A 57,671-nucleotide genomic window follows, 5' to 3' on the forward strand; every position below is an offset into this window, starting at 1 on the left:
TACTGGTCGTTATTATGTGAAACGTTTTATCGCAGATTGGTTCAACTTGCCAATCGATGAATTGTCGAAGCATTTAATTATCCGTGAAGATAATAAAGCGGTCGAACATTTAATGCGTGTCACATCGGGAATCGAGTCGATGATTTTAGGGGAGACGCAAATTTTAGGACAAGTGCGCGATAGCTTTTTACAAGCGCAAGACATCGGAACGACAGGCACGATGTTTAACGAAATGTTTAAGCAAGCTGTCACATTTGCGAAACGCGCCCATGCGGAAACAGCAATCGGTGAAAACGCAGTAAGTGTGTCGTATGCAGCAGTAGAATTAGCGAAAAAAATATTCGGTTCATTAAAGCATAAACATATCGCGATTTTAGGTGCTGGACAAATGGGGGAACTGGCAGCGAAAAACTTAGCGGGGAGCGGTGTTGGCAAAATTACCGTCTTAAACCGTACGTTTTCAAAGGCAGAGGAGCTTGCGAGTCAATTTGATGGGGAAGCAAAACCATTAACGGAATTACAATGTACATTGCTCGATGCAGATATTTTAATTAGTTCAACTGGGGCAACAGACTATGTCATCGATTTTGAATTGATGCAGTTTGTTGAGCGTTTGCGTAAAGGAAAACCGATTTTCCTCGTTGACATCGCGGTTCCGCGTGACTTAGACCCGAAAATTGGGGATTTACAAAATGTGTTTTTGTATGATATTGATGATTTACATGGTATTGTAGAAGCGAACTTAGCAGAGCGTCAACGTGCAGCAGATGAAATTGGAAAGATGGTTCTTCACGAAGTAGCAGCGTTCCAAGAGTGGGTTGCGACATTAGGTGTTGTCCCTGTCATCTCTGCATTGCGACGTAAAGCGGCAATTATTCAGCAAGATACGATGCAAAGTATCGAGAACAAAATGCCAGATTTAACAGATCGTGAACGAAAAATCTTAAGTAAGCATACAAAATCAATCGTCAATCAACTGTTGCGAGATCCGATTTCACAAGTGAAGGAATTAGCGACAGATCGCAAAGCGAAAGAGAAGTTAGACTTATTTGAGCAGGTGTTCGGCATTTCAGATGAGGTTGTCCGCGAAAAAGAAGTTCTCGCTCAACAAGCGAAAGAACGATTACAGAAACGTGCAGAACGCAACCGACAACGCCTGGCTATGGAGTTATCATCAGAACAGTCGTAATGAGGGGAGTGCACGTTTAGAAGGGTTTGAACGCGCATGACTGAAATGACGTTAGTTCGGTTAGAAGAGCTGATGGTCGTCTTGTACGCCGTCAGCCTCGTCTTTTATTTTATCGACTATTTAAAGCGTGACCGGCTCGCTCATCGGTACGCTTTCGTTTTATTAGCAATCGTTTATTTTTTACAGACGATTAATTTATTTTGGGCTGTGCTCGCGACGAGTCGAATTCCAATTTATTCTTTATTTGATAGCGTTTATTTAATCGCTTGGATTTTAATTTCGATTTCGCTCATTTTACACGCGTCCCATAAATATAGCTTTTTCATTTTCTTCATTAATATTATCGGATTTATTTTTATGACGATTCATACGTTCGGTCCGACGCGAATCGCCGAGTCGAGTATTCGAGAGACGCTCATTTCGGAATTGTTAATTATCCATATTACCTTTGCGATTTTAGCGTATGTCGCCTTTGCGATCGGTTTAATTTTCGCCGTTCTTTATTTATTGCTTTACAGTTTGTTGAAGCAGAAGAAGTGGTCGAAACAGTTTGATCGTTACCCGTCATTAAATCAGACGATGGTCGGGATGAAAGTGACAACCTATGTCGGGATTCCACTATTGTTCGTCAGTCTGACACTCGGTGTTCAATGGGCGAATATTATGTTGAACGATTGGTCCATTTTAGATTTTAAAATCGTCAGTTCATTCTTTTTATTAATGGTATATGGTGTTATTTTATATTTGCATAAAATCGACAAATTACGTGCGAATGATTACGCATGGGCGAATGTCATCGCCTTTTTACTCGTCATTATTAATTTCTTTTTAGCGAGTCGTTTATCGCATTTTCATTATTGGTTGTAACTATACAGGAGGCTCATTATGAGAAAAATTATCGTAGGCTCACGCCGCAGTAACTTAGCATTAACGCAAACGAATTGGTTCATCGATCAAATGAAGGCAGCAGGGGCTCCCTTTGAATTTGAAGTGAAAGAAATCGTGACGAAAGGTGACCAAATTTTAAACGTTCAACTTTCGAAAGTCGGTGGAAAAGGTTTATTCGTAAAAGAAATTCAACAAGCTCTTTTCGACAAAGAAATTGACTTTGCGGTACATAGTATGAAAGATATGCCGGCAGTGTTACCAGATGGATTGACGATCGGATGTATTCCGAAGCGCGAAGATCCACGTGACGCATATATCGCAAATGATCACGTTAAATTTGCAGACTTACCGAAAGGAGCTATTGTCGGTACGTCGAGCTTACGCCGTAGTTCACAATTATTGCTCATGCGCCCAGACCTGGAAATTAAATGGATTCGCGGAAATATTGATACGCGCTTACGTAAATTGCGTGACGGTGAGTACGATGCGATCATTTTAGCTGCGGCTGGAATGAAGCGTATGGGATGGCCAGAAGATATCGTGACGGAATATTTACCAGTGGAAAACTATATTCCAGCGGTCGGTCAAGGTGCGCTCGCGATTGAATGTCGCGCAGACGATGAAGAATTACTCGCTGAACTTGCGAAAGTGTCAGATGAAAAGACGTGGAAAGAAGTCGACGCAGAACGTACATTTTTAGCAGCGATGGACGGTTCATGTCAAGTGCCGATTGCAGCGTTCGCTGAAGCGACAGAAGACGGCGTAACGATGACAGGATACGTTGCAAGTCCAGATGCTGCACAAGTGTTCAAATTTACGGATTCGAATACAGATACGGTCGCACTCGGTGAAGCGGTCGCGAAACAATTACGTTCAGAAGGAGCGACAGAAGTCATTGAGAAAGTGATGGCGGAATTCAATGAAAACAACGAATAAATTGCGTGGACAAACCGTTATTTTTACGGGAACACCAAAATCGAATGAAGCCCCAGAGCTCGTCCGACAGCATGGGGGAGAAGTGTATTCTTTTCCCCTTATTCGTGTTCAACCAATCCATCAGCCGAATGACATCGAACAGATGAAAAGTTGCGAAACTGCGACATGGCTCATTTTTACGAGTCAATCGTCCGTTCAATCGTTCGCAGAAAAAATGGAGCGTTATCAGTATGAAGCCAAGCAGTTTAAAGGGCGCATTGCAGCGGTAGGGACGAAGACAGCAGCCGCTTTAGAACGTTTAGGTTTTGAAGTATCATTCATTCCGACTGTCTTTAGTGCAGATGTGTTCGTGAAACAGTTCGCGCCAGAAACAGAAGAACAAGTACATGTCGTCTTTTTACGCGGGAATTTAGCGAGCTCGGTATTGCGAGAAGGTTTACCGTTTCGCATTACAGAGTGGACCGTGTACGAAACCGTTTCGAATGAAGCAGTGTTCGATGATTTAGTACAATGTTTGCAAAAAACGAATCGTCCGATCGTTTCGTTCGCGAGTCCGTCAGCCGTACGTATTTTTGCTGAACATATCGCGCCGCAAGTCAGTTGGGACGCAATCGAACCAGCTGCAATCGGACATGTGACAGAACGTGCCTTGGCAAAAGAGAATGTCTTGAATCCGATCGTCCCTCGTGTATATACTTTAGTAGAACTCGTCAAACAAATCGTGAAAACGAAAGGAAGAGAAAGAATGACACCATCATTCAAACGCAACCGTCGTCTTCGTACGACAGCAAATTTACGTGCGATGGTACGTGAAACAACATTGAGTAAAAATGATTTTATTTATCCGATTTTCGTCATTGAAGGAGAAAATATTAAAAATGAAATTCCGTCAATGCCAGGCATTTATCAATTTTCATTAGATCAATATGAAGCGGAATTAAAGCGTGTCGTAGAAGCAGGTGTTCCATCGATCATTTTATTCGGTGTTCCGAGTGAAAAAGACGCATGTGGTACAGAAGCTTACAATGACGAAGGAATCGTCCAACGTGCGACGAAATTAACGAAACAATTGTATCCCGACCTCGTCGTCTTAGCGGATACGTGCTTATGTCAATATACAGACCACGGACATTGTGGAGTCGTAGAAGGAGACTATGTCGACAATGACCAGTCGCTCGAATTGCTTGCGAAAACAGCGGTGAGCCAAGCGCGTGCAGGTGCAGACATTATTGCACCGAGCAATATGATGGACGGATTCGTCGCAGTCATTCGTGAAGCACTCGACGAAGCGGGATTCGTCAATGTGCCGATCATGAGCTATGCGGTGAAGTATGCGAGTGCATATTATGGACCGTTCCGAGACGCAGCGGATTCTGCACCGCAGTTCGGAGACCGCAAAACGTACCAAATGGATCCGGCGAATCGCCGTGAAGCATTGCGTGAAGCAGAAAGCGATATCGACGAAGGAGCGGACTTCTTAATCGTGAAACCAGCGCTCAGCTATTTAGACGTAATGCGTGAAGTGAAAGATATGACAAATTTACCAGTTGTCGCTTACAATGTGAGTGGAGAGTATTCTATGGTAAAAGCAGCGGCAGCACAAGGTTGGATTGACGAAAAAGCAATCGTACTAGAAACATTATTAAGCATGAAGCGTGCGGGAGCAGACTTAATTATGACGTACCACGCGATCGACGCAGCATGCTGGTTGGAGGAAAATTAATTGACGAAAAATTATACGAAATCAAAAGCAGCGTTTGCTGAAGCAGTAGATTTAATGCCAGGTGGCGTAAACTCACCCGTTCGTGCATTCGGATCTGTAAACATGGACCCGATTTTCATCGATCGTGGACATGGTGCTAAAATGACAGACATCGACGGAAATGAGTATATCGATTACGTATTATCATGGGGACCTTTAATCGTTGGTCATACGAATGAACAAGTTGTTAAAGGTATTCAAGAGCAAGCGATGAAAGGTTCAAGCTTCGGTGCATCAACAGAAGCGGAAAACGAATTAGCGAAGCTCGTCATCGAGCGCGTACCTTCAATCGAAATGATCCGTATGACGTCAAGCGGTACAGAAGCGACGATGAGTGCTCTTCGTTTAGCGCGTGGGTACACAGGTCGTAACATCATTTTGAAGTTTGAAGGATGTTACCACGGACACGGAGATTCATTGCTCATTAAAGCAGGCTCTGGTGTCGCTACACTCGGTTTACCGGATAGCCCAGGTGTTCCAGAGTCGATCGCAAAAAACACAGTAACATGTGCGTACAACGACTTAGATACAGTGCGTGAAGTGTTTGAAAAACACGGAGATGACATCGCAGCAGTTATCGTTGAACCTGTTGCCGGAAATATGGGAGTCGTTCCTCCCCAAGAAGGATTTTTACAAGGATTACGCGATGTGACAAAACAATACGGCGCACTTTTAATCTTTGACGAAGTGATGACAGGATTCCGTGTGGCGTACAATTGTGCGCAAGGTTATTTCGGTGTGACACCAGACTTAACATGTCTCGGAAAAGTAATCGGAGGCGGATTGCCGGTCGGCGCATTCGGTGGACGTCGTGACATTATGGAACGCATCGCACCAGCAGGAGATGTGTATCAAGCGGGAACATTATCAGGAAACCCACTCGCGATGCGTGCTGGAATTGAAACGTTAAAACAATTAACACCTGAAACGTATGACTACTTCACAAAACTTGGAGACCAATTAGAAGCAGGATTCCGTGAAGCAGCGACGAAATATAACATTCCACATACTGTAAACCGTGCAGGCTCGATGATTGGTTACTTCTTCACAAACGAAGACGTAACAAATTACGACAAAGCGAAAACATCGGATTTACAATTGTTCGCAGACTACTACCGTCTCATGGCGGAAGAAGGCGTATATTTACCACCTTCACAATTCGAAGGAATGTTCTTATCAACAGCTCACACACCTGAGCTCGTAGACGAAACAATTCAAGCCTTCCATACGGTATTTGCGAAATTAGCAAAATAAATTAGCAACAGCGTTCATCCAGACGGGTGAACGCTTTTTAGGTGATGTCTCCCAATTATCTGTACAAACGTTCGGTCCAACCGTATAATGAAACATGAAACTATTGAGGAAAGCAGTGATGACAATGGCAACAGGAACACATTCAGTAGAAGTACCCGTTTCACAACAAAAAGTATGGGACTTCGTCAGCGATATGGAAAAATGGGCGAAACTCGTTCCGGGTTATAGCGGGCATGAAATGATTAGCGATACGCGTTCAACATGGACGTTCAAAGGAAATGTGAGCGTCATTAAAAAAACAGTCGAAGTGCAAATCGATATTTTAGAATGGAATGAACCGGAAAAAGTGACGTTCCAACTAACAGGTTTATCTGATAAATTTTCAGGAACAGGTTATTTTATCGCTGAACCGATCGACGCTACACATACGAAAATGACAGGCCATTTAGATGTGAAGGCAGAAGGACTAGCATCCGCTGTTTTAAACCCGGTATTAAAACCAGTTTTACCGAAAGCGACACAAGTGTTAACGGACCGAGTCGCCAATGCTTTGAAACGTTTGCACGCTTGATAAAATGAACGATATCCGTTACAATATGAGAAGAATATGAGCAATGATGCGTAGATGAGGAAGAGTAGTGAGTTAGTCGTTTTTAGAGAGGGAATGCTCGGTGAAAATTCCTAACGATGAACCGCGAATGTCGCCTCGGAGCAGCGTTTATGAAAAGAAGTAGTAAACGCCGGTTACACATGCCGTTACATGTTGAGAGCTGAATGTAGCAATGCATTCAGAATTAAAGGTGGAACCGCGAACTCCTTCGTCCTTTTGTGACGAAGGGGTTTTTTTGTTCCAAAGGAGGAAAAGAAATGGTAAAAGAAATCGAAATGCCGACAAAATATGACCCGCAGTCGGTTGAACAAGGCCGCTATGACTGGTGGCTAGAAGGAAAGTTTTTTGAAGCAGATCCAACGAGTGAGAAAGAACCGTACTCGATCGTTATCCCACCGCCGAACGTAACAGGGAAATTACATTTAGGACACGCTTGGGATACGACATTGCAAGACATTTTAATTCGTATGAAACGCATGCAAGGATACGATGCGCTTTGGCTTCCAGGAATGGACCACGCAGGAATCGCTACTCAAGCACGTGTGGAAGGGCAATTGCGTGAACAAGGAATTTCACGTTACGATCTTGGACGCGAGAAGTTTTTAGAAAAAACGTGGGAGTGGAAAGAAGAATATGCAGGCCACATTCGCGACCAATGGGCAAAATTAGGCCTCGCGCTCGACTACTCGAAAGAACGTTTTACATTGGATGAAGGATTGTCAGAAGCGGTGCGTCACGTCTTCGTGAACATGTACGAAAAAGGGTTAATTTACCGCGGTGAATATATCATTAACTGGGACCCACAAACGAAAACAGCATTATCTGACATTGAAGTTATTCATAAAGACGTTAACGGAGCATTTTACCATATGCGTTATCCACTTGCAGATGGTTCTGGATCAATCGAAATTGCAACGACACGTCCAGAAACGATGCTAGGCGATACAGCAGTTGCGGTACATCCAGAAGATGAACGTTACAAACATTTAATCGGCAAAATGGTAAAACTTCCAATCGTCGGCCGTGAAATTCCAATCGTAGCGGACGATTACGTCGATATGGAATTCGGAAGCGGTGCAGTAAAAATTACACCAGCGCATGACCCGAATGACTTTGAAATCGGAAACCGTCACGACTTACCACGTGTTCTCGTCATGAATGAAGACGGTACGATGAACGCAAATGCAGGAAAATATGAAGGAATGGACCGTTTCGAATGTCGTAAACAAATTGTAAAAGACCTTCAAGAGATGGACGTTTTATTCGAAATCGAAGATCACTTGCATTCAGTCGGTCACTCTGAGCGTAGCGGAGCAGTTGTAGAGCCTTATCTTTCGACACAATGGTTCGTTAAAATGCAGCCACTCGCAGAAGAGTCGATTCGCGTGCAACAATCGGAAGATAAAGTGAATTTCGTTCCAGAACGCTTTGAAAAAACATATTTAAACTGGATGGAAAACATTCATGATTGGTGTATTTCACGTCAATTATGGTGGGGACACCGCATTCCAGCTTGGTATCATAAAGAAACAGGAGAAGTGTACGTCGGGATGGAAGCGCCGGAAGATGTTGAAAACTGGACGCAAGATGAAGACGTACTCGACACATGGTTCTCAAGCGCACTTTGGCCGTTTTCAACGATGGATTGGCCGAATACGGAGAGCGATATGTTCAAACGTTACTACCCGAACGATACGCTCGTAACAGGATACGACATTATTTTCTTCTGGGTATCACGCATGATTTTCCAAGGGCTTGAATTTACAGGAGAGCGTCCGTTTAAAGATGTGCTCATTCACGGACTCGTTCGTGCAGAAGACGGCCAAAAGATGAGTAAATCACTCGGTAATGGTGTTGACCCGATGGATGTCATCGAACAGTACGGAGCGGACGCATTGCGTTACTTCTTAGCGACAGGTTCTTCGCCAGGACAAGACTTGCGTTACTCAACAGAAAAAGTCGAATCGATTTGGAACTTCGCAAACAAAATTTGGAACGCTTCTCGTTTTGCGCTCATGAATATGGACGGTTTAACGTACGAAGAGATCAACTTAGACGGTAAACGTTCTGTCGCGGACGATTGGATTTTAACACGTCTCAATGAAACGATTGAAACGGTGACGAATTTATCGGACAAATACGAGTTCGGTGAAGTCGGTCGTGCGTTGTATAACTTCATTTGGGATGACTTATGTGACTGGTATATCGAAATGGCGAAATTGCCATTGTACGGAGAAGATGAAGAAGCGAAACGTATGACACGTTCGGTACTCGCATACGTCTTTGACCAAACACTTCGTCTATTACACCCACTAATGCCATTCATTACAGAAGAGATTTGGCAAAACTTACCGCATGAAGGCGAGTCGATTACTGTAGCAGCATGGCCGACAGTGAATGAAGATTTAATGAACCGAGAGCGTGCGAAAGAAATGCAATTGCTTACGGATATCATTCACGCAGTTCGTAATATTCGTGCGGAAGTGAACACGCCGATGAGTAAAGAAATTCCGATGTATATCGCAGCGAAAACAGGAGCGGTTGCGCAAACGTTAGAAGAAAATAAAGCGTATATCGAAAAATTCTGTAATCCTTCTGAGTTAACAGTCGGTGTCAGTGTACAAGCACCAGGCAAAGCGATGAGCGCTGTCGTAACAGGAGCGGAAATTTTCCTTCCACTTGAAGGTTTAATTAATATTGAAGAAGAATTAGAACGACTTGCGAAAGAAGAGAAAAAATGGATCGGAGAAGTGAAACGTGTCGAAGGCAAATTATCTAACGAACGTTTCGTTTCTAAAGCACCAGAAGCAGTCGTAGAAGAAGAACGTCAAAAACAAGTCGACTACCAAGCGAAATTAGAAGCGGTACGTCGTCAAATCGCAGAATTAAAAGAAATGTAAACGAAAGCTCGCTATCCAATTGGACAGCGAGCTTTTTTAATGATGAATACGTTTTGCGATATGCTGCATAATGCAAGAGGCCACATCGATTTCAGTCGTTTCGTATAAAGAGCGTGCTCCGACAGGGTCTTCGATTTCATTTAAATAAAAGTGGCCGTCTCGACCGATTAAAAAATCGATTCCGATATAATCCGAATGTAATGCTCGTTGAATGCGTGTCGCATACTCAACGAGAACAGACGGCAGTTCAAACGGAGTTACCGTTCCACCTAAAGTGTAATTCGATTTAAAGTTTTCTTTCCCTTGTCGTTTTACGGCGCCGAGTATATGTTTCCCGACCATCCAAATGCGCACATCAGTCGCATCGCTTTCCACATACGGTTGAACGAGTAAAGTATGGGGATCATGTCGCTCAGTGACGATTGCCACATCTCGCTCGTCATAACATAAGTACACTTCTTCGCCACCATGTCCGTCTCGTGTTTTTAATACGATCGGAAAAGGAGGGAGAGGCTGTGTAAAACGTGTCGTCGGAATCGTTGGAATGCCGAGCATTTGCGCAAATTGAATCGTCTTTTCTTTATCGTTGGCGAGTACATTTACGCGGAGCGGGTTAAAAAATGTCGCGTCTAATGTTTTCAATGCCTCGTGATGAATACGTGTGCGGTTAAAAATGTAGTCGTACGGATGTAATTTTTGTTCATCAGTAACTAGCGTACCGTCTAATTGTACGCGTTTTCCCGCTTCAAGCAATGCTTCGATAAAGCTTGCGTTTCGCTTAGCGTCTTGTTCCGTATAAAAAAGAGCGAAAGGAATCATTTTAAGTCCTCCAAAATGTAGTCAATCATCGCATCCGCGACGTTAATTCCTGTGACATTGTAAATGTTGCGAATGTGAGCCGCTGCATTCACTTCACAAACGAGAGGCTGTTCATTTTCATCGAACAGTAAATCGACTCCTGCAAATGTCGCGCCGACTGCTTGAGCGGCACGAAGCGCGATATTTTTCTGTGCGTCAGTGAGGACGACAGTAGAAGCGGTGCCACCGTTCGTAATGTTCGCTCGAAAATCACAATCTGACGTTCTTTGCATCGCAGCGACAATGTCGTCACCGATAATATTTACACGGATGTCACGCCCGTGGCTAGACGCCACATATTTTTGGAAAATAAAGTCGACTCCGCCAAGCGTTGCGACTTTATTAAGCAATTCATCGCGCGTTTGGATGAGATAGACGTGCATGCCGAACGAACCTCTCCCTTCTTTCACAATCATCGGGAAACCAATCGTTTCGATAATGTGGTCGAGGTATCGTTCATTTTGAAGCGGTGCGTTCGGATACGTTTTCGGTGCAACGATTGTCTGTGGCATCGGAATGTTCGCCTGTGCGAGCGCAATATATTGATGCGCTTTATTATCGCATCGCTCAATCACTTCCGGGTCGTTATAAACGGGAATGTGAAGCGTGCGCAAAAAGCGACCGAGTAAAACATCTTTATCGAGTAAAACAGCAAAGTCTGGTTGAGATGGACAGGAATTTGTCGCGTCAATGAACAACTCATCATTGGCGACGATGCGAGCTTCTACTCCTTTATGCATCGCAGCTTCTTGTAATAACTCCGCTTGATCGCGAAATTTATCTCCTGCTAAACTTCCGTTATAAATAATCCAAGCAGTCGTCATCGATCTGCCTCCTTTGGTATAATGAGCTCATTACATTTTAGCATACGGAGGAGAAAAGATGATTCCACGATTTGATGAATATAAAAAGAAACATGGTGTTCTAAGTCAAGATGTAATCGACCTTGGGCTAGAGCGCATCACTGATATTTTAGAGAAACTCGGACACCCAGAGCGCACATTGCGCATCATTCATGTAGCGGGAACGAATGGAAAAGGCTCGACGATCGCTTTTTTACAATCACTTTTAACGAACCACGGCTATACGACAGGGGTGTTTACTTCTCCATCTGTCATCGACGTACACGACCAAATTCGTCATGACGGTGTACTCATCACAGAGCGAGAAATGGATGCGCTATTTGAACGTGTGAAAACGATAGAAGGAATCGAAAAATTAACGGATTTCGAATTACTCACCGTGCTCGCTTTTTTACAATTTGAGCGTTGGAACGTCGATTACGTGTTATTAGAGACAGGGCTCGGCGGAAGGAAAGATAGTACAAATATCGTGATGCCAATTTTATCCGTCATCACATCGATCGCACTCGATCATACTGCTCTGTTAGGCGATACAATTGAAGAAATCGCAGCGGAAAAAGGTGGTATTATTAAAAAAGGCGTACGGGTCGTCGTTGGAAAAATGCCAGAAGAAGCGGTGGACGTTTTATACCGCATAGCTGAACAACAAAAAGCACCGATTCGTATATACAACCGTGAATTTAAAGCGTACGGCGAATCGTATCGCGGTAAAGGGCATTACAAATGGGGGGCGCGTCTATTACAAGGAACGCATCAAGTGTACAATGCGGCACTCGCCATCGCGGGACTTGAACTGTTACAAATTCCGCTAGAGCAAGAAAAAGTATCCCGAGCGATCGAAACCGCAACGTACGCCTATCGCTTTGAACAAGTGCGCGAATATGTATGGTTGGACGGTGCACACAATCCAGCTGCTGCAAAAGCGCTCGTTCGAACGATTCAGGAGCAATTTGGAGAAGAGGTAAAAGTAGATATCGCATTCGGTATACTCGCGCGCAAAGACGTACAATCCGTTGTCACAATTTTAGAAGAAGTCGCAGCGAGTTTAACCTTCATTGAATTTGAACACGAAGAAGCGCTAAAAAGAGAAAAATTATCAACAATGAAAACGAAGATACCGATTTCGATTTGCACGGTCTCTGAAATAAAAGAAAAAATGAATGAGCCATTAAAAAATCCACTAATCATAACAGGCTCTCTCTATTTACTTCAATCGATGTGAAAACATCGATTTTTTATTTGAAAATGGGTGATAATGAGCTGAAGTTCTTTGAATGATTAAAAGCGAGCGATATATATAAGATTGCGCAAGTACAGATGTCCGTATAACTTTATGTAAAAATTAAATAAAAAGAAAGGTGAGGGTGTAACTGAAGAAGTTGAAAAACAAACGACAATTGACATATCGCTTTTGCCCGAACAATTAAAAATGGTATCATTTACAGTAGATGCACGATTTGAAAATACAGATGAACTTGTGAAATTTATGCGACTGATTGAGAGTGGAGAGCGTGCCATCAAAATTGAATCAGTACAATTTTCTGAACAAGATGAATTAGAGAAAGTGCAAAATCTTCCGTATCCGGTTCAAGTGAATTTTGAAATGGTCACATTTTATTATGAGGAGGGAGTCGAGTAATATGGAAACTTATTATATGCTCGTCTTTTTTCTTTTTGGTTCAGTTTTCGGTTCTTTTTATAATGTTGTGGGGCTACGGGTGCCTAAAGGAGAATCCATTGTGTCCCCTCCATCACATTGCACTGTGTGCGAACGTAGATTGACACCTGTTGATCTCATTCCAGTTTTATCTTACCTCGTATTGAAAGGGCGCTGTCGGAAATGTCAGATACGTATTTCTCCCATGTATCCTTTTATGGAATGTATTACGGGTTTATTGTTTGTACATAGTTACGTAATGTTTGGATTCTCGAAAGAACTCATCGTCGCATTATTTTTTGCTTCACTACTCGTGATCATTACAGTATCTGATGTTGCTTACATGCTTATTCCAAATAAAATCGTGTATCCGGCATTCTTTATTTTCATTGGATTGCGATGGATGAGTCCGCTTGAACCATGGTGGTATGCCTTCGTAGGAAGTGTTGTTGGATTCGGTTTACTCCTCCTTATTGCCATCGTTTCGAAAGGTGGAATGGGCGGTGGAGATATTAAGTTGTACGCCGTTCTCGGACTTGTCCTCGGGATATGGAATACATTACTCAGTCTTTTTTTAGCATCGCTCATCGCCTTAATTTATGGTGCCGTAATCTTAGCGAAACGCAAACAGAAAAGAAGCGTTCCGATTCCATTTGGTCCAGCGATTGCGTTAGGTTCATGGCTAGCTTATCTTTATGGAGATGCAATAATCCAATGGTATTTAAAATTACTTTAAATAGACATGACTTCGGTATGTCATATGTCTGAGCTGCCCCATAAATGTTAGACACCAAATTAATATTTATGGGGTGTTTTGATGTCTAAATTTACATCACACGATAAATTAACAGCGGTGTCGCGTTATTTAAATGGAAATGAGAGCTATAAAACCATTGTGGAAAGCATAGGTGCAGCGAAATTGCTAGTCATTACATGGGTGAAATTATTTGAAGCGCAGGAGATAGACGTTTTTAAGAAGGGCTATACAAATTATTCTAATCAGTTAAAACTACATGTAGTAAAAAATCATCATTACGCGTTAATTAATGTTTTCTGAAAATAACTTTTTGGTGATATTAATGATAAAAGATTGATTAAAATAAAAGGAATTATCAAGAAAAATACAGTTGATTAAAATACTTTAAATATAAACTCTCAGTGTTTTAAAAGTTATTTTCTATCGCAAAAATAATCATTTTCGAAACTTTAGTATATCATGAAATGTGCTATTATTATAATAGTAATATGTATATTTTAAATATAAAAAGAAAATCTGAACATATCCTCTGTTAAAAATGTAAATTCAACAATAAACGACAAAAAAATGTGAAAGAATTATAATAAAGTGGAGAGGAGAATGTTCATGTTACAAACAGATAAAAAATGGATTATTGCGTCGCAGTCACCGCGACGAAAAGAGATTTTTGGAATGTTGGAACTTCCTTTTGAAATCATCGTCTCTAATACAGAGGAAGGTGGACGTCAAGCGGATGAATCCGTCGAAAATTATGCGATGCGTTTGGCGCGCGACAAAGCGGAAGCCGTTGCGGAGAGTCATCATGATGCTGTCGTCATCGGTGCTGATACTGTCGTTTCTTTGCAAGGAAAGTTATTGCCTAAGCCGAGAACGAAGGAGGAAGCGGCTTTTTATTTGCGCTTACTCAGCGGTAGAACGCATGATGTCATAACAGGTGTGGCCATAGCACATCGTGGAAAGACGCACTGCTTTTATGAGCGAACGATCGTTCATTTCCATGCACTTGATGAGGCGATGATTCGCGCCTATGTCGAAACAGGAGACAGCTTAGACAAAGCAGGTGCTTACGGCATTCAAACGCTCGGCGCATTATGCGTGGCGAAAATCGAAGGAGATTATCATAACGTCGTCGGTCTACCCCTCACGAGACTCGTGCGTGAACTGCGAGCTCTACAACTCATTACGATAGGTGATGTCCGTGACTACGCATGAAAAAGAGCTGTTTATGATTCGTGATTTGCGCAGAGCGGACCGACCGCGTGAACGCCTCATCCGTCAAGGTGCGACAAGTTTGTCGAATCAAGAGTTAATCGCGATATTATTGCGTACGGGGACGAAAGAACAGTCCGTTTTTCATTTATCGAATGAACTGTTGAAACAGTTCGGAACGATTCAACAGTTGCGTCACGTGACGATTGAAGAGTTGATGAGTGTAAAGGGAATCGGAGAAGCGAAAGCCGTACAAATTTTAGCAGCGATCGAACTCGGAAGGCGTGTTTTAAGTAAGCAGGGAGAAGAACGCTATACGATTCGCTCGCCAAAAGATGCAGCTTCGTATATGATGACAGAGTTATCAGGTTTAGAGCAGGAGCATTTTGTCGCATTGTTTCTCAATGTGAAAAACGAAGTATTGCATAAACAGACGATTTTTATCGGTGGATTAAATTCTTCCATCGTGCACCCGCGTGAGTTGTTTAAAGAAGCGGTTAAACGAGCGGCAGCGTCCATCATCGTCATGCATAATCACCCTTCTGGCATACCTGATCCGAGTCCGGAAGATATCGAAGTGACGAAGAGGCTCGTCGAAGCTGGTCGCATCATCGGAATCGATGTCATTGACCATATCATTATTGGAAATTTTAATTTTGTAAGTTTAAAAGAGAAAGGGTATATGTGACACTGTAAATTTATTCATCTTTCCTATATAATGTTTCATGTAGCAATTGATGAAGAGTGAACGTACTCGTAGGAGAAAGGAAGAACTCATTTGTTTGGATTCGGAGGAAAAGACGTCGGGATTGACCTCGGCACAGCAAATACACTAGTTTTTATTAAAGGAAAAGGGATTGTTTTACGCGAACCTTCAGTAGTAGCGAAAAACTTAAATACGAATGAAATTGTAGCGGTAGGTAGCGCAGCGCGTAATATGATCGGTCGTACACCAGGTTCAATCGTCGCAACACGCCCGATGAAAGATGGCGTTATTGCAGATTTTGAAATTACAAAAGCGATGTTAGAACATTATATGACAGAAGCGGCAAAAGTAGCAGGAGGCGCATGGAAAAAGCCGAATGTTATGATCTGTGTACCGTTCGGGATTACATCGGTAGAACAACGTGCAGTAATCGATGCAGCACGTCAAGCTGGAGCGAAAGATGCGTTTACGATTGAAGAACCGTTCGCAGCAGCGATCGGTGCGAGCTTACCAGTATGGGAGCCGACGGGTAGTATGGTCGTCGATATCGGTGGAGGAACGACAGAGGTTGCAGTTATCTCATTAGGCGGTATCGTAACGAGTGACTCAATTCGTGTCGGTGGTGATGTGATGGATCACGCGATTATCGCGTATATCCGCAAACATTACAATTTAACAATCGGCGAGCGTACAGCGGAAGCAATTAAAGTAGAAATAGGCTCTGCGAAAGAGTTAGACGTTCAAGAAACGATGGATATTCGAGGACGTGACTTATTGACAGGTTTACCGAAAACGTTAGAAGTGAATTCGACTGAAATTACGAGCGCATTGAAAGAAGCGATCGCTCAAATTATCGAAGGTGTGAAAAAGACGCTTGAAGCGACACCACCTGAATTAGCAGCAGACGTTATGGAGCGCGGAATCGTCCTCACAGGCGGTGGCGCATTGCTTAAAAACTTAGATCGTGTCATTTCAGATGAAACGAATATGCCGGTCTTTATCGCAGAAGAGCCACTTGATTGTGTCGCGATTGGAACAGGTAAAGCGCTCGATAACTTTGAGCTCATTAAAAAAATGCAAACTCGTTAACGGTTGAAAGGAGACGAAAGGGATGCGACGATTTTTAGCAGATAAACGTCTCATCGTTTTGTTTATAGTCGTCATCACCCTCGTTGCACTTTTAGCAGTAACGTTAAAAGGGCGCCAGCAAGCAAACTTGGCAGAACAAGTAGTGAAAGATGTCGTCGGCTTCGGACAATCTGTCTTTTCGAAGCCGGCTCATTTTTTTACTAGCAAACTGGCCGACATTGAGGGACTTATTGCGACATTCGATGAAAATAAGCAATTGAAAACACGTTTGGAACATTATGCGATGAATGAAGCGAAGTTAATCGAGCTTGAGAGTGAAAATGAACGGCTTCGTAAGCTCGTTAACGAAGCTTCTAATTTAAGCGCATACGAACCGATTTATGCGACAGTCATTTCGCGAAATCCCGATCAATGGGAAGAGCGAATCGTCATCGACAAAGGAGAGTCGGATGGCGTCATGAAAAATATGGCGGTCATCACGTCTCAAGGATTGATCGGTAAAGTCATTTTAACGACTCCTTTAACAGCGACAATTGAACTCATTTCTACTGAAAACCAATTGTTCCGCGTATCGGCAATGGTAGCAGGTGAAGAAACTTTCGGCTTGATTGAAGGGTACGATAAAGCGCGTGAACAACTCGTCATGAAACGTATCGACTCAAGCTTGGAAGTGAAAGAAGGGCAAAAAATCATCTCCTCTGGTTTAGGAGGCATTTTCCCGAAAGGTTTGCTCATCGGAGAAGTGAAAGAAGTGTCTACAGATGATTATGGTTTGACGAAGCTCGCTTATATCGAACCGGCCGCAAACTTTAAAATGCTCGATCATGTCGTCATTACGAAGCGTGCTGTTGATACAGTGATGAGTGGTGTCGACGAAGAGGAGGCAGCTAAAGAATGATATTTCGTATACTCGTTCCAGTAATTGCTGCTTCCCTCTTTTTTATCGAGCCGACTTTTAGCTTGTTTTCGCCGTTGCAAATTAACGGGGAGCGCTACATACTCGTTCCACATTTTTTTGCAGTGTTTCTCATTTTATTAGCTGTCTACGATTCTAAAAAAACAGCGATTATTTACGGTGTCATTTTCGGATTGTTGTATGATATGTATCATATTGATATGATTGGAATATATACGTTCATTTATCCGTTCATTGCATACTTAGCCGCTGTTGTCATTAAACATGTCCATAAATATATCGTTTTTGTATTATTTTTAGCGATTGTATTATTAGTCATGTTGGAACTATTATCCTTTTTGTTTGCAGCAGCGATCGGTTTTACAGGAATGAGTTTTGAACAGTTTTTACATAGCCGTCTCATTCCGACGACGATTGGGAATTTTTTATTTATCGTATTGTTTGGTTATATTATCCGTTGGTTTATTGTGAAAAGAAAGCAAGCGCTTGAACCAGCGATGTAAGACGGAGGTTATCGTATGCCCACAAAACATGTCACGATGAAAGGTACGAGAGATGGGTTTGTCATTCATTTGGATGATACTTGTACATTTGAACAATTATTGAGCAGTTTAGAACGCTTTTTGGCGGATGAACGTGTCACAGAAAAAATTGAAGTGGACGTTCATTTAGGCTATCGTTACTGTTCTGAAGAAATGATCAAACAAATTGAGACGTTATTTCAACAAAGTGTTTACTTCACTGTGCGTGAATATGACAGCTTTGTCGTGACGAAAGAGCTTTGTCGTCGAGAAGTTGAAAAGTTGAAGACGGAACAATATATCGGTATCGTTCGTTCAGGGCAGGTTTTGCAGGCAGAAGGTGATATCGTCATCATTGGAGATATTAATCCGAACGGTAAAGTCGTTGCAAAAGGTAACATATTTATACTCGGTCAATTAAAAGGAGCGGCACATGCGGGAGCGGCAGGGGATTATAAATCTGTCATTGTTGCATCTCATATGGAACCGACTCATTTAATGATTGCGGATGTGACAGAGCTTGTCAATGAAGATTCACCACTATTGCTTCATACGAATCGAATGGAGTGCGTCCACTTATTAGATAATGGACAAATGACGATGAGTGAGTTGAAAGATTTGCGACTAGCTCGTCCAGATTTGATGACACGAATAGGAGGTTTTCAATGATGGGAGAAGCGATTGTCATTACATCAGGAAAAGGAGGCGTCGGTAAAACGACAGCTTCCGCAAATATTGGCACAGCGCTCGCTTTAAATGATCAACGGGTTTGTCTCGTCGATACAGATATCGGCTTGCGCAATTTAGACGTTGTACTCGGGCTCGAAAATCGAATTATTTATGACTTAGTTGACGTAATTGAAGGACGTTGTAAATTACATCAAGCGCTCGTAAAGGATAAGCGTTTCGAAGATGGACTTTATTTATTGCCGGCTGCGCAGACACGTGATAAATTAGCCGTTTCTCCAGAACAAGTTGGAGCGCTTATTCAACAGTTAAAAGAAGAGTTTGATTACGTTTTAATTGATAGTCCTGCTGGAATTGAACAAGGGTATCAAAACGCAGTAGCGGGTGCGGACCGTGCGATTGTCGTTACGGTACCAGAAATTTCGGCCGTGCGTGATGCCGACCGAATTATCGGTATGTTGGAACAGGAAGATATTCCACATCCTATGCTCGTTATAAACCGCATTAAGCGTAATTTAATGGCGCGCGGTGAGGCGTTAGACGTCAATGAAATTACGACGCATTTATCGATTGATCTTTTAGGGATTGTCGTCGATGATGAATCTGTTATCGCTTCTTCGAACAAAGGAGAGCCGATCGTATTAGATCCGTCAAGTCGTGCGTCGATCGGTTACCGTAACATCGCCCGTCGTATTTTAGGGGAATCCGTTCCTTTAATGAATATTGAAGAAGAGTCACCAGGATTTTTTAGTAAGTTAAAATCATTATTTACAAAATAAATCGTGTGAAATGACAAGTTAAAAAGCTTGTCATTTTTTATTGGAAAAAATGGTGACTTTTCAATAAAATTTTGCTATAGTGAGGGCGATAGGTAATATCTTTTGGAGAATTACACTATCACGGTTAGCAACAAAATAAAAATAAAAAATCTGCCTTGATCATGCAAGTGACAGGGACGGAAGAATGAACGTATATACGTAATCCTTCTGTCTTTTTTTAGAAAAAGTAGAAGGTTTTTATATCGTTCGACTCTTCCACAATGTGAAGGAGAGGGTAAAAATGAAAGGGCTTACAAAATTTCGAAAAATGAAAGAAAGTGGAGAAAAAATTGTCATGTTGACGGCATATGATTATCCGACAGCGCAATTTGCAGAACGTGCAGACGTCGACTTATTACTCGTCGGTGATTCGGTCGGGATGGTCGCACTCGGATATGAATCGACTGCATCTGTCACAGTGGATGAAATGATTCATCATGCGAAAGCGGTGCGCCGTGGAGCGCGCGACACATTTGTCGTCGTCGATATGCCATTCGGTTCGTACCATATTTCTCAAGAAGAAACGATGAAAACAGCGATTCGCATGTATCAAGAAACGAATGCTGATGCGTTGAAAGTTGAAGGAGCGGGCGAAGTAATCGATTCGATTGAACGGCTTACAACGGCAGGTATTCCGATTGTCGCACATCTCGGCTTATTACCTCAATCGGCAGCGGTACAAGGCGGATATCGTGTCCAAGGGAAGACAGCGAGTCAAGCGCGTCAACTCATTGAAGACGCTCAAGCAGTTGAACGCGCAGGGGCATGCATGCTCGTTTTGGAGCTCATTCCGCATCAGTTAGCGAAGGAAGTGAGTGAAGCTGTATCGATTCCGGTCATCGGTATCGGAGCGGGGAAAGATACGGACGGCCAAGTGCTCGTCATTCACGACATCGTTCAATTCGGACTCCATCGTTTACCGAAATTTGTGAAAGTGTACGGAGATGTCGGCACGCAAGTTGAGCAGGCGATGAAACAATATGTCGCAGACGTGCGTCAACAAGCATTTCCAACAGAAGCGCATCATTTTACAATGGAAGAGGACGAACTACAACAACTATACGGAGGTGTTTTGTCATGACGGTCGTCATTCATACGATTCAAGGAGTGCGTCGCGTAATGAATCAAATGCGAGACGCAGGGAAGACGATTGGCTACGTCCCAACGATGGGGTATTTGCATGAAGGACATTTAGCGCTCGTCGATCAAGCGAAACGAGAAGCAGATGTCGTCATCATGAGCATTTTCGTCAATCCAGCACAGTTTGGGCCGAATGAGGATTTTGATGAGTACCCGAGAGATTTAGACCGAGATGTCGCATTGGCGAAAGAGCGTAAAGTCGATTATATTTTTGCGCCGACTGTGGAAGAAATGTATCCGACAGAACAGACGATTCAAATTATTCCAGGAGCGATTGCGCAACAAATGTGCGGAGCATCTCGTCCGACTCATTTCGACGGTGTACTGAAAGTCATTTTAAAATTGTTTAATATTGTCCAGCCGGACTATGCATATTTCGGATTGAAAGATGCTCAGCAAGTCGCGATTATCGAAACGTTCGTGCATGATTTCAATATCGATGTAGCGATTCGTCGAGTACCGATCGTACGCGAGGAAGATGGTCTTGCGAAAAGTTCACGCAATGTCAATTTGACAGAAGAAGAACGAAAAAAAGCGCCAAAAATTTATGAAGTGTTGCGGGAAGGGCGCGCACGTTTAGCTCGCGGTACACGTTTGGAAGAAGTGCAAAATTATATGGAAGAAGCACTTGCGAAAGAGACGGGTGGTACCGTCGATTACGTCAACATTTTACACTATCCGAGCTTAACAGAACCTAAACTAGACGAAGAGATGATTATCGCATGTGCGGTACAGTTTTCAAAAACCCGTTTAATTGACAATGTCATCGTAGGAGGGAATCAATAATGTACCGCAATATGCTTAATAGTAAAATTCACCGTGCGACGGTGACAGAAGCGAATTTAAATTACGTCGGAAGTATTACAATTGACCGTGACTTATTAGATGCTGCGAACATGTTGCCGAATGAGCGTGTTCAAATCGTGAACAATAACAATGGAGAGCGTTTTGAAACGTACATTATCGAAGGGGAACGTGGCAGCGGGGTCATCTGTGTGAACGGTGCAGCGGCGCGTCTCGTACAGCCAGGGGATATCGTCATCATTATGAGCTATATGATGATGAAAGATGAAGTAGCTCGTAATTATGAACCCGTCGTCTGCCTCGTCGATGAGTGCAATCGCATCATTCAAAATATTGAAGAACGCGCTCATGCGACAGTAGAAGACTATTAATATCAAAGTAGACAGTGTACGTGCTGTCTACTTTTTTGTTGAAATTGAGGAGTGAAGTAATAATTTTCCCGTACCTATGAAAATATGATACAATTTGCATGGAGTTCGACTGTTTAAAAAGTCGAAAAGAAGAAGTGAACTCATATCCGTTCACAGATCCGGAGTTAGTGACTGAAAAGGACGTTGATCATTATGACGAAGCCAATTTACGCCGTAGTCGACTTAGAAACAACAGGTCATTCGGCGAAGCGTGGCGATCGAATTATACAAATCGCGATTGTGCGTGTACAAGATGGCAAAATACTCGATACGTACAATCAATTTGTCAATCCCGAGCAACCAATTCCCGCATTTATCGCTCAATTGACAAATATTCAAAATGAACTTGTAGCAGCATATGAACCGTTTGAACATTATGCGAAAGACGTCTATGAGCGATTACGAGGAACGGTATTCGTTGCGCACAATGCGTCCTTTGATCTTTCATTTTTACAACAAGAGTTTGAACGATGCGGTTTACAGCGTTGGCGTGGGGAAGTGCTCGATACAGTAGAATTGGCGAAAATTATGTATCCAAGTGCATCGAGTTACCGTTTATTAGAATTGACAGAGGAACTTGGCATTTATTTAGGTAATGCACACCGAGCGGATGATGATGCGACGGCAACTGCCCAATTGTTAGTGAAAATATTGAAGAAAATGAGTGCGTTACCGAAACAAACGTTACAATATTTACATAAACATTCATTCATTTTAAAATCGAATGTTTCTACTTTACTCTATGAATGTTTAAAAGAAGACCGTCCAAAATCGTCAGTTTTTCTATATAAAGGATTAGCATTAAAAGAGCCGAAACAAGATTTACAGGTGACGGAGACAAAATCGTTTCCACTAGATGATGCTGCCCAATATGATTTACTGCAAAAAATTAACGCTTCTTATGAGCGGCGTCCTGTTCAATTAAACTATATGACGTCTGTTTATCACGCTCTACAACAAAGGCAAGAAGTTGCGATGGAAATTCCGAACGGTGTCGGCAAAACGCTAGGTTATTTAATCCCGAGCGTGTTTTATGCTGAAGAGATGAAACGTCCCGTCGTCATTAGTACGTATACGAATGAACTCGTCGATGCGCTTGTTGAAAAAGAAATAAAAAAACTTGATCGATTGTTTAAAGTACCAGTTCGTGTCGCTGTCTTAAAAGGGCGAGAACAGTACATTTCATTGTCGAAGTTTTTACAAGTGTTGACGGTGACGAATCATTCCTATGACGAGACATTAACGATTTTACAACTCGTTGTTTGGCTGACAGAGACAGAGACGGGAGATTTATCGGAAGTTAACGTTTCAGGTGGCGGTCAATTGTTGTTAGATCGCATACGTAAACGGACGTATGAATTGTCGGCAGAAGAGAGACAGTACGATTTTCATCATCGTGCGGTTGAAAAAGCACAAGATGCTCAATTAGTCGTGACGAATCATTCATTACTTCTCGCGAATCACTCCTATTCTTTCATTCATGAAGCGTGTGGACTCATCATCGATGAAGCGCATCAGATGTCGAATATTGCGATGAGAAACGTAGAAACGGTATTTCGCTATACACGGTGGAAATATGTCATCGGTCAGTTAATGAGCGAAGGGGAATACGATTTGCTCACGCGATTAACGACATTATTTAAACGCAAACAGCAACCGTATAAGTCTAAAAAACGTCAATTAATAAGAGCGTATGAACAATTAGTCGATCAATTCGACTTATTTATACGGACACTCATTCAACAAGTGAAATCGAACAACGGTGCTACGACGACGAAACATACGATTCATTTAAATATGGATACGATGGACCGTTCAGCATTACAATCTTTACATCAAGCGATGTTCGTTTTTTTACGCGCCGCTCAGCAGTTAATTGAACCGTTAGAACATTTATACTTAGTCGAAAAAGAGCGAGCGTTCGTGCAAGAGTGGCAAGATTGGGTGACGCAATACGAACAAAAGATGGATGATTGGATTGAATTGTTTACAGTCGTCCCTCAATCGACGGAAGAAACCTTTATCGAATATGACGAGAGAAGCATTCCTGGTAGTGTCGTATTCGTGAAAAAGCCGATTACGAGTGCTCCACTTTTACGCTCGTTCGTTCATTCGTTGAAAAGTGAATCGTTCGGTATCATTTGGACGTCTGGTACATTGCGTGTACCTTCTTACGAATCATTTATTCCGAAACAACTCGGTTTGCCTGAAGATGTTCCGATTGAAACATTTCCTGCACCTACTTCTTTCTATGACCATGCGTCGATTTGGCTCGTTGAAGATATGCCACAAATTGATGAAGTCGTAGAAGAAGACTATATCGAACTCGTCGCAGATTCGATCGTACAGACGACGTATGCGACAGGTGGGAACGTTTTCGTATTGTTTACGAGTCAACAAATGTTACAGAAGACAGCTCGTCTCATTCAAGAGAGTGAATTGTTGGAAGAACATCCGATTTTTGCGCAAGGTGTGACTTCTGGAAGCGATGCGAAATTGTTAAAGTTGTTTCACCAAACAGAAGGTTCATTGCTCTTCGGTACGAATCAATTTTGGGAAGGGTTGGATGTACGAGATGAATCAGTACGCGCGGTCATCGTCGTTCGTTTGCCGTTTTCATCACCGAAAGACCCGCTCTACCGATTGCGTAGTGAACAGTTAGCGACTGAGAATGGCGGACATCCGTTTTATGATTACGGCTTGCCAGAAGCGCTCGTACGATTTAGACAAGGCTTTACTCGTCTCATGCGTCGTACAGAAGGACGAACGAGCTTTATTTTATTAGATAAAAGATTGGAAACGAAACAATATGGTCATTACTTTATCGATAGTTTACCGCAACTACCGATTCGCAAAATGACAGTAGATTCGATTGTAGGACAATTAGCAGATTGGCATGGAGGTGCAAAAGACTGATGGAAAAAGTGAAAAATCCAATGTGGCAGTGGGTGCGATTTATCATCGTATTTTTTACAATTGTCGTCATCTCACTAACTGCCCTCATTTTATTTCAAGCGTCTCGCCCTTTTGCTAATGCTGAGCAAAAGGCGACATCTGTCGCTTTAAAAGAAGAGTATTTATCATCTGTTGAACGAATGGAAACGTACAACGGAAATGATGTCCAGTACGTCCTGTACGGTAAAGAAAAAGGTGAAAAAAAAGCTGTCATTTTAGACGAATCCCTTGTAAAATTAAAAACAATTCAAATGTCAAAAGGGATTTCGCGCCAACAAGCGATCGATACAGTCCAAAAAGAATTTCCAGTGAAAAAAGTCATCCATGCGAAACTCGGCTATGAAGAAGAACACGTCTTTTGGGAGGTTGTCTTTAAAGGTGAAAATGATACGCTAAACTATGTATATTTATTGTTTGAAGACGGTAAATGGTGGAAAAGAATCTTAAACTTATAATTTTGAAGGAGTGTACGATAGGTCATGAGTAGAACATTGTCAAAACGAATTGAGACGTTATCCCCCTCGACAACTTTGGCCATTACAGCGAAAGCAAAAGCGATGAAAGCAGAAGGCATCGATGTAATCGGGCTCGGAGCTGGAGAACCAGATTACAATACGCCGGAAGCAATCATTGAAGCGGCTTACCGCTCGATGCAAGAAGGTAAAACGAAGTATACGCCAGCAGGTGGTTTACCAGAGTTGAAAGATGCCATCATCGCCAAGCTGGAACGCGATCAAAAGTTGACGTACACACGTTCAGAAATTATGGTAGGTGTCGGAGCGAAACATGCGCTCTACACATTATTCCAAGTATTATTAGATGAAGGCGATGAAGTCATTATTCCAGCGCCATTTTGGGTGAGCTATACAGAACAAATTAAACTCGCAGAAGGGACACCTGTCATCGTACAAACGACAGCGGATGCAGAGTTTAAAGTGACGGTAGAACAGTTAGAAGAAGCGGTGACAGAACGCACGAAAGCGCTCATTATCAACTCTCCAAGCAACCCGACCGGTATGATCTATTCGAAAGAAGAACTTGTTGAAATTGCGGAATTTGCGAAACGTCATGACCTTTGGATCGTGTCGGATGAAATTTATGAAAAATTAATTTATGCAGGGAACGAACATGTTTCCATTGCACAGTTGAGCGATGATGCGAAAGAACGCACGTTAATTATTAACGGTGTCTCAAAGTCTCACTCGATGACAGGATGGCGTATCGGATTCGTCGCAGGAGATGCTTCTGTAATCGGTCCGATGACGGATTTAGCGAGTCACTCGACATCAAATCCGACGACGACATCACAATATGCGGCGATCGCAGCGTACAATGGTTCACAAGACATCGTAGAAGCAATGCGTCAAGACTTTGAATCACGCCTAGATCGTGTGTACCCACAGGCGAACGCTATCCGTGGCTTCCACATCGTTAAACCGAAAGGCGCATTTTATTTATTAGCGGACGTTTCAGAAGCGATGCGTCATACAGGATTCACTTCAGTAGATGAATTTAGTGCCGCACTATTAGAAGAAGCGAAAGTTGCAGTCATTCCAGGTTCTGCATTCGGTTCTGACACGACGATTCGTTTATCTTACGCGACGAATGTAGAAGCGATTGAAGAAGCGCTCCGTCGTATTTCAAACTACGTAGATCAAAAATGGACAGACGCAGTGTAATATTTAGAATTTAACGATTCGTACAATGCGTATATGGCATAATTGAACAAACCGAACGTCTTCTTGCTTTTGGCATAGACAGACGTTCGTTTTTTAGCTTGAATGGAAGGAGAATCCACGATGAAACAAGAAGCATTACGTTTATGGATTGAAGAAGGAAATGTCGTCATTTCTCAACTGTTTTTCAAACATTATGCGAAGTTACACATAACAGATCAAGAGGCGATGTTGCTCCTTCATATTCAATCGTTTCAAGAAGAGGGGATTACATTTCCAACTCATTTTGAATTAGCAGAGCGACTCGGGATTACGATGCAAGATGTTAGCGCGCTCGTTCAATCTTTAATGAAGCGAAATTTAGTGTCGATTGAATCAAAAACAGATGCGAACGGTGTTTTTCATGAAATGTATTCACTGCTTCCGTTATGGGAGAAAATTATGTACGTAACGGAGCATGAAGTGAGTGAAGAGGGTGAGCAAACGATTGCCGAACGAGAAGGGATGCTTTATCAAATGTTTGAACAAGAATTCGGACGCCTTTTATCTCCTTTAGAGAGTGAAATGATCGGAGCTTGGTTAGATGAGGATGAACATTCTGTCGAAGTTATAGAAGCGGCTTTACGTGAAGCTGTTCTGGCTCAAAAGCTTAGTCTTAAATATATTAATGCGATTTTAAATGAGTGGAAACGAAAAAATGTGAAAACATTAAAAGATGTAGAAAAAGCGGCCTATTCTTACACGGCTCCAACTGCTCAAACAAAACTAACCCCATCTACGAATGTTCCGTTGTATAATTGGTTAGAAGATTAAGAGGAGGAGAAGTTCGTGTTACGTAAAACAGAATGGCAACATTGTTTGCAAGTGTTTGAAGAGATGTTTCCAGATGCTCATTGCGAGCTCGTCCATCAAAATCCGTTTGAATTATTAATCGCGACTTTATTGTCTGCACAAGCGACAGATGTACATGTCAATAAAGTGACCGCAGAACTATTTCAAAAGTATCGCACTCCAGAAGATTACATTCGCGTATCGCTTGAAGAGTTAGAAAATGATATTCGTTCAATCGGTCTTTATCGCAATAAAGCGAAAAATATTCGAGCATTATGCGAAATGCTCATTACGGAATATAACGGTATTTTGCCAGAAGATCGCGATGAATTAACGAAGTTTCCTGGAGTAGGGCGCAAAACGGCGAACGTCGTCGTATCGAACGCTTTCGGTATTCCAGCACTCGCTGTTGATACGCACGTCGAACGCGTTTCGAAACGTCTCGGCATGTGTCGTTGGAAAGATAATGTCACGCAAGTGGAGGAGAAACTGATGCGCTGGACACCACGAGAAGAATGGACAAATACGCATCATCGCATGATTTTCTTCGGACGTTATCATTGCAAAGCACAAAATCCAAACTGTCCAGAATGTCCGCTTCTCGATTTATGTCGGGAAGGGAAGAAAAGGATGAGAGCGAAATGAAAGAATTAGAAGCGACCGTCCTAAAACGCCTACAGCAGTGGGACGATGTGAAAGAAGAAATCAAGCAGAAGTATGCGGAACGAGATGCTTCTGTACATGCTTTACTCCATGAGCAAATTGAAAATTACGAAACGCTCGTTGCGCTAGGTGGAACGTTTTGGAATGAAGCGCGTGAAGAAGAATGGTATGTGTTCGGTCCGTTAAATGAAGCGGAGCGTATTCAATTTGTGAAAGATAAGTATAAAAGTCACTACGCTTATGTACAACTTAATGCGTTATTTGATGAACTTCGAAAGAAAGCAGCGATGTATTTCGCGAAACAAGCGCGTTTGCAACGACAAATTCATCGAACGTAAAAAGGTTAGCATCGAATAAAACGATGCTAACCTTTTTATTATTCTTCTCCTGATGGTGTTTCAGGGGTTTGTTCTACAGGAGGCTGTGGTTTTTCAGGTTGACTTGGTTCTGGTTTTGGTTTTGATTGCTCAGGAGGTGTCGTCTGTTGACCTCCTGGATTGTTAGGATTTGATGGTTTGTCATTCGGTGTTGAGTTATTGTTTTGTCCTTGATTGTTGGTTGGTGTTTCAGGCTTATTCGGTTCTGTCGGACGTTCTTCCTCTTCTGGCTCTTCAGGTGTTTCAGGTTCTTCGACAGAAGGCTCTTCAATCATTTCGCCTTCTAGTATGAGCGAGGTCGTCGCTGGGCTACTCGTCTCATCTCCGCGTTTTGCCACGACGGAGAAATGATACTCATGACCGAGTGAAACATCTCGTAAAACAGCTTGTCGATCCGTCGTTGTAGCGAGAACAATCGGGTTTCCTGAATCGATCGTATAGGAAACTTCAAAGGTCACTTCTTCATCGTTTTCATCTTCTTCGTGAAGAGCGAAGTCCCAATTTAATGCGATGTCATAAGAGTCATCATCTAATGAAGCCGTTAAGTTGCTAGGGCTCGCAAGGCCGACTTCTTCGCTTTCATCTTCTACAACAGGTACCGAGCCGTTCACGAATAATTCACGTGAACGAAGGTTTTCAGGTGTAGCTGCTGAAGCGAGAACGATTGGGTTTGAGCCGTAGACGATTTCTGCTTCAATGACAGTGGATGGTTTTTTCATCTTCGGTGTATTGTGAGAGATAGAGCTCATCACATTACGGAATAAGTTTTGTGGTACTTGTCGTCCGCGATCATAAGTTTTGATTGGATCAGTATAATTTTTATAGCCACCCCAAATCGCAATCGTATAATCTGATGAATAGCCTGCAAACCATGTGTCTGGAACGTAGTGGCTTTCCATATTATGTTTTTTCAAAATGTCAGCTGGGTAGTTCGTCGTTCCCGTTTTACCGGCAACGTCCACTCCTGAAATATTTGCTAAAGTTCCTGTACCACGTGTTAAGACATCACGTAAGACATCCGTGATCATGTAAGCCGTTGAACTTTGCATCACTTGTTCATGGTTCGGTGTTAATACACGTTCTGTTCCATCACGGAAGACGATACGTTTCACTGCGTGAGGTTCCGTGTAGATTCCGCCATTTCCAAATGCAGCATACGCTCCGGCAATTTGTTTCGTCGAGAAGTTATATTCTCCACCACCGAGCGCATTCGCCGCATGGACGTCTTCGAATGGTAAGCCGAGTTTACGCCCGAAGTTTGCAGCGTCTTTTGCACCGACTTCTTCAAATACTTTGACAGCAGGTACGTTACGTGATTTTGCTAAAGCATCACGCAATGTTAATGTGCCGAGATGTTTGCCATCTACGTTGCGCACTTCTTTATCGGTCCCTTTATAGAAGTAGCGTTCATCTTTCAATGCTTGTCCTGTTGACCAACCGAATTTTTCGATGGCAGGACCGTAAGATAAAATCGGTTTAATGACAGATCCAGGCTGTCCGTTTTCTTTCGTTGCGAAGTTGAAGTTACGGCCGGAATAGTTGCGTCCGCCACCAACTGCGACGATCGCACCCGTTTTCGTATCGAGAACCGTCATTCCTGCTTCCATTTCATCTGATTCGTATAAGCTATCTTGGTTAATTGCATTTTCGACTGTTTTTTGGACTTCTGGTTGAAGGGCAGTATGAATCGTCACACCTTCTGCTAAAACATCCATTAATCCTTGTTCTTCTAATTCATGCAATACTGTATCGATGTATGCAGCGTATTGACCACCGACTGTCGTCGTATCACGTTTTGCCAGTGTGGACTCGACAGGGATTGCTTGTGCTGCTTCCATCTGCTCTTTCGTAATCTTTCCGTGCTTTTCCATGAGGAGTAAAACGATATTGCGTCGTTTTTCTGCTCGTTCTGGATGTTGGAACGGATTGTACGCGTTCGGTGATTGTGGTAATCCCGCAAGTAACGCGGCTTCATGTAATTCGAGTTCATTTAACGGTTTGTCGAAGTAATATTCCGCTCCTGTTCCGAATCCGTAAATCGAACCACCCATTAAAATTTTGTTGAAATACATTTCAAAAATTTTCTCTTTTGAATACTCTTTTTCAAGTTTATGTGCAAGCCAAGCTTCTTGGGCTTTACGTTTTAATGTTTTATCTTTCCAAGAAAATGAGTTTTTAATCACTTGTTGAGTGAGTGTTGAAGCCCCTTGAGAACCGAAGCCGTCACGGAAGTTCGCAATGACTGCGCCACCGAGACGATAAAAGTCGATGCCTCCGTGTTCAAAAAATCGTACGTCTTCTGTCGCAAGGATGGCATTTTCCATCACTTCAGGAATGTCTTTATATTCGACATATTCCCGTTTTTCTGCGCCAAATTTCATAATTAAATTACCGTTAGCATCTACAAAATCACTCGTTAACGGGTCTTTTAACAATTTTTCATCTAGCTCTGGAGCGGTGGATGCATAGTAAGCAAATAACGCACCTCCACTTAATAGTCCAACAATTCCTAAGATGAAAATAAGACCGATTATTTTTTTAAGAAGAGATCCTTTTTTCCCTTTTTGTTTGCGCTTTTGTCGTTTTAATTGGCGTTGACGTTCAGCGCGGGAAGTCGGTTGATTGCTCATCGGATCGTCCCTACCTTTCTTTTTCGTTCATATATTGTTCGATAATGGGCAAGTAGTGCAATTCTGGATACGCACTCACTTGCAGTTCATAGCTGTTGTTTTCGACTTCTGAAAGTGTAATCGACTTTCGTCCCCCTTGCAACATTCGCGTCCAAAACGGTTCGAAATCTTCGTAAAAAAATAAAAAATAGCGCGATAATGTCGCAAATTTGAAGATGAAAAAGACGACACCATTTTGACGTGCGACTCTCCCCATATGTTCCACTTGGTGAGGGTGAATATTCGCTAAAGGGAAAGAGGTTTTATTTTTCGTTTCTTTCGCTTCAAAATCGATATGGAGGCCGTTCCAAATCCCGTTAAAGTCCGTTGTGGAGGGGGTCTTGAAATAGGCTTCCGTAATGCGTGCGGCACTCCTTGCAGGATAGTGCACGTTGACAATTTGAATCGGGACCGGTTTTTTATGAATGACGGCGAGTTCTTTCTCTAAATAGTATTCATTTGCTTCTTCGATTTGCTGTTCGAGTGTTTGTCCGCGATTCGCAAATGACGGTTCAGCGATACGTGTTTTTGTTCGTTGTTGTTTTTGATAAATGCGTCCATTCGGGTAACGAATGACCATAAGATCACCTCACTTGTATCATAACGCAAAAAGGCGAACGTTTGAACTGTTAACGTTTGCGATACATAAGACGAAGGGAATGCCAATTGGTTGCCGTGCTCGAAATGGAGAAAGTGTGAAGAGTTTGCTAAAATGAATCGATGAGCATCATTTGATAGAAGGGAAGCGAATACGATGCACACAGAAAATATGTTACAACATATCGAAAATTGTCGAACGCGTTATTTTCAGTTGCGAGAAGAAGAGCGTGATCTCGATTTTTATACAGAAGTTCAACCAGCATGTGAACAAGCATTTATTCGGATTGAAATGTGGTTTAATGAAATGACACAATGGGTGGAACTCAATCGTCCACGTCACATTCATTTACCGCAATTAAAACATACGAAAGAAGCGCTCGAACAAATTACTGTTCAGTCGTATCATCGAAAGACGAGTCGCGCGATGTTTTTAAAATCGATTCAATCGATTGAATATACGTTGAAAACGATTTTAGAGGAAGCGATGAATGTATGAGTAAGATTGAACAATTTATCGAAGCGTTGCGTCGCGATGAAGAATATGGACCGAACATTCAACATTTGGAAGTGACGGAAGCGACAGAGGCAAAATACGTTGCGTTTCCTGACGATTTGCATGAAGATTTACAAAAAGCATTGCGGTCGAAAGGGATCGAACAATTGTATACTCACCAAGCAGAAGCGTTTAACTATGCGCAAGCGAAAGAATCATTCGTTGCGGTCACTCCAACGGCGAGTGGGAAGTCGCTCTGTTATCACTTGCCTGTTTTACAAGAAATATTGGAAGACCCCGCATCGCGTGCTCTTTATTTATTTCCGACGAAAGCACTCGCGCAAGATCAACTCGCCGATTTGCACGATTTAATTGAACGGACGGAACAGTCGATTTTATCTTATACATTTGATGGCGATACACCGCCTGGCCTGCGGACGAAAGTGAGGAAGTCAGGACATATCGTTTTGACGAATCCCGATATGTTACATTCTGGGCTTTTACCTCATCATACGAAGTGGGTTAGTTTATTCGAAAACTTAAAGTATATCGTCATCGATGAATTGCATACGTATAAAGGGGTATTCGGCAGCCATGTCGCTCACGTATTGCGCCGCTTAATACGCATCGCACGTTATTACGGAGCGGACCCTGTCGTCATTTGTACGTCAGCTACGATTGCGAATCCGTTGGAATTAGCGGAAAACTTGACGAATGAGTCGATGCGATTGATCGACCGAAGTGGAGCTCCTACCGGACGGAAGTTTTTCTTGTTTTACAATCCACCGGTCGTCCACCCGACATTCGGAATTCGAAAAAGCGCCATTTTGGAAGTGCGCGAATTAGCGAAGCGTTTGTACGAAGAACATATTCAAACGATTATTTTCGCAAGAAGTCGCGTACGCGTCGAAATGATTACGACGTATTTAAAACAGTTGACGGCACAAAAGTTATTCGATTCGTCCATCATGGGGTATCGGGGAGGATATTTGCCTTCGGAACGAAGAAAGATTGAAAAAGGATTGCGTAACGGAACGATTCAAACAGTCGTCAGTACGAACGCACTCGAACTCGGCATTGATATCGGACAGCTCGACGCTTGTATTATGACGGGATATCCGGGAAATATCGCGAGCGCCTTACAACAAGCAGGCCGAGCAGGGCGCCGAGGGGAAGATGCGCTCATCATTCTCGTCGCTCAATCAACACCACTTGACCAATACGTCATCCAACATCCGAACTATTTATTAGCGCGTCGCCCTGAGGAAGTGAGAATTCATCCAGACAATATTTTAATTTTAATGGATCATTTAAAATGCGCTTCCTTTGAGTTACCGTTCACCTTTGATGAAATGTACGGGGAATTTGACGTACAACATTTATTAGAAATGTTAGCAGAAGAAGGCGTGCTTATCCGAACAGGTCTCAAATGGCATTGGATGACGGATCAATTTCCAGCGCGGGACATTAGCTTGCGTTCCGCTTCACAAGAAAACGTCGTCATCATCGATCAATCAGTTCCGACGAAAACACGTGTCATCGGGGAGATGGACCGTTTTAGCGCAATGACTTTACTTCATGAAGAAGCGATTTATTTACATCAAGGAACACAATTTCAAGTGGAAGAGCTCGACTGGGAAGAGAAAAAAGCATATGTGAAAGAAGTCGATGTCGATTACTTCACCGATGCGAATTTAGCGGTAGAACTTAATCGTTTAGAGGAAGATGAGGAAATGACATATTCTCACGGCACCGCATATTTTGGTGATGTGGCGGTCGTAGCGATGCCTACTATTTTTAAAAAGATAGCCTTTAACGATAAACACGACAATATCGGCTCGGGTCCAATTAACTTACCCGAAGAAAGTTTGCACACCGCAAGCACTTGGTATAGCTTCGATACGCCTGAAAACTGGACGCATGATCAGCTGTCCGATGTGCTCATCAATGTAAGTCATGCGCTTCAAAATTTAATTCCGTTACTCGTCAGCTGCGACCGAAGCGATATTCACGTCGTACCTAAAGTGAAAGCGAGCGAAACCGAAACACCAACGATTTTCGTGTATGACAGCTATCCAGGAGGGATCGGATTGAGTGAAGCCGTTTTTAAAAAATGGCCAGAGCTATTCAATATGACGGCCGATCACATCGAAAACTGCCCTTGTGAAATAGGATGTCCAAGTTGTATCGGAGCACAAGACCAAGCACATTCGACGTATAAAGCACAGTCGGTAGCATTGTTACGAAGTTTAGTATGAGAGAGCCGCTTTCCGAGCGGTTCTTTTTTGTAGTTTTTTGAAAAAGGGGTATACTGAAGAAAAAGGATGGTGCGTGGATGAGTTATGAAAGTCGCTTATTGGAAATGCGTCGAAAATTAGTGAAAAAGAAAAAAGTAGAGTCGGTTGAAAAGTCGAAGCCTGTTGCGATTCCAGCGCCTCCTTATGAACAAAATTGGTTGCGTGCTGGACTTCAAAAGGTTGAAAATGAGCACGGCATCGTCTATTTAAAAGAAAAGCGTTATGCCCTCGATGCGATGCATGGTAATCGAACATTTCGTTCGCTTTTTCAAGCATTAGAGCAGTGGGAACATGTAGAAGAAGATCACCCTTTAAAGTCGGGTGCTCAAGAACGACTCGTCTTTTTTGATACAGAGACGACAGGTCTTGCAGGAGCCGGTGCTTATATTTTCCTTCATGGGTTATTTGAGCGAGAAGAGGAACATCTCGTGTTACGCCAATACGTGTTGCCGAGTCCTGATCATGAAGCGGCCTTTTTATATGCTTCCCGTTTTTATGAACGAGGGGTCACGCTCGTCACGTATAACGGGAAGAGCTTCGACGTTCCGATGGTGGAAAGCAGGTGGACATTACATCGTCAGCAACTTCCTCCACTTCAAAAACAGAAGCAAATTGATTTATTACACGCAGCCCGTCGCATTTGGAAAGATGAACAAACGTCCTTTTCCCTCGTTCAAATGGAAGAGACGATCCTCAACTTCTTTCGAGAAGATGACATTCCTGGCCATTTGGCGCCGATCATTTACGAGGATGCGGTAAGAAGTGGCGAGCCCCAAGCGTTAATGGATATTTTGCGTCATAATGAATGGGATTTATTATCGCTCGTCACCTTTTATGGAGAAGCGGTCGAAACGGTATTGCGTCAAAAAGAAACATCGAGCACGGTAGAAGTGAATGTCGCGAAATGGTTAAATGATTTAAAATTATTTGGCCAAAGTCGTCAACAATTTGAACAGATTGTCGATACGTATGGAGCGGAGACACCGACAGCTCATTACTATTTAGGAAAACTATTAAAGAAAGAAGGACGGCCGTTAGAAGCGTTCGTCTTTTTTGAGCAGTCGACGCACGTACGAAATCGCATCGGTATAGAGGCGACGATTCAATGCGCCATGATCGCTGAGCATCACAAGAAAGAGTATGTGTTAGCGTTGCGTTATACGACGAAAGCATACGAACAATTAATGTCAGATGAGACGGAAATTACCCAACGTTTCCGAGAAAATACCGCTCAACAACTCCACGCTCGAAAAGCACGTTTAATGAAGAAGATAAAGCGTCAACAGAGCGAGAAAAGTGACGGATGAAGAGCGACATCTCATTCATTGTTATGCTATAATAAAAGAAGTTTAGATATAAGAGGGAAGGACGTCTGAAGATGGATATTAAGTTAGATGCGAAACAAATTATCGAGAAAGAATTCGGTACGAGTTTGCGTGGATATAGTAAAGATGAAGTAGATCACTTTTTAGACCAAATTGTGAAAGACTATGAAAATTTTAGACTTGAAATTGAACGTTTAGAAAAAGAAAATACTCGACTTGAAAAAGAGTTAAAAGAGCGCTCTACGAAAGAGGTACATACTGTGCCAAACTCACCGAAACAACCGCCTGTCAGTTCAACAAACTTCGATATTTTAAAACGTCTATCGAATTTGGAACGACATGTTTTCGGTGATAAATTAAACGAAGATGTGTAAGTTGCGTTTTTATTGAATTCGTGTATAATGAAAAGTTGCTATAAGGTCATTTAAGTAATCGCTGCGGTGCTAGACATCGTAGAGGAAAGTCCATGCTCACACGATCCTGAGATGGTCGTAGTGTTCGTGCTAGATGAAACAATAAGTCTAGGCAGTGAGAGCTGACGGCAGGTCCCTATGCTAAGGCGTCATGCTATGCATATACCTTGAAAGTGCCACAGAGACGAGCTCATAAGGAAACTTATGAGGTGGAACGCGGTAAACCCCACGAGTGAGAAACCCAAATTTTGGTAGGGGCACTTGTTGCGCGGAATTGAACGTAGCAACGAGGCGAACTTGTTCGCAGACAGATGATTACTACCGGAGTACGAGGCGTGAGCCGTTTGAGTACGAAGGAACAGAACATGGCTTATGAATGGCTTTATAGCCTAATTTTACAACACGCTCAACGAGAGCATAATGAAAGTGTCGATGAAGAGTACAGCTTTATCGGCACATTTTTTTACGTGAGGATGATTAAATTGACGACGTACCAATTAGTTGCGACTTCAGCGATGGGTCTTGAAGCACTCGTTGCTGATGAGATTCGAGAACTCGGCTATGAAACGAGAACAGAGAACGGAAAAATTTATTTTGAAGGCGATGAATTAGCGATCGCCCGCGCGAACATGTGGTGTCGTGTAGCGGACCGCATTCGCGTCGTCGTCGGACAATTCAAAGCGAAAACTTTCGATGAATTGTTCGAAAAAACGAAAGCATTACCATGGGAGCGTTATTTACCAGTAGATGCAGCTTTTCCGGTTCAAGGCAAATCAGTGAAGTCGACCTTGTATTCGGTGCCTGACTGTCAAGCGATTACGAAAAAAGCGATTGTAGAACGAATGAAACAAGCGTATAAACGAATCGGCTTTTTAGACGAGAGTGGCCCTTTATTTAAGTTGGAAGTATCGATTTTAAAAGATGTGGTTACATTGACGATCGATTCGAGCGGTGTCGGTTTACATAAACGCGGATACCGAATCGATCAAGGAGGAGCGCCTTTAAAAGAAACATTAGCTGCCGCTTTAATTAAATTAACGCGTTGGAGTTCCCATCGTCCCTTTATGGATCCGTTTTGCGGTTCAGGAACGATTCCGATTGAAGCGGCGATGATCGGACAAAATATTGCGCCAGGTTACAACCGCAATTTTTTAGCGGAAGAATGGCCGTGGATGAAACAAGCGATTTGGGACCGTGTTCATGAGGAAGTGGAAGATGTTGCTAAGTACGATGAGCCGCTTGAAATTATCGGTTCTGACCACGACGGTCGCATGATTCAAATTGCGCAAGAAAACGCTATTGAAGCAGGGTTTACGGAAGACTTAATTACGTGGCGCCAATGTGCAGTGAAAGATATTACCATTCAAGGCGAAAACGGCGTCCTCGTCGGAAACCCACCGTACGGAGAACGACTCGGTGAAGTCGAAGAGGCAGAAGCGATTGCGCAAGTGCTCGGTCACATTATGGAAAGTCATCCGTCATGGAGCACGTACATTTTAACGTCACTTCCGAATTTCGAAGACCATTTCGGCAGTAAAGCGACGAAAAAACGTAAATTGTTTAACGGATTTATTCGCACGGACTATTACCAATATTGGGGTAAACGTGTGTAATTGCATGGAAAACGTATAGAGTAAAACAAGATACCCTCAGTTCACACTCGTGAAATGAGGGTATTCTATCCGAGAAAGAGGGACGAATATGCGAAAAAAACTACCTTTCACCTTATCGAAAGACCAATCTTTTTATGAATCATTGAACGATTGGATCGGCGATACATTATATGATGATTTACCAGAGCGTGGATTTGATTTACGCGATGAACAAGTGTTTATGGCATTCCAAATTGAGAAAGCTTTACAAGAGAAAAAAGTACTGTTTGCAGAAGCGGGTGTCGGTACAGGAAAGACGATCGCTTATTTACTACCGGCGATTAGCTATGCTCGTTATACGGGAAAACCTGCGCTCATTTCATGTGCAGATGAAACGCTCATCGATCAGCTCGTGAAAGAAGACGGCGACATTCAAAAAATTAGTGAAGCGCTCAATTTAAATATCGACGTACGTTTAGCGAAATCACGTGATCAATATTTATGTATTAAACGATTAGAAGATGCGTCAGATTTCGGATATGGTGATTATGCGGATGAAGTGGAAGAGTCGCTACCTGGCTTCGTATTCGGTTCTGATTCATTGGAGAAAATGTATCCATATGGGGAGCGCTCTGCTTATCCAGAATTGAGCAATGATGAATGGGAAACGATCAACTACAATCCGATTCAGCAATGTGCTTCTTGTGACGTGCGTAACCGTTGTGGTCAAACATTGCATCGTGTTGCGTATCGCGAGGCGACTGATTTAATCATTTGTTCGCACGACTTTTACATGGAGCACGTATGGACGAAAGAATCGCGTTTACGTCAAGAACTTTTACCGCTTCTCCCAGACTTATCGATGATCGTATTCGACGAAGGGCATTTACTCGAATACGCGGCGCAACGTGCGTTGAACTTTGAAGTGCAAAGCGAAACACTCATTAAATTGTTAGAGCAAGTGATGGTCGATGGTGTTCGCGAAACGACATTAGAAAAAATCGAACAATTAATCGAAGTGCACGCGCTCTTTTTCGATGAGATGGAAGATCACATTACATTAAATGATGGGGAACGCTACACGATCGATAAAGTCGATCGCTTGAAAAAAATTGCACTTTCTGCGATTCGTTTAGCCGATGAAGTGTTAGAAGAATTTGTCTTTGACGGCGAGTTATACGTCATTCCAAATTATGATTTAAAAATGGTCGAGGAATACTTAGAACAATATACGTATTCGATGAATTTATTTGCGACAGACGAAGAAGCGATTGATTGGATTGAAGATCGTGAAGGAGATTGGACACTCGTCATCATGCCGCGACTCGTGACGGATATTTTACGCAATCAATTGTTTAATCAACGTTTACCGATTATTTTTTCATCTGCGACATTGTCGGTCGATGAAGATTTCACTTACATTCAAAATAGTTTAGGCATTACAGAGCCGTTGAAGTTCTCTGTCCAGTCGCCATTCGATTACGATGAGGTAATGGAAATTAAACAACATGTAACAGAAGAGAAGCGAGAAGCAGTGTTAAATATTATGAGAAATCGCCAACAAACATTAGTGCTCTTTAAATCAAAACAAGCGATGTTAGCGTTTAAGGAAAGTTTGACACCTTCTGAACGTGAGTTGTTTGATTTTGAAGGGGATCGAGAGTTAAGTGCGATGATTCGTGATTTCAGTGATGGATTTGTTCAAGGGATTGCCTCTTATAATTTATGGGAAGGGTTAGATCTTCCAGAACACCGTTTAACGCAAGTGATCATTTATGATTTACCATTGCCACCACAAGACCCGTTATTTGATGCGAAGCGGAAACATACAGACCGACCGTTCGAAACGGTCGACCTTCCATTTATGCAATTGCGTTTGCGCCAAGGAATCGGCCGACTTATTCGTACAGAACGCGATGCGGGAGTCGTTCATTTACTTGTCGACGGTGAAGAAGTGAAGTTACAATCATCATATGAAGACTTATTCCCAGTGAAAATTCAATCTTCATAACTGATGAGGGGGAATGGTGATGAAGCGTTACGTACTCGCTCCAATGGCCGGTGTCTCGACAGTGGAATTCGTCGCTGCGGCATGTGAAGCAGGGATGCTCGGCTCTTACGGAGCAGGTTATTTAACAGGGGAACAGACAGAACAAATTTTAAAAGAGTTACGGGAAGCGATCACGACGTCCTATGCCATTAATGTGTTCGTACCAGAAGACGTGTCAGCGGACGAACAGAACATTCAACGAGCGTACGCAACGATTCGGAAGTATGAAGAGCGTCTCGGGTTGACGGCACAACAGCCATTCATTCCAACGAGTGCCTACGAAGCGCAAATCGCTGCGATTTTAAATGATTCCGTTCCGATCGTTTCTTTCACATTCGGCGTTCCGAGTGAGGAAATTGTGAAGGCCTTAAAAGCACAAGGCAAACAACTGATCGGTACTGCGACATCATTAGAAGAAGTATGGGCGAATGAAGTGGCAGGTATGGATGCGATCGTCGTTCAAGGTGTAGAAGCGGGCGGCCATCGTGGAAGTTTTTTACACGATGCGTATCTCCCTTTACTCGAATTTATCGAGCAAGCGAAACGAGTGACGACATTACCGCTCATTGCGGCTGGTGGAATTGCGAGTCGTACAGAAGTAGAAGCTTGTCTAGAAGCAGGTGCTTCTTCTGTTCAAATCGGTACAGGTTTTTTATGTGCGACAGAAAGTGGCGCATCCAAGACGCATCAGCAATCATTGCTTGAATCGAAAGAAGGCGATTTCGTATTGACGAAAGCGTTTAGTGGAAAAGAAGCGCGTGGGATTCGCAATACGTTTATGGAAGAGATGAAAAATGAAGCGCTAGCGCCGTATCCGATTCAACATTGGTTGACGAGTCGTTTACGGAAAGAAAGCACCGCGCAAAACAATCCAAACTATACGTCGATGTGGTCAGGAATGCGTGGACATTTGGCACAACGAGGAACCATTCCAGAACTATTAAAAAACAGTTACAGCGAGTGATTCGCTGTAACTGTTTTTACTTGACGACGAGAACGGCACACGGAGAATGGTTGACGACTTTTTGGCTAACGCTTCCGATGACGAGTTTTTCAATCGGATTTAGTCCTCGGCTACCAATCATAATTAAGTCTGCTTTTTTCTCTTCCGCATATTCTGTAATTGCTTTACCAGGAGCACCTTGTAATTTTGTTAAAACGTAAGGGATTCCTTCTTGTTCGAATAAACTTTCGATCGGGTAGAGACGTTGTTGAATGACCGGATCATTTTTTAAAGATTCCGGTGAACGAAATGCGACAGATCCTAAGTCGCTTTCGTCGATGACATATACGAGTTCAATAATGGAGTTTTTCGATAGATGAGCGAGGCGTAACGCTTCGTTCGCCACACGTTGTGAGTTTTCTGAGCCGTCGACTGCGACGAGAATGTGTTTATACAAAATAAATGTCCTCCTTTAAAATGATGTGCATCTTTAGTATACCATCTTTTTTTACAGTCTGTTATGATAGAATAATTGAAATGATGAGGAGTGGAACGAATGTCTTGTTTTTGTGAAGTAATGAGTAATGAACGGATGGTCGAATTTGATTTTAGTGCTTCTGTTTTTTGGTGTGGAGAATGTTTTGCGAATTTAGAAATAGAAGATGAATTTGATGAGGAGCTTCAAACATTCATTCGAGAAAGCGTGCAATTGTTTGAAATGTATGGAGAGCGCGAGTATGAAGTGAGCTGTTGGTCGGTGGAGCAAAAGCAAGAGTTGAATGAACGGGGAGAGAAGATTGCGCGAGAAGCGATGAAACAAAGTTCGAAGCACTATGAATATAAAGAGATATTAATATAGTAACTGTATGATTCGTTTCTGTTGTAAGGTGTAATACAGAGAGGGGTATATCGTTTATTCGATTAGTATCAAATTCCTATCGTTAATTGTGTCGAATAGGTGTATTCACTCATAATTTTATTAGATTCACCTAAAAAACATGTGATATTATGAGTGTAACAGATAATGAATTATTTGGAGGCGGATGTTAAATGAAAGCAGCAGTTTGGTATGGTCAGAAAGATATTCGTGTAGAAGAAAGAGAGTTAAAGGAGCTTCAACCAAATGAAGTGACGGTACGTGTCGCTTGGGCAGGAATTTGTGGAAGTGACTTACATGAGTATGCAGAAGGACCAGTTTTCGTTCCAGTAGACGAAAAAGCACCACTTACAGGTGAAATTGCGCCACTCATTATGGGTCACGAGTTTGCAGGCATTGTTGAAGCGGTCGGAAGCGAAGTAACAACAGTGAAAGTCGGAGATCGTGTAGCGGTCAACCCAACATTAACATATGGAAACAAACCGGAAGAATACGATACGTACGACGGATTTAACTTTATCGGACTTCATGGTGATGGTGGATTTGCGACATTTGCAAACGCTCCAGAATCAAATATATACGTTTTACCAGAGCCATTAACATTACAACACGGTGCGCTCGTTGAACCAGCAGCGGTCGGTGTACAAGCGGTGAAGGAATCAGGCTTGTTATTCGGAGATACTGTTGCAGTATTCGGAGCAGGTCCGATCGGTTTATTAACAGCAGCAGCAGCGAAAGCAGCAGGCGCGAGTAAAATTATCGTGCTCGACTTATCAGAAGAGCGTTTGGCGAAAGCGAAACAAATGGGCGCGACACATGTTGTCAATTCAGGAGAAGTGAATCCGGTAGAAGCGATTAAAGAAATCGTACCTTACGGTGTAGACGTTTCATTTGAAGTAGCGGGTGTGAAAGCGACATTTGAACAAGCGATTGATTCAACACGTCCACGCGGAACGATGGTCATCGTCTCAATCTTTGCGAACCCAATTCCATGGAACCCACTTCAGTTAATTAATACAGGTGTTAAAATTACATCAAGTATTGCGTACACACCATCTTCATTCCAACAAACGATTGACTTAATGAGCACAGGTCAGTTGAACACAGATGGTATTATTACAGACGAAATTGAATTAGACGACATCGTTGAAAAAGGATTCGACGTTTTAATTTCAGATAAATCACAAGCGAAAATTTTAGTAAAATTAAGCGGTGAACAATAATTAAACGAAGCCCCTTCTATGCATCTCGTATAGAAGGGGCTTTTGTATTATAAGTCGTTCGTATCTTCCGTCGAATGAATGGTGAAATGGGCCATCGCTTCGTCTAATTGGGAGGCGAGTCCGTGTAATTTAACGATCCGTTCATCGATCGCTCGTTGGGTCGTCATTTGATCATGGACGGAAGCTAATGTCGTGGATGCTGTTTCATTGGAGTTCTGCGCATAATGTAATAAATCATTCGTTTTTCGATCGACGCGCTCCGTTTGTGTGACGATTTGAGCGAGTGCCTCAGAAACATTTGAAAATTGAACACCCATTTGTTCTGTCGCTCGTTCGATATTTTGGAATAACTGCACAGTTTCAGTTGCGACATCGCTATTTTTTTGAATGAGCTTGACATTTTCATGACTCCATTCAACAGTTTCGTGAATCGAACCTTGCATTTCATTCATAATCGTTTGAATTTGTGTCGTCGCTTCTTTTGATTGTTCGGCTAAATTGCGTATTTCATGGGCAACGACCGCAAATCCGCTTCCGAACTGTCCCGCATGTGCCGCTTCAATCGATGCGTTTAAAGCGAGCATGTTCGTCTGTTCAGAAACATTAGAAATGAAGGAAGCGACTTCTGCCATATGGCGAAATCGTCCAGCGACTCGGTCAATTTGAGCTGTCATCTGTTTCGTCACATGCTCCATTTTACTCATTTGAGATTGAAATTGATCCATTTGCTCGGTCCCGTTATGAACAACTCCATCCACTGCCGAAACGGCTACTTGTAGCTCACCATTTTGCTGTTGTAAAAATTGAATTTGTTCATGCATGACATTTGTAGAGTCAACGGTATCATGAACTGTTTTCACTTGTTTCTCGTTCAATTGTTGATTTTCTTCCGCAATTTTGGCGATTGTATCGAATGATGTCGTATGCTCTTCCGAATAGGCATTTAACAAATTCGCATAGCGCGTAAGTTTTTCGGAATTGTCATGAGCTTGTTGAATCGTCACAGTTAAAGATTCAATCATGTTTTCGACAGAGCGCGCCATTTGTCCGATTTCGTCTTTTGATTGAATGCGCAATGTTTGTTGGATGAGCTTGCCATGACTCAATTGATCGATTGCTCGTTGGACGATGCGGACAGGATGGACGATGCCACGATATAAAAAGAACGCGAGTCCGATACTTAATACGAGTGAAAGCGCCGTTAATCCAATCATTAAATTCTGAATGAAGAGCGACCACTCTGCTACTTCACGCTGCATGTTGTCACGTTCTGTTATTTGCTGTGCTGTCAACTGCTGAACCGCATCCCTCATCAACTTTTCATACTGTTCAATCTCTTCAATAATAGGTTTTGCACGTGCACCATCACCATTTTCGATATCACGGAAAATGAGCTCTCCCATTAATAAAAAGCTGATTGATGCTTCTTGAATGTCCTTTAAATGTTGTTGTTCGTCAGGGCGTTTCAATTTCTTTTTCAATTGAAAGAGAATCGTTTGATATCGTTTTTTCGCTTCCTCAAATTGATCGATGTAAGTAGGGGATAGAAAGATTAAGTAACTTGTCGCACTGTTGGCAAGTTGTTGTTGTAAAAGGACGAATTCATTGAGCTCATCAATCGTTTGTTGTTGTTGTTCTGTAATTTGCTCATGTTTCGATTCACTTTGCGCTAATGTGTAAATACTTAAAGTTGTCGCACATGCAAAAATGATGAAAAGCAAAGTGAATGCGAGCGCTAATTTTCGTCCGACTGTAAAAATCATAATGTGCCTCCGTTTCTTCATACTATGGACTAGTATAAAAGAGGGAGGTAAAGGGAATAAGCATATTTTTGTTAAGAAAACGTAAAAAAACAGTAAAAACCTCACCTTTTTACAGGTTTTTACTGTTTTTCTCATTCATCATCTAACATAATTAACACTTTAATTTTCTCTTCTCCATTTAATAAAACAGGAAGTGTGAGTGCTTTGCCGAAGCCGTGGAATTTAGCGGATCCCGTCATAACAGTCGGAGTCGTAATATCTGTCATCACTTTATCGCTCTCAAGTCCAACACTTAAGTTTCCAGCGAGCATGTTGCCAATTTCACCGCTTAAAGATTCAACGAATTCATCTGAAATGTCCATTTTAAACATTTCCTTTCCGACTTCTTTCATCGTATCGAGTGTTGTATCGATTAAAATACGGCCTTTCGTATCTCCAACAAGTCCAATGAGCACACTAATTTCTTTTTGAGTATAAGGCTCAGGAGTTACAGTAGGTGCAGAAACTTCAACATTGAATGGAATAACTTCCTTTAACGAACGCATCATATGATTTAAAATAAGTTGGATTGTTTTAGCTTGTGACAATGTATCTTCCTACTTTCATCTTTAATAGATATATTATACCATGAAGAAAGTAATATTAAAGCGAAAAGTTTCTCGTCTATGTCCCTTGAAAAGTAAAAATGGTATGATATAGCGAGAATAGTTTAAGAAGGGGTCGAAATCATTGGAACAAATATCTTCATTAATGCGTACAACCGCTATGTATGACACGCTTTTTGAGAAAAATGGCGATCAAGAACGTGTCGATAAATTACAGTTATTTATCAAAAAATTACAAAGTCGTCAATTTACGATTGGCTTTGCGGGGCATTTCTCCGCAGGAAAGTCATCGATGATCAATGCTTTAACAGGAGACGACTTACTACCGTCGAGTCCGATTCCGACGAGTGCGAACATCGTCAACGTTCAAAAATCTGATGAAAACTATGTTATTTTACACCAGACAGACGGACGTGCAATTAAGTATAAAGGCCATGATTTTACAGGAGCGATTAAAGCGTTCGGAAAAAATGGGGAAGAAGTGGCACGCATCGATATTGGGCATGTCGAATCGAACATTCCAACAGGTGTGACCGTCATGGATACGCCAGGTGTTGACTCGACAGATGATGCGCACGCATTATCGACGGAATCCGCACTTCATTTATCGGACATCGTCTTTTATACGATGGATTATAACCACGTTCAATCGGAGTTGAACTTTACATTTACGAAAGAATTAATGGCATACAATCCGAACGTTTATTTAATCGTTAACCAAGTCGATAAACATCGCGATGAAGAATTGTCATTCGATGATTTCAAAAAATCAGTAGAAGAATCATTCGCAACGTGGGGTGTTCATCCGAAAGGAATTTTCTTCACGTCATTGCGCGCATTCGATTTGCCGTACAACGATTTTACGAAAGTGAAGGCAATCGTTGACGAAGCGATGAACGATGCAGAGGCACAGTTCATTACGAATAGTGAAATGATTTTAAAGAAATTACATGATGAACATGTCCAATTTTTACAACATTCGGCCGAGAAGTTAAAAGAAGAAACGACGATTGTCGAAGAAGAAGAATGGGCGATGCGTGAGGAGCTAGAAGAACAATATGCGCGTCTCCGTCATGAAAGATCTTTACTATCGAGTGACGCTTTCCAAAGAGAGTTCGAAGCAGCGCGCAGTGAATTAGTGGAAAGTGCTGCGATCACGCCGTTTGAAATGCGTGAACAGCTGAAAGATTATTTAGAAAGTAAAAATCCGAACTTCAAAGTCGGGTTATTATTTGCGAAGAAAAAGACAGAAGAAGAGCGTTTACGTCGTCGCGATGCGTTGTCCGCTTCTTTATCTCAATTGATTGATACGCAAATCATTATGCATTTACGCACATTGATGAAGCGTACGTTGAATAAAGCGAATTTATTAACGGACGAAGAAACACGTAAAATTGACAGTATGCCGCTCGATATTTCTTTCGATGAAATCGATGAAGTGCTGCATGCGCCCGATGTTATTACAGGAGATACGGTTTTAAACTATACGAAACAAGTACGTAACCGCATCGAAGTATTATTGCGCCAAAAAACAGATGCTTGGAAGCAAGAGATGGCGAAAAAAGCCGAGTCTGTCGGAACGGAAGCGACAGCAACGCTCGATAAACGAATTGCGACACTCGGTGAAAAAGTGGCAGCGGTCGCTCAATACGATGAATACACAAAAGCACTACAATCAATTGATCAAATTTTAGAACGTGATGATTTAGCGGCTTCGAACGCGGTCGAACGACGTTTACGCGCTTGGAGTAAACCGATTGAATACGTTGAAATTGATGAGTTTGATGAACGAGTAGAAGAGGAAGTCGAAGAAGAAACGATTGTGGAGTCAGAACAAACGTCAACGATTGATGCAGATCAAGTTGTCGATGTCGCATCGCAAATCGCTGAGCGTATCGGAGCGATCGAACAGCTCGCTGAATGGGAAACGTATTTGAAATCAAAAGCGGATCGCATTCGCAATCATGAATTTACCGTCGCTTTATTCGGAGCTTTCAGTGCTGGAAAGTCGTCGTTCTCCAACGCTTTAATCGGAAACAAAGCATTACCTGTATCACCAAACCCGACGACAGCAGCGATTAACCGCATTCGTCCAACGACAGAAGAAAAACACCACGAGCATGCGGACGTGCATGTGAAAACACGCGACATTATGTTAGAAGACGTCGGTCGTTCTTATGAAATGATCGGCATGCGCGTCACTTCTTTAGAAGAAGCATATGAAAAAGCAGATGAAGCATTAGCAAAACCGATTGAAGATGAGCGTCTCCACTTGCATAAATCGTTCATTCGCGCGTATCAAAAAGGATATCCGACGTATCATACGTCACTCGGTGAAGTGTTGTACGTCGATAAAGAAGAGTTTTCTAAATTCGTTGCGGAAGAACATCGCAGTTGTTTCGTCGACTCGATCGATTTTTATTTCGATAGTCCGTTAACACGCCAAGGGGTGACACTCGTCGATACGCCAGGAGCGGACTCGATTAACGCGCGTCATACAGACGTTGCTTTCGAATATATTCGAAATGCGGATGCGATTTTATTCGTGACGTATTACAACCATGCTTTTGCGCGTGCAGACCGTGAATTTCTCATTCAGCTCGGCCGTGTGAAAGATGCGTTTGAAATGGATAAAATGTTCTTTATCGTCAACGCGATCGACTTAGCGAGCAATGAGGAAGAAGCAGAGCAAGTAAAGTCTTACGTACGTAATGAATTAACGAAACTAGGAATTCGTCATCCACGCGTATACGGCGTTTCGAGTTTAGAAGCGTTACAAGCGAAAGAGCGTGGCGAAGAAGATCCGAATATGGCGATGATTGAAGGACAGTTTTATTCATTTTTACAAAATGATTTAAAAGGGATGGCTGCTGAAGCGTTACAAACGGATAGCGAAAACGTCGTTGCTCTCGTGCGCGAGCAAATTGAACGTGCTGAAGCAAATATCGCCCGTAAAGGGGAACGTTTAATCGAATTGCGCGAGTTGGAAGAAGCGCTCGAAAATCGCTTTGAACAATCGTTTGAAGAAGTGTATGTCCCTGCTTTAACGAATGAAGTGAAAGAATTGTTGTATTACGTGAAACAGCGTGTCTTTTTACGTTTCCCAAGCTTCTTAAGAGAAGCGTACAACCCGATTATTTTTGCGAAGCATTCGAAGCAAGAAGCGTTAAAAATGGCATTGACGCAAATGACGGAAATGATTCGTTTCGATTTCGTTCAAGAATTGCGCGTGACGAATTTACGTGTCGGGAAGTATGTGGAGCGCATCGTGAAAGAACGTCAACGCAGTGAAACGGAACAATTGTTAGAAATGGATCACGCTTTAAAAGTGCGTCCGTATGAGATGGAAGAGTACGACATGCTTCATTTCGACGAACAATTCCAAAGCATCGCGCCGTATGAGCAAGTGAACCGTCATTATAAAAATGAATCAGCGTTCTTTGAAAAAGGAGGGCGCGATACGTTAGGGCAAGCATTGCAGGAGTTACTTGAAGCGGATGCGGAAACGTATATGCAACGAGAAAATGATGTGTTGTACGATTGGGCATTTGCGTTACTCGCGAAAGAAGCACGTCAATTGTATGCACATTTACACGATGAAGCGATGCGTCAAGTGAAAGCACAGTTCGAATTGTTAGAACATGAAGACCAAATTGAAGAGTGGAAAGACGTGTACGAACAATTAGAAGAGGTGATGAAATGATCGTATTTCAATCCAAGCCAAATCCGAACGCGAAATGGATCGACGCTCGTTTTTATTTAATGGACGTCGAAGAAGGAAAGCGCCGTTACGACGAAGAACATATTGCGGGCGCGATTTATTGGGACGTCGAGCGTCATTTGTCAAATATGACGAGTGACCTCGGGCGTCACCCTTTACCGTCAAAAGAAGCGTTCACGACTTTGTATCGTGAAAGCGGCCTTGAATTAGACGATGAGATTGTCATTTATGATGATGCGATTTCAGGAGGCGCGAGCCGTGCTTACTGGTCACTCCGTTATGGCGGCTTTCAAAATGTCGTCATCGCTCGTGAATCGTTCGAGCAATTGAAAGAACTCGGGTATGAAACGACGAATGAATCAATGGTAGTGACACCTTCTCATATTAGCCCTTCATTCGATGAGTCGATTTTAGCGATGACGGAAGATGTGGAGCGTGTCGTAGCAAAAGAAGAGCGCGCAACGTTAATCGATGCGCGAGCGCATAACCGTTATTTAGGAGTGCGTGAGCCGATTGATCCTGTAAAGGGCCGTATCCCTTCAGCATTATCTTTCGATTGGGAACGTCTCATCGATCATGAAACAGGACAATTTTCACTCGAACAGGAAGAGGAGTTTTTGAAGCTCGTTTCGAAAGAAGAACCGATTATCGTCTATTGTGGCAGCGGCGTTTCAGCAGCACCACTTTTTGCGATGTTGACGCATTACGGTTTCACGAATGTTCGCTTGTATGCGGGCAGCTTTAGTTGTTGGATTCGTGGCGACCGCCCGATTGCGACAGGAGAGTGGTCCGAACGTGAGTAAGTTTGCGATTATTGGAGATATTCATTCTTCGAAAAAAGATTTAAAAGCGGTATTGCAACATGTGCGGAAAGTGGACCCACAAGCAGAAGTTGTCGGAACGGGAGATATTTTCGAATGTACGATCAGCAAAAAGAAACTTCCGCTTCCGAAGCCTTTACCGTATGAACAGGTGTACAAAACGAAACGAGAGTTTGAACAGCTTTTAACATTTCCGACCGTGTATGGCAATCAAGAAGAGCGCATTTTGCTCGTAGGAGAAGGGGAGGACGAATGGCCGAAATGGATGCGACGTTTACCAGAAGTGTATCCACTGTCTCCAGATGCAGCGATCATTCACGGACATCAATGGGAGTGGGGCGGTACACCGTGGGCATTGCAAAACTGCACGATGCAAGCTCGCTTAACATTTTACGGGCATAGCCATACGTCTTTACTCGATCGCCAACCGGTGCAATTCGGGCATCCGTATGACGTGTCGACGGGCGAACATTTAATTAATGTCGGTTCGGTCGTCGATAACCGAGAATGGGTGTTATACGATGAAGAAGCAGGGCATGTTTTGTTTATGAAAGCATAAAAAAGCGCATGAGGTGATTCTCATGCGCTTTTGTCGTCTACTCAATCACTACAGCCGATTCTGGAATTGTAATGTCGAGTGCTTCATTGTAGCGGTAATCTTTCGTAAATGTTTTACGCTGTTGTGGAAATTCTTGTCCTTCTACCGAGTACGTATAATATTCAACAAGTTCTGTTCCTTGTACTAAGTTTGTTTCTTTGTCGATCATAATTTGGATGCGATATTCGTCATATTCAGGCATTTCGATGATGAGATCGTCTGCTTGAATGCTACGTTTCGCAAACTCTTGAAATTGTGCCGTAAATTCCTCTTCTGTCGGTGCATATGTTAAAATGTACATTCCGTCTTTTTCGTCGACCGTCATATGATTTTCGAGGTCGTCAATCATTCGTTCAAAGACGTGGAATGGGTTTTCTGAAATTTTCTCGAATTCTTCTAATACGAGAGCAGCGAAAGTATGTTCACGTTCTCGTTGTTCTTCAGGAATTTCAGGACCTTCAAAATAATTATGTTCCGCATCAGCGTAGTAAATCATGCCATTTAATTGCGTGTCGACGCGGACAAGGTTATTTTTCATATCCATTTCACGGAAAGATTCGTGACGGAAATCGTCATTTCCCTCATCGTATGTAACGTAAATTGTATCAAGTTCGGCATGTGCTTTTTTCGTATCTTCAATAATTTTAGCAGCTTTGCTATCTTTTGGCTTCGTTCCATCGCTACTTCCACAAGCTGTTAAGACGAGCAGTAAAGCGAAGAACAAGACAGTGAATAATCGTTTCATTCAGTATGAAACCTCCTTTTGTTTTACAGTAGCAATTGTATGTGAAAGCTTCATGAATCGCTACTGTTTTCGCACGTGACGTTCGGTTAAATGAATGGCACGCCTTGCGAGTTGATCGGCAGCTTTATTTTGTTTTTCTGGAATCCAGTCGACGAAACAATAATCAAATTGATCGGCAAGCGTCAAAATTTCGTGTAAAATAGGACGGAAACGTTTATTTTTCGTTTTTCCTCGTTGAAAGCTATCGACGACGACTTGTGAGTCAGAATAGACTCGCACGAATGTCGTATTTAATTGTTTCGCTTCATGTAAAGCGATGCGCAGAGCGATAAATTCGGCAAGATGATTATCTGTCGGTTCGATCGGTTCGGCAATATGGATGAGGTGGCCTTCTCCACGAATGAAAATACCGACGCCACTCGGACCAGGATTCCCAGCGCTCGCTCCGTCAATAAAAAGTTCTAACATATGATAAACCTCATTTCGAAAGGAGATGATGAATGATGGAACGGAAACAATACATTCGAGAAATGGATGAATTAACAGATACGTATTGTGAAGGTTGTCTCGTCAAGCAAACGTTGACGAAAGAAAGAAGTAAAACGAATGCGCACCGGTTCTGTATTACGGAATGTTCAATCGGGTTGACGATTCAAAAAATAGGAGAAGCATTTATGCAACAACATAAAAAAGGATGACACACTACTATGAGTGAGGTCATCCTTTTATTTTATCCGTTCACAGAGACATTCGTTGCTTGAGGGCCTCGGTTCCCTTCCTCAACTTCAAAGGAAACAGATTGACCTTCTTCCAATGTTTTAAAGCCTTCCGCTGCAATACCCGTATAATGTACGAATACATCTTCACCATCTGAAGTTTCGATAAATCCGTACCCTTTTTCGTTGCTGAACCATTTTACAGTACCTTCACGCATGACGAATTCCTCCTTAGTGATTCCATTATTCATAATGTGATTTCACTATACAGGACTATTAAATTTTCGTCAACGCTTCATTCGACTAAAATCCCCGCCTCACGCAATTTTTGCTCTGCTTTTTTCATCATTTCAGCGTCTTTTGAAGCGATCGTATGCATATGAATCTCATCTTCACTTAATGTTGATAAGTACGCTGCTTGATATTTTTGAACTCGTTCGATAAATTGTTGCACTTCCAAACGGTTCGATACCATGATCGAAGCGCGTAAGTCCCCATAAATCGGATGCTCAACAGCGACGTCTTTCACTAATATTCCGTGGTCGACGAGAATGTTGAGTTCTTCTTCTGTTTGATCGGAGCGATGGGAGCAGACGATCGTTTTTTCAATCATGTTCGATTCATTCGCAGGTTGGGTGTATAAGTAACCGCGACTCGTTGCTAAAATCGGAATACCTTGTGCTTTCAGCAACGTAATATCGCCGACAATTACTTGTCTACTCACATTTGCTCGTTCACCGAGCTCGCTTCCTGTAAGTGGTGATTCGGATTGTTTGAGCCATTGGAGTAGTTGTTCGCGCCGTTCATTCCCGAGTAATTTTTCTTCGGTCATATTGAAGCCTCCTTCATCATGTCGATGTTTATTTTACCATAGTTACATGTTCTGTATAAATAGAGTGAATCGTTTCCGCCAAAGCTTTCACATCTTTTACTGTCGTCGATTTTCCAAACGAAATCCGCACGAATTCTTTCGCTCGGTCAGGAGAAGCATCGATTGCGTACATCGCTTTTGAAGCAACTTGCATGCCGACTTGGCAAGCGCTACCCGTCGAAATCGCAAACCCTTTCTCGTTCAATCGCAACATGAGTAACTGTCCTTCTATCGGGTAAATACCGAGCCCGATAATGTGAGGAATTGTGTTTTCACCGTAAATCGTTAAATGGTGGGCTGGAATCATTCGTTTCAGTTGGTCGATGAGTTGTTTATGAAGCGCATTCGCCTGTTTTTTAAAATCTTCTCTTTCTTCAATCGCAAAAGTCGCTGCTGTTGCGAAACTTGCAATACTCGGCGCGTCTAGCGTCCCACCTCGAAATCCTCCTTCTACAGGAAAACCTTGGAATAGTGGTTCGAATCGAACATGTTCTCGAATGTACACTGCACCTACACCGATCGGTCCGCCGACTTTATGACTGGAAACCGAAGCGGAATCGATATACGGAATGATGGGAGAAATGTCGATTTTTCCGAATGACTGGACGAGATCGCAATGGATTAATGCGTCGTACTTTTTTGCAATCTTTGCGATTTGTTCAATCGGCTGAATCGTTCCGAGTTCTGGATTGACATGTTGAACGATCATCATGCCGATATTTTCATTCATCTTTTTTTCTAAGATGTCCATATCGATTATTCCATCTGTTCGAAAAGGGACGGAATGAATCGTATACCCGTGCCTTGCTAAATAATCTACAGCGCTATCGCAAGAAGCATGTTCTCCTTTGCTAATGATGATTTCTTTTTTACATGAGGCGAGTGCGATTTGAACGATGGCAAGCACATTGCTTTCCGTCCCGCTATTCGTGAAAAATATGCGATGATTCGGCACGTTAAGCAATCGAGCAATCCTTCTACGACTATTTTCAATTAATTGCGCCGCAAGCCCTCCGACATCGTGTAAACTATTTGAATTTCCGTACATTTTCACGTTCGCTTCTTTCAAGACGTCAAGAGCACGTTCATCCATCGGTGTCGTCGCACTATGGTCAAAATAAATCATAATCATTCTCCTTTATGAAAACTCAGTAAAAATATCTTGTCATAATTTTCGATTTATGTAAAGATAGATGTCAAGACAGTAAGGTGGGGTGTAAAATGAATAAAGTACAAATGCGAGAGCAACTCGTTTCTTTTTATAAGGAAGATGTCGGGACGGGAGATCTCTCAGTGGAATCGATTTTTCCAGAAGAGATGACAGGTGAGTTGACACTCATCGCAAAAGATACGGGCATCTTTTGTGGAAAGATGGTGATTGAAGAAGGATTTAAGCTAGAAGGAACAAATGTGACGATCGAATACTGTCGTAACGATGGAGAGACAATAACGGCTGGTGAAACGGTCGCGACCATTCAAGGACCGATTCGAACACTTTTAACTTGTGAGCGACTCGTTTTAAATCTCATTCAACGGATGAGCGCGATTGCGACGAAGACGAATCATCTTATTCAGTTGATGGGAGAGACGAATACTCGTCTAGCCGATACGCGTAAAACAGCACCAGGACTTCGCATGTTTGATAAATATGCGGTGAAAGTAGGTGGCGGACACAACCATCGCTTCGGTTTGTATGATGCAATTATGTTGAAAGATAACCATATCGCCTTTAGTGGCTCGATTACAGAAGCGGTGAATAAAGCGCGCGACTATGTCGGTCATACGGTCCCAATCGAAGTTGAAATCGAAACAGAAGAGCAATTGGATGAAGCGATTCAAGCGGAGCCAAATATCATCATGTTTGACAATTGTACGCCTGAACAAATTGCCGAGTGGCTACCGAAAGTGCCGAAGTCGATTGCGACAGAAGCGAGTGGCATGATCACAGAAGAGACGATTCGCGCTTATAGTGAAACAGGTGTTGATTACATTTCAGTCGGGGCATTGACGCATTCGGTTCGAGTATTTGATATGAGTGCGGTCGTGAAAATGAAAACGATGGAGGAGACATCATGACTTTATTAAATGATTTAATGGAACAAGAACAGAGCTTTTTGCCAGAGCGCTATCGAAACTTATCGGAAGACGAGATGAAAACACGAATTCGTGAAATAAAAGAACAATTTGGAGCGAAATTGTTCATTCCAGGACATCATTATCAAAAAGATGAAGTGGTTGAATTTGCGGATGCGACAGGAGATTCATTGCAGCTCGCTCAAATTTGTCAAGCGAATGAACAAGCAGAACATATCGTATTTTGTGGTGTTCACTTCATGGCGGAGACGGCGGATATGTTGACGACAGACGAGCAAACAGTTTATTTACCAGACATGCGAGCAGGTTGTTCGATGGCAGACATGGCAAATATTGAACAGACGGAGCGCGCTTGGACGAAATTACAAGAGCAGTTCGGAGATACAATCATCCCGTTAACGTATGTCAACTCGACTGCGGCAATTAAAGCGTTCGTCGGGCGACATGGGGGAGCGACGGTAACGAGCTCGAACGCACATACGATGGTCGAATGGGCGATGACGCAAAAGGAGCGCATTTTATTTTTACCTGACCAACATTTAGGACGCAATACAGCGGTCGACCTCGGAATTGCATTAGATGAAATGGCCGTTTGGGATCCGATTCATGACCGCTTCGAATACGACGGTGACTTAGAAAAAGTGAAAGTAATTTTATGGAAAGGGCACTGTTCTGTCCATGAAAACTTCACAGTGAAAAATGTGGAATGGGTGCGTGAAACATATCCGAATATGAACATTATCGTGCATCCAGAATGTCCGTATGAAGTCGTTGCAGCGTCGGATCAAAACGGCTCGACGAAAAAAATTATTGAAACGATTGAAGCAGCAGCACCAGGAACAGAATGGGCAATCGGTACAGAAATGAACTTAGTGAACCGCCTCATTGCAAGTCATCCTGATAAAAAAATCATTTCACTCAATCCGTACATGTGCCCATGCCTTACGATGAATCGCATCGACTTACCACACTTATTGTGGAGTTTAGAAAGCATCGTAGCGAATGAGCGTGTGAACGTCATCACGGTAGATGAAGAGACGACGAAGCAATCGCTTCTCGCATTAGACCGTATGTTGCAACGTGCATAGTGACAACTTTTCTTGACAATTCGTTTAGATGTTGTATGATAATAAAAACTAAACATCGGCGATAAGAAGACCGAGTAATGATCGTGAACGAATGTCAGAGAGCGAAACAGTAGCTGAAAGTTTCGTCATTCGAGCGGTGATGAACCTACCTTCTTGCTCTAATAACATTAGCGCGTCATTCACGTTAAGAATGATAGAGAGAAATGAGAAATCATTTAATCGAAGGTGGTACCGCGGAAACATATGTTTTCGTCCTCGAACGAGGGCGATACATATGTTTTTTTACGTTCAAGGAGGAGAAAAAATGCGAATTACTGTAAAAATCGGGAGTAGTTCCCTTACGAATGTGAATGGCGAAATTGATAAAGAAAAAATGATCGAACACGTCCAAGCGATCGCTGAATTGAAAAAGCGTGGCTACGAAGTGATGCTCGTATCATCAGGAGCTGTCGCAAGTGGCTTCAAACAGCTGAACTATGCAACGCGTCCGACGACGGTAAAAGGAAAACAAGCAGCAGCTGCAGTCGGCCAAAGTTTACTCATTAAAACATATATCGAATTGTTTCATTATTTTGACATTATTCCAGCGCAAATTTTATTGACGCGTGATGACTTTACAAATCCGAAATCGTTCAACTATATTTTCAATACGATTACGGAACTGTTAGAACGAGGTATCGTGCCGATCATTAATGAAAACGATACGGTATCGATTGCGGAATTAACATTCGGCGATAACGATTTACTATCTGCATATGTCGCAGGTTTTTTACATGCGGATCAGCTCATCATTTTAACGGATATTAACGGCATTTATTCAGCTAATCCGAGTCAAGATCCGACGGCGGTTAAATACGATAAAATTACAGAATTGACGCCGGAACTGTTCGGGCAAACGACGTCAGAAGGTTCTTCGCTCGGTACAGGCGGTATGAAATCGAAATTGTACGCTGCCGAAGTAGCGGGAGAGCTCGGTGTCGATTGCTTTATCGGACGTGGCGAATCGAAAGATAAACTGACAGATATTGTAGATGGTCACGGTGATGGAACGTACATTCAATTAGACGTTGAAAAATCGATGACGAAAAAACGTCAATGGGTCGCATTGCATGCGGAACCAGCAGGGACGATTATCGTCGACGAAGGGGCGAAAGAAGCGCTCATGAACCGTGGGAAAAGTTTACTTCCCGTAGGGGTCACTCGCGTAGAAGGAGACTTTTCTGCAGGGGATGTCGTCAATGTGTATTGTGGTGATGAACTGATTGGAAAAGGACGCGTCGCTTACGATGCGAAAACATTGATGGGTTACAAAGAAGAATCAGGCGAAACGAAAGAAATCATCCACCGTGATGAGTGGGTGCAAATAGGGGGAATTTTACATGGAAATGATTGAAATCGGTCAACTCGCTAAAAAAGCGAGCCAGCAATTAGCACAACTGACAGAAGAACAGACGAATGAAGTGTTACGAGCGATCGCTTCACAATTAGAAAAAGATGCAGAGACGATTTTAGCAGCGAATGCGCAAGATATGGAGCAAGCGGAGAAAGACGGAATCGAAGCGAGTGTTCAAGACCGTATGTTGTTAACGGAAGACCGTCTAGCAGACATGATCGACGCAGTTCGTGAAATTGCGAAACTGCCAACGCCAATCGGCAATGTGTTAACGGAAACGACGCACGCGCAAGGAATG

56 protein-coding genes, 1 other RNA gene, 1 pseudogene and 1 other annotated feature (2 of these 59 running past the window's edge) are annotated in these 57,671 nt (G+C 42.6%); of the genes and pseudogenes, 46 read left to right on the forward strand and 12 right to left on the reverse strand.

The window, feature by feature from the left end; all coding sequences use genetic code 11:
• The 8 genes and pseudogenes from hemA to ACFQ0V_RS02370 form a co-directional block, all read left to right on the forward strand.
• Positions 1 to 1,189: the 3' portion of a glutamyl-tRNA reductase gene (gene hemA / locus ACFQ0V_RS02335; RefSeq protein WP_381009235.1), read on the forward strand. The gene continues 188 nt to the left of window position 1, outside the view; only the last 1,189 of its 1,377 coding nucleotides appear in the window; the start codon falls outside the window, past its left edge; its stop codon occupies positions 1,187 to 1,189.
• A 36-nt stretch (positions 1,190 to 1,225) separates the two neighbouring features.
• Complete coding sequence (ccsA, locus tag ACFQ0V_RS02340) at positions 1,226 to 2,056, forward strand: cytochrome c biogenesis protein CcsA (protein ID WP_381009237.1); 831 nt, start codon at positions 1,226 to 1,228, stop codon at positions 2,054 to 2,056.
• A gap of 18 nt (positions 2,057 to 2,074) precedes the next feature.
• Positions 2,075 to 3,013 carry a hydroxymethylbilane synthase gene (gene hemC / locus ACFQ0V_RS02345; RefSeq protein ID WP_381009239.1) on the forward strand — a complete coding sequence of 313 codons (939 nt, stop codon included), beginning with the start codon at positions 2,075 to 2,077 and terminating at the stop codon, positions 3,011 to 3,013.
• Positions 2,997 to 3,713, forward strand: a pseudogene (locus ACFQ0V_RS02350) (uroporphyrinogen-III synthase); the annotation flags it as partial. The gene hemC and the pseudogene ACFQ0V_RS02350, both read left to right, overlap by 17 nt.
• A 45-nt stretch (positions 3,714 to 3,758) precedes the next feature.
• Positions 3,759 to 4,736: a porphobilinogen synthase gene (gene hemB / locus ACFQ0V_RS02355; RefSeq protein WP_381009378.1), complete on the forward strand. Its 978-nt coding sequence runs from the start codon at positions 3,759 to 3,761 to the stop codon at positions 4,734 to 4,736.
• Positions 4,737 to 6,029: a glutamate-1-semialdehyde 2,1-aminomutase gene (gene hemL / locus ACFQ0V_RS02360; RefSeq protein ID WP_381009241.1), complete on the forward strand. Its 1,293-nt coding sequence runs from the start codon at positions 4,737 to 4,739 to the stop codon at positions 6,027 to 6,029.
• 118 nt (positions 6,030 to 6,147) lie between these two features.
• Positions 6,148 to 6,600 carry a CoxG family protein gene (locus tag ACFQ0V_RS02365; protein WP_381009243.1) on the forward strand — a complete coding sequence of 151 codons (453 nt, stop codon included), beginning with the start codon at positions 6,148 to 6,150 and terminating at the stop codon, positions 6,598 to 6,600.
• Between the two features lie 42 nt (positions 6,601 to 6,642).
• Positions 6,643 to 6,858, forward strand: a binding site (T-box leader).
• Positions 6,859 to 6,896: 38 nt separating this feature from the next.
• On the forward strand, positions 6,897 to 9,539 hold the full coding sequence (locus ACFQ0V_RS02370; protein ID WP_381009246.1) for a valine--tRNA ligase: 2,643 nt from the start codon (positions 6,897 to 6,899) through the stop codon (positions 9,537 to 9,539).
• A gap of 36 nt (positions 9,540 to 9,575) precedes the next feature.
• Here the strand turns inward: ACFQ0V_RS02370 and ACFQ0V_RS02375 are convergent, their stop codons facing one another.
• Positions 9,576 to 10,358, reverse strand: coding sequence for an ATP-grasp domain-containing protein (locus ACFQ0V_RS02375; RefSeq protein WP_381009248.1), 783 nt, complete (start codon positions 10,356 to 10,358; stop codon positions 9,576 to 9,578).
• Positions 10,355 to 11,221 (reverse strand): ATP-grasp domain-containing protein, encoded by an 867-nt coding sequence (locus ACFQ0V_RS02380; RefSeq protein ID WP_381009250.1) that lies wholly within the window; start codon positions 11,219 to 11,221, stop codon positions 10,355 to 10,357. The genes ACFQ0V_RS02375 and ACFQ0V_RS02380 overlap by 4 nt, the downstream gene beginning before the upstream one ends.
• Positions 11,222 to 11,279: 58 nt before the next feature.
• Here ACFQ0V_RS02380 and ACFQ0V_RS02385 point away from each other — a divergent pair, with 58 nt between their 5' ends.
• From ACFQ0V_RS02385 to ACFQ0V_RS02480, 20 genes are all read left to right on the forward strand, one after another.
• Positions 11,280 to 12,482: a bifunctional folylpolyglutamate synthase/dihydrofolate synthase gene (locus tag ACFQ0V_RS02385; protein WP_381009252.1), complete on the forward strand. Its 1,203-nt coding sequence runs from the start codon at positions 11,280 to 11,282 to the stop codon at positions 12,480 to 12,482.
• Between the two features lie 189 nt (positions 12,483 to 12,671).
• A complete protein-coding gene (locus tag ACFQ0V_RS02390; protein ID WP_381009254.1) occupies positions 12,672 to 12,899 on the forward strand; it encodes a hypothetical protein in 228 nt (75 codons plus the stop codon).
• Position 12,900: 1 nt separating this feature from the next.
• Positions 12,901 to 13,653 carry a prepilin peptidase gene (locus ACFQ0V_RS02395; protein ID WP_381009256.1) on the forward strand — a complete coding sequence of 251 codons (753 nt, stop codon included), beginning with the start codon at positions 12,901 to 12,903 and terminating at the stop codon, positions 13,651 to 13,653.
• Positions 13,654 to 13,734: 81 nt separating this feature from the next.
• On the forward strand, positions 13,735 to 13,974 hold the full coding sequence (locus ACFQ0V_RS02400) for a hypothetical protein (protein WP_381009258.1): 240 nt from the start codon (positions 13,735 to 13,737) through the stop codon (positions 13,972 to 13,974).
• A gap of 306 nt (positions 13,975 to 14,280) precedes the next feature.
• Positions 14,281 to 14,886, forward strand: coding sequence for a Maf family protein (locus tag ACFQ0V_RS02405; protein WP_381009260.1), 606 nt, complete (start codon positions 14,281 to 14,283; stop codon positions 14,884 to 14,886).
• Entirely contained in the window at positions 14,867 to 15,571 is a 705-nt protein-coding gene (gene radC, locus ACFQ0V_RS02410) for a RadC family protein (protein WP_381009262.1), read from the forward strand. Before ACFQ0V_RS02405 ends, radC begins: the two co-directional genes overlap by 20 nt.
• A 90-nt stretch (positions 15,572 to 15,661) precedes the next feature.
• The gene (locus tag ACFQ0V_RS02415; RefSeq protein ID WP_381009264.1) at positions 15,662 to 16,678 is read left to right on the forward strand and encodes a rod shape-determining protein; all 1,017 of its coding nucleotides are present in this window, start codon (positions 15,662 to 15,664) and stop codon (positions 16,676 to 16,678) included.
• Between the two features lie 22 nt (positions 16,679 to 16,700).
• Positions 16,701 to 17,576: a rod shape-determining protein MreC gene (gene mreC, locus ACFQ0V_RS02420; RefSeq protein WP_381009266.1), complete on the forward strand. Its 876-nt coding sequence runs from the start codon at positions 16,701 to 16,703 to the stop codon at positions 17,574 to 17,576.
• Positions 17,573 to 18,097: a rod shape-determining protein MreD gene (gene mreD, locus ACFQ0V_RS02425; protein ID WP_381009268.1), complete on the forward strand. Its 525-nt coding sequence runs from the start codon at positions 17,573 to 17,575 to the stop codon at positions 18,095 to 18,097. The genes mreC and mreD overlap by 4 nt, the downstream gene beginning before the upstream one ends.
• A 15-nt stretch (positions 18,098 to 18,112) precedes the next feature.
• Positions 18,113 to 18,784 (forward strand): septum site-determining protein MinC, encoded by a 672-nt coding sequence (locus ACFQ0V_RS02430; RefSeq protein WP_381009270.1) that lies wholly within the window; start codon positions 18,113 to 18,115, stop codon positions 18,782 to 18,784.
• Complete coding sequence (gene minD, locus ACFQ0V_RS02435) at positions 18,784 to 19,581, forward strand: septum site-determining protein MinD (RefSeq protein WP_381009272.1); 798 nt, start codon at positions 18,784 to 18,786, stop codon at positions 19,579 to 19,581. The genes ACFQ0V_RS02430 and minD overlap by 1 nt, the downstream gene beginning before the upstream one ends.
• Positions 19,582 to 19,861: 280 nt before the next feature.
• Positions 19,862 to 20,701: a 3-methyl-2-oxobutanoate hydroxymethyltransferase gene (gene panB / locus ACFQ0V_RS02440; protein ID WP_381009274.1), complete on the forward strand. Its 840-nt coding sequence runs from the start codon at positions 19,862 to 19,864 to the stop codon at positions 20,699 to 20,701.
• Positions 20,698 to 21,546 (forward strand): pantoate--beta-alanine ligase, encoded by an 849-nt coding sequence (gene panC, locus ACFQ0V_RS02445; protein WP_381009276.1) that lies wholly within the window; start codon positions 20,698 to 20,700, stop codon positions 21,544 to 21,546. The genes panB and panC overlap by 4 nt, the downstream gene beginning before the upstream one ends.
• Entirely contained in the window at positions 21,546 to 21,935 is a 390-nt protein-coding gene (panD, locus tag ACFQ0V_RS02450) for an aspartate 1-decarboxylase (RefSeq protein ID WP_381009278.1), read from the forward strand. The genes panC and panD overlap by 1 nt, the downstream gene beginning before the upstream one ends.
• A 192-nt stretch (positions 21,936 to 22,127) precedes the next feature.
• Positions 22,128 to 24,890 carry an ATP-dependent DNA helicase DinG gene (dinG, locus tag ACFQ0V_RS02455; protein ID WP_381009280.1) on the forward strand — a complete coding sequence of 921 codons (2,763 nt, stop codon included), beginning with the start codon at positions 22,128 to 22,130 and terminating at the stop codon, positions 24,888 to 24,890.
• On the forward strand, positions 24,890 to 25,384 hold the full coding sequence (locus tag ACFQ0V_RS02460; RefSeq protein ID WP_381009282.1) for a cell wall elongation regulator TseB-like domain-containing protein: 495 nt from the start codon (positions 24,890 to 24,892) through the stop codon (positions 25,382 to 25,384). The genes dinG and ACFQ0V_RS02460 overlap by 1 nt, the downstream gene beginning before the upstream one ends.
• 24 nt (positions 25,385 to 25,408) lie before the next feature.
• Entirely contained in the window at positions 25,409 to 26,608 is a 1,200-nt protein-coding gene (locus ACFQ0V_RS02465; RefSeq protein ID WP_381009284.1) for a pyridoxal phosphate-dependent aminotransferase, read from the forward strand.
• 120 nt (positions 26,609 to 26,728) lie between these two features.
• A complete protein-coding gene (locus tag ACFQ0V_RS02470) occupies positions 26,729 to 27,418 on the forward strand; it encodes a DnaD domain-containing protein (RefSeq protein WP_381009286.1) in 690 nt (229 codons plus the stop codon).
• Positions 27,419 to 27,433: 15 nt separating this feature from the next.
• Positions 27,434 to 28,081 carry an endonuclease III gene (gene nth / locus ACFQ0V_RS02475; RefSeq protein WP_381009288.1) on the forward strand — a complete coding sequence of 216 codons (648 nt, stop codon included), beginning with the start codon at positions 27,434 to 27,436 and terminating at the stop codon, positions 28,079 to 28,081.
• A complete protein-coding gene (locus tag ACFQ0V_RS02480; protein ID WP_381009290.1) occupies positions 28,078 to 28,437 on the forward strand; it encodes a YpoC family protein in 360 nt (119 codons plus the stop codon). Before nth ends, ACFQ0V_RS02480 begins: the two co-directional genes overlap by 4 nt.
• Before the next feature lie 38 nt (positions 28,438 to 28,475).
• Here the strand turns inward: ACFQ0V_RS02480 and ACFQ0V_RS02485 are convergent, their stop codons facing one another.
• Positions 28,476 to 31,106, reverse strand: a complete 2,631-nt coding sequence (locus ACFQ0V_RS02485) for a PBP1A family penicillin-binding protein (RefSeq protein ID WP_381009292.1) — start codon at positions 31,104 to 31,106, stop codon at positions 28,476 to 28,478.
• A gap of 10 nt (positions 31,107 to 31,116) precedes the next feature.
• Positions 31,117 to 31,719: a Holliday junction resolvase RecU gene (gene recU / locus ACFQ0V_RS02490; protein ID WP_381009380.1), complete on the reverse strand. Its 603-nt coding sequence runs from the start codon at positions 31,717 to 31,719 to the stop codon at positions 31,117 to 31,119.
• A gap of 180 nt (positions 31,720 to 31,899) precedes the next feature.
• Here recU and ACFQ0V_RS02495 point away from each other — a divergent pair, with 180 nt between their 5' ends.
• The 8 genes from ACFQ0V_RS02495 to ACFQ0V_RS02530 all read left to right on the forward strand — a co-directional run bounded on the left by ACFQ0V_RS02495 (position 31,900) and on the right by ACFQ0V_RS02530 (position 40,879).
• Entirely contained in the window at positions 31,900 to 32,241 is a 342-nt protein-coding gene (locus ACFQ0V_RS02495) for a DUF1798 family protein (RefSeq protein WP_381009294.1), read from the forward strand.
• Positions 32,238 to 34,496 carry a DEAD/DEAH box helicase gene (locus ACFQ0V_RS02500; RefSeq protein WP_381009296.1) on the forward strand — a complete coding sequence of 753 codons (2,259 nt, stop codon included), beginning with the start codon at positions 32,238 to 32,240 and terminating at the stop codon, positions 34,494 to 34,496. Before ACFQ0V_RS02495 ends, ACFQ0V_RS02500 begins: the two co-directional genes overlap by 4 nt.
• Before the next feature lie 77 nt (positions 34,497 to 34,573).
• The gene (locus tag ACFQ0V_RS02505; RefSeq protein ID WP_381009298.1) at positions 34,574 to 35,842 is read left to right on the forward strand and encodes a ribonuclease H-like domain-containing protein; all 1,269 of its coding nucleotides are present in this window, start codon (positions 34,574 to 34,576) and stop codon (positions 35,840 to 35,842) included.
• A 71-nt stretch (positions 35,843 to 35,913) separates the two neighbouring features.
• Positions 35,914 to 36,234: a cell division regulator GpsB gene (gene gpsB, locus ACFQ0V_RS02510; protein ID WP_381009300.1), complete on the forward strand. Its 321-nt coding sequence runs from the start codon at positions 35,914 to 35,916 to the stop codon at positions 36,232 to 36,234.
• Between the two features lie 46 nt (positions 36,235 to 36,280).
• An RNA gene (gene rnpB / locus ACFQ0V_RS02515) (RNase P RNA component class B) lies at positions 36,281 to 36,651 on the forward strand.
• A gap of 104 nt (positions 36,652 to 36,755) precedes the next feature.
• Positions 36,756 to 37,886, forward strand: coding sequence for a THUMP domain-containing class I SAM-dependent RNA methyltransferase (locus tag ACFQ0V_RS02520; protein WP_381009382.1), 1,131 nt, complete (start codon positions 36,756 to 36,758; stop codon positions 37,884 to 37,886).
• Positions 37,887 to 37,974: 88 nt separating this feature from the next.
• Positions 37,975 to 39,876, forward strand: coding sequence for an ATP-dependent DNA helicase (locus ACFQ0V_RS02525; RefSeq protein ID WP_381009302.1), 1,902 nt, complete (start codon positions 37,975 to 37,977; stop codon positions 39,874 to 39,876).
• A gap of 19 nt (positions 39,877 to 39,895) precedes the next feature.
• On the forward strand, positions 39,896 to 40,879 hold the full coding sequence (locus ACFQ0V_RS02530; RefSeq protein ID WP_381009303.1) for an NAD(P)H-dependent flavin oxidoreductase: 984 nt from the start codon (positions 39,896 to 39,898) through the stop codon (positions 40,877 to 40,879).
• Between the two features lie 16 nt (positions 40,880 to 40,895).
• Here the strand turns inward: ACFQ0V_RS02530 and ACFQ0V_RS02535 are convergent, their stop codons facing one another.
• Positions 40,896 to 41,315 carry a universal stress protein gene (locus ACFQ0V_RS02535; protein WP_381009305.1) on the reverse strand — a complete coding sequence of 140 codons (420 nt, stop codon included), beginning with the start codon at positions 41,313 to 41,315 and terminating at the stop codon, positions 40,896 to 40,898.
• Between the two features lie 99 nt (positions 41,316 to 41,414).
• On the opposite strand from ACFQ0V_RS02535, the gene ACFQ0V_RS02540 reads away from it, so the two are divergent.
• Positions 41,415 to 41,717, forward strand: coding sequence for a hypothetical protein (locus ACFQ0V_RS02540; RefSeq protein WP_381009306.1), 303 nt, complete (start codon positions 41,415 to 41,417; stop codon positions 41,715 to 41,717).
• Between the two features lie 191 nt (positions 41,718 to 41,908).
• Positions 41,909 to 42,958, forward strand: a complete 1,050-nt coding sequence (locus tag ACFQ0V_RS02545) for a 2,3-butanediol dehydrogenase (protein ID WP_381009307.1) — start codon at positions 41,909 to 41,911, stop codon at positions 42,956 to 42,958.
• A 47-nt stretch (positions 42,959 to 43,005) separates the two neighbouring features.
• Here ACFQ0V_RS02545 and ACFQ0V_RS02550 read toward each other — a convergent pair whose 3' ends face one another.
• Entirely contained in the window at positions 43,006 to 44,721 is a 1,716-nt protein-coding gene (locus tag ACFQ0V_RS02550; RefSeq protein ID WP_381009309.1) for a methyl-accepting chemotaxis protein, read from the reverse strand.
• A gap of 131 nt (positions 44,722 to 44,852) precedes the next feature.
• The gene (locus ACFQ0V_RS02555; RefSeq protein ID WP_381009311.1) at positions 44,853 to 45,308 is read right to left on the reverse strand and encodes a chemotaxis protein CheX; all 456 of its coding nucleotides are present in this window, start codon (positions 45,306 to 45,308) and stop codon (positions 44,853 to 44,855) included.
• Between the two features lie 142 nt (positions 45,309 to 45,450).
• Between ACFQ0V_RS02555 and ACFQ0V_RS02560 the strand changes: the two genes are divergently transcribed.
• From ACFQ0V_RS02560 to ACFQ0V_RS02570, 3 genes are read left to right on the forward strand one after another with little or no spacing between them, the layout of a single operon-like run.
• The gene (locus ACFQ0V_RS02560) at positions 45,451 to 49,029 is read left to right on the forward strand and encodes a dynamin family protein (RefSeq protein WP_381009312.1); all 3,579 of its coding nucleotides are present in this window, start codon (positions 45,451 to 45,453) and stop codon (positions 49,027 to 49,029) included.
• Positions 49,026 to 49,850 carry a sulfurtransferase gene (locus ACFQ0V_RS02565; protein ID WP_381009314.1) on the forward strand — a complete coding sequence of 275 codons (825 nt, stop codon included), beginning with the start codon at positions 49,026 to 49,028 and terminating at the stop codon, positions 49,848 to 49,850. Before ACFQ0V_RS02560 ends, ACFQ0V_RS02565 begins: the two co-directional genes overlap by 4 nt.
• Positions 49,843 to 50,427, forward strand: coding sequence for a metallophosphoesterase family protein (locus ACFQ0V_RS02570; RefSeq protein WP_381009316.1), 585 nt, complete (start codon positions 49,843 to 49,845; stop codon positions 50,425 to 50,427). The genes ACFQ0V_RS02565 and ACFQ0V_RS02570 overlap by 8 nt, the downstream gene beginning before the upstream one ends.
• Positions 50,428 to 50,464: 37 nt before the next feature.
• Here ACFQ0V_RS02570 and ACFQ0V_RS02575 read toward each other — a convergent pair whose 3' ends face one another.
• Positions 50,465 to 51,211: a DUF6612 family protein gene (locus ACFQ0V_RS02575; protein ID WP_381009317.1), complete on the reverse strand. Its 747-nt coding sequence runs from the start codon at positions 51,209 to 51,211 to the stop codon at positions 50,465 to 50,467.
• Between the two features lie 60 nt (positions 51,212 to 51,271).
• Entirely contained in the window at positions 51,272 to 51,679 is a 408-nt protein-coding gene (locus ACFQ0V_RS02580) for a ribonuclease HI family protein (RefSeq protein WP_381009319.1), read from the reverse strand.
• A gap of 35 nt (positions 51,680 to 51,714) precedes the next feature.
• Between ACFQ0V_RS02580 and ACFQ0V_RS02585 the strand changes: the two genes are divergently transcribed.
• On the forward strand, positions 51,715 to 51,909 hold the full coding sequence (locus tag ACFQ0V_RS02585; RefSeq protein ID WP_381009321.1) for a zinc-finger domain-containing protein: 195 nt from the start codon (positions 51,715 to 51,717) through the stop codon (positions 51,907 to 51,909).
• A 32-nt stretch (positions 51,910 to 51,941) separates the two neighbouring features.
• On the opposite strand, the gene ACFQ0V_RS02590 is transcribed toward ACFQ0V_RS02585, so the two are convergent.
• From ACFQ0V_RS02590 to ACFQ0V_RS02600, 3 genes are all read right to left on the reverse strand, one after another.
• Positions 51,942 to 52,145, reverse strand: a complete 204-nt coding sequence (locus ACFQ0V_RS02590; protein ID WP_381009323.1) for a cold-shock protein — start codon at positions 52,143 to 52,145, stop codon at positions 51,942 to 51,944.
• A gap of 77 nt (positions 52,146 to 52,222) precedes the next feature.
• Positions 52,223 to 52,759 carry a transcription repressor NadR gene (locus ACFQ0V_RS02595; protein ID WP_381009324.1) on the reverse strand — a complete coding sequence of 179 codons (537 nt, stop codon included), beginning with the start codon at positions 52,757 to 52,759 and terminating at the stop codon, positions 52,223 to 52,225.
• A 28-nt stretch (positions 52,760 to 52,787) separates the two neighbouring features.
• Positions 52,788 to 53,924, reverse strand: a complete 1,137-nt coding sequence (locus ACFQ0V_RS02600) for a cysteine desulfurase family protein (protein WP_381009326.1) — start codon at positions 53,922 to 53,924, stop codon at positions 52,788 to 52,790.
• Between the two features lie 95 nt (positions 53,925 to 54,019).
• Here ACFQ0V_RS02600 and nadC point away from each other — a divergent pair, with 95 nt between their 5' ends.
• The 4 genes from nadC to ACFQ0V_RS02620 form a co-directional block, all read left to right on the forward strand.
• The gene (nadC, locus tag ACFQ0V_RS02605) at positions 54,020 to 54,874 is read left to right on the forward strand and encodes a carboxylating nicotinate-nucleotide diphosphorylase (protein WP_381009328.1); all 855 of its coding nucleotides are present in this window, start codon (positions 54,020 to 54,022) and stop codon (positions 54,872 to 54,874) included.
• 17 nt (positions 54,875 to 54,891) lie between these two features.
• On the forward strand, positions 54,892 to 55,980 hold the full coding sequence (nadA, locus tag ACFQ0V_RS02610; protein ID WP_381009384.1) for a quinolinate synthase NadA: 1,089 nt from the start codon (positions 54,892 to 54,894) through the stop codon (positions 55,978 to 55,980).
• A 274-nt stretch (positions 55,981 to 56,254) separates the two neighbouring features.
• Entirely contained in the window at positions 56,255 to 57,373 is a 1,119-nt protein-coding gene (gene proB, locus ACFQ0V_RS02615) for a glutamate 5-kinase (RefSeq protein WP_381009330.1), read from the forward strand.
• A protein-coding gene (locus ACFQ0V_RS02620; RefSeq protein WP_381009331.1) for a glutamate-5-semialdehyde dehydrogenase crosses the window boundary here: on the forward strand, positions 57,360 to 57,671 show its beginning. It continues 915 nt past the right edge of the window; 312 of the gene's 1,227 nt are visible here — the first part of the coding sequence; the start codon lies at positions 57,360 to 57,362; its stop codon lies beyond the right edge, outside the window. The genes proB and ACFQ0V_RS02620 overlap by 14 nt, the downstream gene beginning before the upstream one ends.

It is taken from the genome of Savagea faecisuis (genome assembly GCF_042675605.1).
GTDB lineage: Bacteria > Bacillota > Bacilli > Bacillales_A > Planococcaceae > Savagea > Savagea faecisuis.

Coding starts and splice junctions, on each gene's coding strand:
- ccsA (WP_381009237.1), top strand. CDS start 1,226: ATGACTGAAATGACGTTAGTTCGGTTAGAAGAGCTGATGGTCGTCTTG.
- hemC (WP_381009239.1), top strand. CDS start 2,075: ATGAGAAAAATTATCGTAGGCTCACGCCGCAGTAACTTAGCATTAACG.
- hemB (WP_381009378.1), top strand. CDS start 3,759: ATGACACCATCATTCAAACGCAACCGTCGTCTTCGTACGACAGCAAAT.
- ACFQ0V_RS02365 (WP_381009243.1), top strand. CDS start 6,148: ATGACAATGGCAACAGGAACACATTCAGTAGAAGTACCCGTTTCACAA.
- ACFQ0V_RS02370 (WP_381009246.1), top strand. CDS start 6,897: ATGGTAAAAGAAATCGAAATGCCGACAAAATATGACCCGCAGTCGGTT.
- ACFQ0V_RS02375 (WP_381009248.1), bottom strand. CDS start 10,358: ATGATTCCTTTCGCTCTTTTTTATACGGAACAAGACGCTAAGCGAAAC.
- ACFQ0V_RS02380 (WP_381009250.1), bottom strand. CDS start 11,221: ATGACGACTGCTTGGATTATTTATAACGGAAGTTTAGCAGGAGATAAA.
- ACFQ0V_RS02385 (WP_381009252.1), top strand. CDS start 11,280: ATGATTCCACGATTTGATGAATATAAAAAGAAACATGGTGTTCTAAGT.
- ACFQ0V_RS02395 (WP_381009256.1), top strand. CDS start 12,901: ATGGAAACTTATTATATGCTCGTCTTTTTTCTTTTTGGTTCAGTTTTC.
- ACFQ0V_RS02400 (WP_381009258.1), top strand. CDS start 13,735: ATGTCTAAATTTACATCACACGATAAATTAACAGCGGTGTCGCGTTAT.
- ACFQ0V_RS02405 (WP_381009260.1), top strand. CDS start 14,281: ATGTTACAAACAGATAAAAAATGGATTATTGCGTCGCAGTCACCGCGA.
- radC (WP_381009262.1), top strand. CDS start 14,867: ATGTCCGTGACTACGCATGAAAAAGAGCTGTTTATGATTCGTGATTTG.
- mreC (WP_381009266.1), top strand. CDS start 16,701: ATGCGACGATTTTTAGCAGATAAACGTCTCATCGTTTTGTTTATAGTC.
- mreD (WP_381009268.1), top strand. CDS start 17,573: ATGATATTTCGTATACTCGTTCCAGTAATTGCTGCTTCCCTCTTTTTT.
- ACFQ0V_RS02430 (WP_381009270.1), top strand. CDS start 18,113: ATGCCCACAAAACATGTCACGATGAAAGGTACGAGAGATGGGTTTGTC.
- minD (WP_381009272.1), top strand. CDS start 18,784: ATGGGAGAAGCGATTGTCATTACATCAGGAAAAGGAGGCGTCGGTAAA.
- panB (WP_381009274.1), top strand. CDS start 19,862: ATGAAAGGGCTTACAAAATTTCGAAAAATGAAAGAAAGTGGAGAAAAA.
- panC (WP_381009276.1), top strand. CDS start 20,698: ATGACGGTCGTCATTCATACGATTCAAGGAGTGCGTCGCGTAATGAAT.
- panD (WP_381009278.1), top strand. CDS start 21,546: ATGTACCGCAATATGCTTAATAGTAAAATTCACCGTGCGACGGTGACA.
- dinG (WP_381009280.1), top strand. CDS start 22,128: ATGACGAAGCCAATTTACGCCGTAGTCGACTTAGAAACAACAGGTCAT.
- ACFQ0V_RS02460 (WP_381009282.1), top strand. CDS start 24,890: ATGGAAAAAGTGAAAAATCCAATGTGGCAGTGGGTGCGATTTATCATC.
- ACFQ0V_RS02465 (WP_381009284.1), top strand. CDS start 25,409: ATGAGTAGAACATTGTCAAAACGAATTGAGACGTTATCCCCCTCGACA.
- ACFQ0V_RS02470 (WP_381009286.1), top strand. CDS start 26,729: ATGAAACAAGAAGCATTACGTTTATGGATTGAAGAAGGAAATGTCGTC.
- ACFQ0V_RS02480 (WP_381009290.1), top strand. CDS start 28,078: ATGAAAGAATTAGAAGCGACCGTCCTAAAACGCCTACAGCAGTGGGAC.
- ACFQ0V_RS02485 (WP_381009292.1), bottom strand. CDS start 31,106: ATGAGCAATCAACCGACTTCCCGCGCTGAACGTCAACGCCAATTAAAA.
- ACFQ0V_RS02495 (WP_381009294.1), top strand. CDS start 31,900: ATGCACACAGAAAATATGTTACAACATATCGAAAATTGTCGAACGCGT.
- ACFQ0V_RS02500 (WP_381009296.1), top strand. CDS start 32,238: ATGAGTAAGATTGAACAATTTATCGAAGCGTTGCGTCGCGATGAAGAA.
- ACFQ0V_RS02505 (WP_381009298.1), top strand. CDS start 34,574: ATGAGTTATGAAAGTCGCTTATTGGAAATGCGTCGAAAATTAGTGAAA.
- gpsB (WP_381009300.1), top strand. CDS start 35,914: ATGGATATTAAGTTAGATGCGAAACAAATTATCGAGAAAGAATTCGGT.
- ACFQ0V_RS02525 (WP_381009302.1), top strand. CDS start 37,975: ATGCGAAAAAAACTACCTTTCACCTTATCGAAAGACCAATCTTTTTAT.
- ACFQ0V_RS02530 (WP_381009303.1), top strand. CDS start 39,896: ATGAAGCGTTACGTACTCGCTCCAATGGCCGGTGTCTCGACAGTGGAA.
- ACFQ0V_RS02540 (WP_381009306.1), top strand. CDS start 41,415: ATGTCTTGTTTTTGTGAAGTAATGAGTAATGAACGGATGGTCGAATTT.
- ACFQ0V_RS02545 (WP_381009307.1), top strand. CDS start 41,909: ATGAAAGCAGCAGTTTGGTATGGTCAGAAAGATATTCGTGTAGAAGAA.
- ACFQ0V_RS02550 (WP_381009309.1), bottom strand. CDS start 44,721: ATGATTTTTACAGTCGGACGAAAATTAGCGCTCGCATTCACTTTGCTT.
- ACFQ0V_RS02565 (WP_381009314.1), top strand. CDS start 49,026: ATGATCGTATTTCAATCCAAGCCAAATCCGAACGCGAAATGGATCGAC.
- ACFQ0V_RS02575 (WP_381009317.1), bottom strand. CDS start 51,211: ATGAAACGATTATTCACTGTCTTGTTCTTCGCTTTACTGCTCGTCTTA.
- ACFQ0V_RS02580 (WP_381009319.1), bottom strand. CDS start 51,679: ATGTTAGAACTTTTTATTGACGGAGCGAGCGCTGGGAATCCTGGTCCG.
- ACFQ0V_RS02585 (WP_381009321.1), top strand. CDS start 51,715: ATGGAACGGAAACAATACATTCGAGAAATGGATGAATTAACAGATACG.
- ACFQ0V_RS02590 (WP_381009323.1), bottom strand. CDS start 52,145: ATGCGTGAAGGTACTGTAAAATGGTTCAGCAACGAAAAAGGGTACGGA.
- ACFQ0V_RS02595 (WP_381009324.1), bottom strand. CDS start 52,759: ATGACCGAAGAAAAATTACTCGGGAATGAACGGCGCGAACAACTACTC.
- ACFQ0V_RS02600 (WP_381009326.1), bottom strand. CDS start 53,924: ATGATTTATTTTGACCATAGTGCGACGACACCGATGGATGAACGTGCT.
- nadC (WP_381009328.1), top strand. CDS start 54,020: ATGAATAAAGTACAAATGCGAGAGCAACTCGTTTCTTTTTATAAGGAA.
- nadA (WP_381009384.1), top strand. CDS start 54,892: ATGGAACAAGAACAGAGCTTTTTGCCAGAGCGCTATCGAAACTTATCG.
- proB (WP_381009330.1), top strand. CDS start 56,255: ATGTTTTTTTACGTTCAAGGAGGAGAAAAAATGCGAATTACTGTAAAA.